General features: G+C 60.2%; 52 protein-coding genes (2 of these 52 only partly in view). 20 read left to right on the plus strand and 32 right to left on the minus strand.

Annotated features, from left to right (window positions below; translation table 11 throughout):
* The 8 genes from rseP to rpsB all read right to left on the minus strand — a co-directional run.
* Nucleotides 1-269, minus strand: the beginning of a protein-coding gene (gene rseP, locus E4O98_RS05240; RefSeq protein ID WP_248134358.1) for a sigma E protease regulator RseP. The gene continues 1,084 nt to the left of window position 1, outside the view; 269 of the gene's 1,353 nt are visible here — the first part of the coding sequence; the start codon lies at nt 267-269; its stop codon lies beyond the left edge, outside the window.
* Nucleotides 270-320: 51 nt separating this feature from the next.
* On the minus strand, nt 321-1,511 hold the full coding sequence (gene ispC / locus E4O98_RS05245) for a 1-deoxy-D-xylulose-5-phosphate reductoisomerase (RefSeq protein WP_248134488.1): 1,191 nt from the start codon (nt 1,509-1,511) through the stop codon (nt 321-323).
* Nucleotides 1,508-2,314 (minus strand): phosphatidate cytidylyltransferase, encoded by an 807-nt coding sequence (locus E4O98_RS05250; protein WP_248134360.1) that lies wholly within the window; start codon nt 2,312-2,314, stop codon nt 1,508-1,510. Before E4O98_RS05250 ends, ispC begins: the two co-directional genes overlap by 4 nt.
* On the minus strand, nt 2,315-3,070 hold the full coding sequence (gene uppS / locus E4O98_RS05255) for a polyprenyl diphosphate synthase (protein WP_032877375.1): 756 nt from the start codon (nt 3,068-3,070) through the stop codon (nt 2,315-2,317).
* Nucleotides 3,071-3,087: 17 nt separating this feature from the next.
* On the minus strand, nt 3,088-3,645 hold the full coding sequence (gene frr, locus E4O98_RS05260; protein ID WP_248134362.1) for a ribosome recycling factor: 558 nt from the start codon (nt 3,643-3,645) through the stop codon (nt 3,088-3,090).
* A complete protein-coding gene (gene pyrH / locus E4O98_RS05265) occupies nt 3,642-4,385 on the minus strand; it encodes a UMP kinase (protein ID WP_003189161.1) in 744 nt (247 codons plus the stop codon). Before pyrH ends, frr begins: the two co-directional genes overlap by 4 nt.
* Nucleotides 4,386-4,595: 210 nt before the next feature.
* The gene (gene tsf / locus E4O98_RS05270) at nt 4,596-5,459 is read right to left on the minus strand and encodes a translation elongation factor Ts (RefSeq protein ID WP_005785711.1); all 864 of its coding nucleotides are present in this window, start codon (nt 5,457-5,459) and stop codon (nt 4,596-4,598) included.
* 191 nt (nt 5,460-5,650) lie between these two features.
* The gene (rpsB, locus tag E4O98_RS05275) at nt 5,651-6,388 is read right to left on the minus strand and encodes a 30S ribosomal protein S2 (protein WP_003189158.1); all 738 of its coding nucleotides are present in this window, start codon (nt 6,386-6,388) and stop codon (nt 5,651-5,653) included.
* A 387-nt stretch (nt 6,389-6,775) separates the two neighbouring features.
* Here rpsB and map point away from each other — a divergent pair, with 387 nt between their 5' ends.
* The 4 genes from map to E4O98_RS05295 all read left to right on the plus strand — a co-directional run bounded on the left by map (nt 6,776) and on the right by E4O98_RS05295 (nt 12,539).
* Nucleotides 6,776-7,558, plus strand: a complete 783-nt coding sequence (gene map, locus E4O98_RS05280) for a type I methionyl aminopeptidase (RefSeq protein WP_248134364.1) — start codon at nt 6,776-6,778, stop codon at nt 7,556-7,558.
* A gap of 66 nt (nt 7,559-7,624) precedes the next feature.
* Nucleotides 7,625-10,327 carry a [protein-PII] uridylyltransferase gene (locus tag E4O98_RS05285; protein WP_032877378.1) on the plus strand — a complete coding sequence of 901 codons (2,703 nt, stop codon included), beginning with the start codon at nt 7,625-7,627 and terminating at the stop codon, nt 10,325-10,327.
* A gap of 143 nt (nt 10,328-10,470) precedes the next feature.
* A complete protein-coding gene (dapC, locus tag E4O98_RS05290; protein ID WP_248134366.1) occupies nt 10,471-11,670 on the plus strand; it encodes a succinyldiaminopimelate transaminase in 1,200 nt (399 codons plus the stop codon).
* Nucleotides 11,671-11,795: 125 nt separating this feature from the next.
* A complete protein-coding gene (locus E4O98_RS05295; RefSeq protein ID WP_164699506.1) occupies nt 11,796-12,539 on the plus strand; it encodes a M12 family metallopeptidase in 744 nt (247 codons plus the stop codon).
* On the opposite strand, the gene E4O98_RS05300 is transcribed toward E4O98_RS05295, so the two are convergent.
* Nucleotides 12,532-14,175 (minus strand): Na+/H+ antiporter, encoded by a 1,644-nt coding sequence (locus E4O98_RS05300; RefSeq protein WP_032877381.1) that lies wholly within the window; start codon nt 14,173-14,175, stop codon nt 12,532-12,534. The genes E4O98_RS05295 and E4O98_RS05300 overlap by 8 nt on opposite strands.
* A 266-nt stretch (nt 14,176-14,441) precedes the next feature.
* On the opposite strand from E4O98_RS05300, the gene E4O98_RS05305 reads away from it, so the two are divergent.
* The 4 genes from E4O98_RS05305 to E4O98_RS05320 all read left to right on the plus strand — a co-directional run bounded on the left by E4O98_RS05305 (nt 14,442) and on the right by E4O98_RS05320 (nt 17,500).
* Complete coding sequence (locus E4O98_RS05305; RefSeq protein WP_241092152.1) at nt 14,442-14,750, plus strand: arsenate reductase; 309 nt, start codon at nt 14,442-14,444, stop codon at nt 14,748-14,750.
* A 31-nt stretch (nt 14,751-14,781) separates the two neighbouring features.
* Nucleotides 14,782-15,816: a 2,3,4,5-tetrahydropyridine-2,6-dicarboxylate N-succinyltransferase gene (dapD, locus tag E4O98_RS05310; RefSeq protein WP_032877456.1), complete on the plus strand. Its 1,035-nt coding sequence runs from the start codon at nt 14,782-14,784 to the stop codon at nt 15,814-15,816.
* Between the two features lie 68 nt (nt 15,817-15,884).
* On the plus strand, nt 15,885-17,090 hold the full coding sequence (locus E4O98_RS05315) for a cysteine desulfurase (RefSeq protein ID WP_032877458.1): 1,206 nt from the start codon (nt 15,885-15,887) through the stop codon (nt 17,088-17,090).
* Complete coding sequence (locus tag E4O98_RS05320; protein WP_103733446.1) at nt 17,087-17,500, plus strand: SufE family protein; 414 nt, start codon at nt 17,087-17,089, stop codon at nt 17,498-17,500. The genes E4O98_RS05315 and E4O98_RS05320 overlap by 4 nt, the downstream gene beginning before the upstream one ends.
* Before the next feature lie 486 nt (nt 17,501-17,986).
* On the opposite strand, the gene tcdA is transcribed toward E4O98_RS05320, so the two are convergent.
* A complete protein-coding gene (gene tcdA, locus E4O98_RS05325) occupies nt 17,987-18,802 on the minus strand; it encodes a tRNA cyclic N6-threonylcarbamoyladenosine(37) synthase TcdA (protein ID WP_032877460.1) in 816 nt (271 codons plus the stop codon).
* A gap of 211 nt (nt 18,803-19,013) precedes the next feature.
* Here tcdA and E4O98_RS05330 point away from each other — a divergent pair, with 211 nt between their 5' ends.
* The 4 genes from E4O98_RS05330 (at nt 19,014) to E4O98_RS05345 (ending at nt 24,253) form a co-directional block, all read left to right on the plus strand.
* On the plus strand, nt 19,014-21,605 hold the full coding sequence (locus E4O98_RS05330; RefSeq protein ID WP_248134369.1) for a glycosyltransferase: 2,592 nt from the start codon (nt 19,014-19,016) through the stop codon (nt 21,603-21,605).
* Between the two features lie 254 nt (nt 21,606-21,859).
* Nucleotides 21,860-23,011, plus strand: coding sequence for a succinyl-diaminopimelate desuccinylase (dapE, locus tag E4O98_RS05335; protein ID WP_005785553.1), 1,152 nt, complete (start codon nt 21,860-21,862; stop codon nt 23,009-23,011).
* Nucleotides 23,011-23,820, plus strand: coding sequence for a putative RNA methyltransferase (locus tag E4O98_RS05340; RefSeq protein ID WP_032877462.1), 810 nt, complete (start codon nt 23,011-23,013; stop codon nt 23,818-23,820). Before dapE ends, E4O98_RS05340 begins: the two co-directional genes overlap by 1 nt.
* A gap of 55 nt (nt 23,821-23,875) precedes the next feature.
* Nucleotides 23,876-24,253, plus strand: a complete 378-nt coding sequence (locus E4O98_RS05345) for a hypothetical protein (RefSeq protein ID WP_032877463.1) — start codon at nt 23,876-23,878, stop codon at nt 24,251-24,253.
* 71 nt (nt 24,254-24,324) lie between these two features.
* On the opposite strand, the gene E4O98_RS05350 is transcribed toward E4O98_RS05345, so the two are convergent.
* A complete protein-coding gene (locus tag E4O98_RS05350; RefSeq protein WP_003219353.1) occupies nt 24,325-24,534 on the minus strand; it encodes a cold-shock protein in 210 nt (69 codons plus the stop codon).
* A 180-nt stretch (nt 24,535-24,714) separates the two neighbouring features.
* On the opposite strand from E4O98_RS05350, the gene plsB reads away from it, so the two are divergent.
* The 3 genes from plsB to E4O98_RS05365 are packed head-to-tail and all read left to right on the plus strand — an operon-like array spanning nt 24,715 to nt 28,403.
* Nucleotides 24,715-27,234 carry a glycerol-3-phosphate 1-O-acyltransferase PlsB gene (plsB, locus tag E4O98_RS05355; RefSeq protein WP_032877465.1) on the plus strand — a complete coding sequence of 840 codons (2,520 nt, stop codon included), beginning with the start codon at nt 24,715-24,717 and terminating at the stop codon, nt 27,232-27,234.
* Nucleotides 27,235-27,285: 51 nt separating this feature from the next.
* A complete protein-coding gene (locus E4O98_RS05360) occupies nt 27,286-27,687 on the plus strand; it encodes a YbaY family lipoprotein (RefSeq protein ID WP_216090831.1) in 402 nt (133 codons plus the stop codon).
* Nucleotides 27,688-27,713: 26 nt separating this feature from the next.
* On the plus strand, nt 27,714-28,403 hold the full coding sequence (locus E4O98_RS05365) for a DUF4197 domain-containing protein (protein ID WP_005785540.1): 690 nt from the start codon (nt 27,714-27,716) through the stop codon (nt 28,401-28,403).
* A 568-nt stretch (nt 28,404-28,971) separates the two neighbouring features.
* Here E4O98_RS05365 and E4O98_RS05370 read toward each other — a convergent pair.
* Both E4O98_RS05370 and E4O98_RS05375 read right to left on the minus strand, forming a co-directional pair.
* Nucleotides 28,972-32,037 carry an efflux RND transporter permease subunit gene (locus tag E4O98_RS05370; protein ID WP_103733444.1) on the minus strand — a complete coding sequence of 1,022 codons (3,066 nt, stop codon included), beginning with the start codon at nt 32,035-32,037 and terminating at the stop codon, nt 28,972-28,974.
* A gap of 5 nt (nt 32,038-32,042) precedes the next feature.
* On the minus strand, nt 32,043-33,143 hold the full coding sequence (locus tag E4O98_RS05375) for an efflux RND transporter periplasmic adaptor subunit (protein ID WP_248134371.1): 1,101 nt from the start codon (nt 33,141-33,143) through the stop codon (nt 32,043-32,045).
* 93 nt (nt 33,144-33,236) lie between these two features.
* Here E4O98_RS05375 and E4O98_RS05380 point away from each other — a divergent pair, with 93 nt between their 5' ends.
* Complete coding sequence (locus E4O98_RS05380) at nt 33,237-33,890, plus strand: TetR/AcrR family transcriptional regulator (RefSeq protein ID WP_032877471.1); 654 nt, start codon at nt 33,237-33,239, stop codon at nt 33,888-33,890.
* A gap of 91 nt (nt 33,891-33,981) precedes the next feature.
* On the opposite strand, the gene E4O98_RS05385 is transcribed toward E4O98_RS05380, so the two are convergent.
* Nucleotides 33,982-34,764 (minus strand): class I SAM-dependent methyltransferase, encoded by a 783-nt coding sequence (locus E4O98_RS05385; RefSeq protein WP_032877472.1) that lies wholly within the window; start codon nt 34,762-34,764, stop codon nt 33,982-33,984.
* Nucleotides 34,765-34,860: 96 nt separating this feature from the next.
* Here E4O98_RS05385 and E4O98_RS05390 point away from each other — a divergent pair, with 96 nt between their 5' ends.
* Complete coding sequence (locus E4O98_RS05390; protein WP_032877474.1) at nt 34,861-35,481, plus strand: hypothetical protein; 621 nt, start codon at nt 34,861-34,863, stop codon at nt 35,479-35,481.
* A gap of 3 nt (nt 35,482-35,484) precedes the next feature.
* Here the strand turns inward: E4O98_RS05390 and E4O98_RS05395 are convergent, their stop codons facing one another.
* The 6 genes from E4O98_RS05395 to ppc form a co-directional block, all read right to left on the minus strand.
* A complete protein-coding gene (locus E4O98_RS05395; RefSeq protein WP_032877475.1) occupies nt 35,485-36,183 on the minus strand; it encodes an extensin family protein in 699 nt (232 codons plus the stop codon).
* An 81-nt stretch (nt 36,184-36,264) separates the two neighbouring features.
* Entirely contained in the window at nt 36,265-37,125 is an 861-nt protein-coding gene (locus E4O98_RS05400) for a DUF72 domain-containing protein (protein WP_032877476.1), read from the minus strand.
* Nucleotides 37,125-37,427, minus strand: coding sequence for a hypothetical protein (locus E4O98_RS05405; protein WP_032877477.1), 303 nt, complete (start codon nt 37,425-37,427; stop codon nt 37,125-37,127). Before E4O98_RS05405 ends, E4O98_RS05400 begins: the two co-directional genes overlap by 1 nt.
* Before the next feature lie 160 nt (nt 37,428-37,587).
* The gene (tsaB, locus tag E4O98_RS05410) at nt 37,588-38,274 is read right to left on the minus strand and encodes a tRNA (adenosine(37)-N6)-threonylcarbamoyltransferase complex dimerization subunit type 1 TsaB (RefSeq protein WP_103733441.1); all 687 of its coding nucleotides are present in this window, start codon (nt 38,272-38,274) and stop codon (nt 37,588-37,590) included.
* Between the two features lie 91 nt (nt 38,275-38,365).
* Nucleotides 38,366-39,013, minus strand: a complete 648-nt coding sequence (gene adk, locus E4O98_RS05415) for an adenylate kinase (RefSeq protein ID WP_005785523.1) — start codon at nt 39,011-39,013, stop codon at nt 38,366-38,368.
* A 280-nt stretch (nt 39,014-39,293) separates the two neighbouring features.
* On the minus strand, nt 39,294-41,939 hold the full coding sequence (gene ppc / locus E4O98_RS05420; protein WP_248134373.1) for a phosphoenolpyruvate carboxylase: 2,646 nt from the start codon (nt 41,937-41,939) through the stop codon (nt 39,294-39,296).
* A gap of 196 nt (nt 41,940-42,135) precedes the next feature.
* Here ppc and E4O98_RS05425 point away from each other — a divergent pair, with 196 nt between their 5' ends.
* From E4O98_RS05425 to E4O98_RS05435, 3 genes are all read left to right on the plus strand, one after another.
* On the plus strand, nt 42,136-42,480 hold the full coding sequence (locus E4O98_RS05425; RefSeq protein ID WP_005785520.1) for a hypothetical protein: 345 nt from the start codon (nt 42,136-42,138) through the stop codon (nt 42,478-42,480).
* A gap of 283 nt (nt 42,481-42,763) precedes the next feature.
* Complete coding sequence (locus E4O98_RS05430; RefSeq protein WP_005785519.1) at nt 42,764-43,189, plus strand: DUF4398 domain-containing protein; 426 nt, start codon at nt 42,764-42,766, stop codon at nt 43,187-43,189.
* A 56-nt stretch (nt 43,190-43,245) separates the two neighbouring features.
* Nucleotides 43,246-44,031, plus strand: coding sequence for an OmpA family protein (locus E4O98_RS05435; protein ID WP_005785517.1), 786 nt, complete (start codon nt 43,246-43,248; stop codon nt 44,029-44,031).
* 402 nt (nt 44,032-44,433) lie between these two features.
* Here the strand turns inward: E4O98_RS05435 and E4O98_RS05440 are convergent, their stop codons facing one another.
* The 12 genes from E4O98_RS05440 to E4O98_RS05495 all read right to left on the minus strand — a co-directional run.
* Nucleotides 44,434-44,745: a hypothetical protein gene (locus E4O98_RS05440; protein WP_228309418.1), complete on the minus strand. Its 312-nt coding sequence runs from the start codon at nt 44,743-44,745 to the stop codon at nt 44,434-44,436.
* Nucleotides 44,746-44,915: 170 nt separating this feature from the next.
* Nucleotides 44,916-45,242 carry a hypothetical protein gene (locus E4O98_RS05445; protein ID WP_228309417.1) on the minus strand — a complete coding sequence of 109 codons (327 nt, stop codon included), beginning with the start codon at nt 45,240-45,242 and terminating at the stop codon, nt 44,916-44,918.
* Nucleotides 45,239-46,144, minus strand: a complete 906-nt coding sequence (locus E4O98_RS05450) for an alpha/beta hydrolase (protein ID WP_032877483.1) — start codon at nt 46,142-46,144, stop codon at nt 45,239-45,241. Before E4O98_RS05450 ends, E4O98_RS05445 begins: the two co-directional genes overlap by 4 nt.
* 108 nt (nt 46,145-46,252) lie before the next feature.
* Nucleotides 46,253-47,530, minus strand: a complete 1,278-nt coding sequence (locus E4O98_RS05455; protein ID WP_005785511.1) for a flavohemoglobin expression-modulating QEGLA motif protein — start codon at nt 47,528-47,530, stop codon at nt 46,253-46,255.
* Nucleotides 47,531-47,583: 53 nt separating this feature from the next.
* Nucleotides 47,584-48,300 carry a TetR family transcriptional regulator gene (locus tag E4O98_RS05460; RefSeq protein ID WP_078820451.1) on the minus strand — a complete coding sequence of 239 codons (717 nt, stop codon included), beginning with the start codon at nt 48,298-48,300 and terminating at the stop codon, nt 47,584-47,586.
* A gap of 84 nt (nt 48,301-48,384) precedes the next feature.
* Nucleotides 48,385-49,887, minus strand: coding sequence for a lysine--tRNA ligase (gene lysS, locus E4O98_RS05465; protein ID WP_005785507.1), 1,503 nt, complete (start codon nt 49,885-49,887; stop codon nt 48,385-48,387).
* An 80-nt stretch (nt 49,888-49,967) separates the two neighbouring features.
* Nucleotides 49,968-51,063, minus strand: a protein-coding gene (prfB, locus tag E4O98_RS05470; protein ID WP_098465888.1) for a peptide chain release factor 2 whose coding sequence is annotated in 2 segments (ribosomal slippage) — nt 49,968-50,990 and nt 50,992-51,063 — 1,095 coding nt in all. Because the reading frame shifts where the segments join, the coding sequence is not laid out codon by codon here.
* A 237-nt stretch (nt 51,064-51,300) separates the two neighbouring features.
* Nucleotides 51,301-52,302, minus strand: a complete 1,002-nt coding sequence (locus E4O98_RS05475) for a PleD family two-component system response regulator (protein ID WP_032877485.1) — start codon at nt 52,300-52,302, stop codon at nt 51,301-51,303.
* A gap of 52 nt (nt 52,303-52,354) precedes the next feature.
* Nucleotides 52,355-53,365 carry a chemotaxis response regulator protein-glutamate methylesterase gene (locus E4O98_RS05480; RefSeq protein WP_078820447.1) on the minus strand — a complete coding sequence of 337 codons (1,011 nt, stop codon included), beginning with the start codon at nt 53,363-53,365 and terminating at the stop codon, nt 52,355-52,357.
* Entirely contained in the window at nt 53,362-55,641 is a 2,280-nt protein-coding gene (locus tag E4O98_RS05485; protein WP_223017658.1) for a hybrid sensor histidine kinase/response regulator, read from the minus strand. Before E4O98_RS05485 ends, E4O98_RS05480 begins: the two co-directional genes overlap by 4 nt.
* Nucleotides 55,638-56,339: a chemotaxis protein CheW gene (locus E4O98_RS05490; protein ID WP_032877488.1), complete on the minus strand. Its 702-nt coding sequence runs from the start codon at nt 56,337-56,339 to the stop codon at nt 55,638-55,640. The genes E4O98_RS05485 and E4O98_RS05490 overlap by 4 nt, the downstream gene beginning before the upstream one ends.
* Nucleotides 56,336-56,995, minus strand: the 3' portion of a protein-coding gene (locus E4O98_RS05495) for a protein-glutamate O-methyltransferase CheR (RefSeq protein ID WP_032877489.1). 597 nt of this gene lie beyond the right edge of the window; the window shows 660 of its 1,257 coding nt (coding positions 598-1,257); its start codon lies beyond the right edge, outside the window; its stop codon occupies nt 56,336-56,338. The genes E4O98_RS05490 and E4O98_RS05495 overlap by 4 nt, the downstream gene beginning before the upstream one ends.

Here is a 56,995-nt window from a genome sequence, read left to right on the forward strand (position 1 = left end):
CGATTGAAAGACTGATCCAATTGATCAGCCGGCACTTCACCTTCGCGCTCATCGAGCATCTTGACGTAGCCACCCAACGGGATAGCGGCAATCACGAACTCGGTGCCACGACGATCATGCCAGCGCAACAATGGCATGCCGAAACCAACGGAAAAGCGCAATACCTTGACGCCGCAACGACGCGCCACCCAGAAGTGGCCGAATTCGTGGAAGGTAACCAGCACACCCAGAGCAACCAGGGTGCCGACAATCATGTAGAGCGCACTCATCTAATTTCTCCGCATTTCAATCCGATGCCTGGAGGCTCAAACGCGCCCACCCTAACGTGTGTCGCGATCCAGCCATTGCTGGGCCAAGGCTCGGGCCTTGGTATCAGCCTCAAATACCGCTCCCAGGTCATTTACAGCCACGACTGGCTCAAGATTCAGGACGTCCTCGATGATACTCGCGATCTGCGGAAAGCGGATGCGCCGTTCGAGAAACGCCGCCACGGCCACTTCATTGGCCGCATTGAGCATGGCCGGCGCGCTGTTACCCGCCTCGGCCGCTTGCCGCGCCAGGCGCAGGCACGGAAAACGCTGCTCGTCCGGGGCTTCGAAGTCCAGGCGCGCAATCGCAAACAGGTCCAGGGGCGCTACGCCGGAATCGATCCGCTCCGGCCAGGCCAAGGCATTGGCGATCGGCGTGCGCATATCCGGGTTGCCCAACTGCGCCAACACTGAACCGTCCACGTAATCGACCAGGGAGTGGATCACGCTTTGCGGGTGAATCACCACCTCGACCTGATCAGGCCGTGCATCGAACAACCAGCACGCCTCGATCAGCTCCAGGCCTTTGTTCATCATGCTCGCCGAATCCACGGAAATCTTGCGCCCCATGGACCAGTTCGGATGAGCGCAGGCCTGATCGGGAGACACATGCTCAAGCTCAGCCAGCGGAGTCTGCCGGAAGGGACCACCGGAAGCCGTCAGCAGAATCCGACGCACACCGACCTGGCTCAAGCCGCGGGCGAAATCCCCGGGCATGCACTGGAAGATTGCGTTGTGCTCGCTGTCCAGCGGCAGCAGGACCGCCCCACTCTTGCGCACGGCTTGCATGAAGAGTGCGCCAGACATGACCAGGGCTTCTTTATTGGCCAGCAGAATTTTCTTGCCGGCATCGACTGCCGCCAGGGTAGGACGCACCCCCGCCGCGCCGACAATCGCCGCCACCACGGTATCCACATCGGCGTCGGCCGCCACCTGGCACAACCCCGCTTCCCCGACCAGCACCTGGGTGGTCAACCCCGCAGCCCGCAGATCATCCTGCAGCCCACGGGCCGCCGCGGCCTCAGGCACTACAGCAAAGCGCGGTGAGTGGCGCACGCACAAGGCCAGCAATTCGCGCAAACGCGTGAAGCCGGTCAGGGCGAAAACCTGGTAACGATCCGGGTGACGAGCGATGACATCCAGCGTACTCAGCCCGACGGAGCCGGTCGCGCCCAGTACGGTAACCTGCTGCAGGCCGTTCACGAAGCGATCATCCACAGCAACACCGCGAAGATCGGCAGCGCGGCAGTGAGGCTGTCGATGCGATCCAGCACGCCACCATGACCCGGCAGCAGGTTACTGCTGTCCTTGATCCCGGCCTGGCGCTTGAACATGCTCTCGGTGAGGTCACCCACCACCGAGATAAACACGACGATAGCGGTGCCCAGCAAGGCCAGTAGAACCTCTTTCACCGACCAGTCACGCACCAAACCGACCACCAGCGTGATCAGCAGCGTCAAGGCCAGGCCACCGTATGCGCCTTCCCAGCTCTTGCCCGGGCTGACGGCCGGAGCCAACTTGCGCTTGCCAAATGCGCGACCAGAGAAGTAGGCGCCGATATCGGCCCCCCATACCAGCACCATCACGGCCAGGATCAATTCATTACCGATGGGGTAGCGCTTGATTTCCACCAGCCCTTGCCAGGCCGGCAGCAGGATCAGCAAGCCGATCACCAGCTTGCAGGCCACGCTGGACCATTGACCGCTGGTGCGTGGGTAAGTCAGCACCAGGAATGTTGCCAACGCCCACCACAGCACCGCCGCCCCCAATACCCAGGGTGCGATGTCCGGCAGGATGTACATCAGGAACAACAACACCGCGACCACTGCGGCGTACGCCACACGCGGCAACTGGTTGCCGAAGCCTGCCAGGCGCGCCCATTCCCAGGCACCCAGGCTCACGACCAGACCGATAAACAGCGCAAAGCCGGACCCTTCAAGCAGGAAGAAACCGCACAAGGCAATCGGCAGCAGGATCAGCGCCGTGATGATTCGTTGTTTAAGCATTTAAACCCGGGCTCCAGCTTCGATCTGCTCGCTCGTTTTACCGAAACGACGCTGACGGGAAGCGAAATCGGCCAGCGCATTGCGCATGGCATCGTGTTTGAAGTCCGGCCAGAACAGGTCGGAGAAGTACAACTCGGTATAGGCTAGCTGCCACAACAGGAAATTGCTGATGCGATGCTCACCACCGGTACGGATACACAAGTCCGGCAACGGCAGGTCGCCGGTCACCAGGCAGGTTTGCAACAGTTCGGGCGTGATGTCGTCGGGGCGCAGATGGCCGGCCTGCACTTCGCGGGCAAGCCGTTGCGCAGCCTGGGCGATATCCCACTGGCCGCCGTAATTGGCTGCGATCTGCAGCACAAAACGATTACTGCCTGCGGTGATAGCCTCGGCTTCGCGCATGGCCACTTGCAGTTCCGGGTGGAACCGCGAGCGATCACCAATGATGCGCAGACTGATGTTGTTGTCATTGAGGCGCTTGGCCTCACGACGCAGCGCCTTGAAAAACAGGTCCATCAAGGCACTGACTTCGTCGGCGGGCCGCTGCCAGTTCTCACTGGAAAAGGCGAACAAGGTCAACACTTCGACCTTGGCCTCGGCGCACACCTCAATCACCGCCCTTACCGCGTCAACACCCGCTTTATGCCCGGCAACACCCGGCATAAAGCGTTTTTTCGCCCAGCGATTATTCCCATCCATGATGATCGCGACATGGCGCGGCACCACGGAGGGCACAGTCTGCTTGGTCTTTTCCATAAAGGCGTCCTGACCCCTTATACGGCCATCAGGTCCTTTTCTTTTTCTTCGGTAGCCTGGGTGATCTTGGCTTCGGCGTCCTTGGTCAACTTGTCGATATCAGCAACGGCACGACGCTCTTCGTCTTCGCTGATTTCCTTGTCCTTGACCAGCTTCTTCAGGTCACCCAACGCATCGCGACGGATGTTACGCACGGCAACGCGCGCATCTTCAGCGGCACTGCGCGCCTGCTTGGTGAAGCCCTTGCGGGTTTCTTCGGTCAGGGCTGGCATGGAGATCAACAACAACTCGCCGAGGTTGGTCGGGTTGAGGTTCAGACCGGCGCTCTGGATCGCCTTGTCGACTGCCGCGAGCATGTTGCGCTCGAAGGCCACGACTTGCAGGGTGCGCGAGTCCTTCACGGTCACGTTGGCCACGCCGCTGAGCGGGGTGCCGGAACCGTAGTAAGGCACCATCACGCTGCCCAGGATGCTCGGGTGCGCCTTGCCGGTACGGATCTGACCAAATGCATGGCTCAGGGATTCCAGGGATTTCTGCATACGCGCCTGGGCGTCTTTCTTGATTTCATTGATCATTGTTGGCCTTCCTCGATCAGAGTCCCTTCCGCGCCGCCGTGTACGATATTCAGCAGGGCGCCGGGCTTGTTCATGTTAAATACGCGCAGCGGCATCTTGTGGTCGCGGCACAGGCAGATAGCAGTCAGGTCCATCACACCCAGCTTGCGATCCAGCACTTCATCGTAGGTCAGATGATCGAACTTCTCGGCATGCGGGTCTTTGAATGGGTCTGCAGTGTATACGCCATCTACCTTGGTGGCTTTGAGCACCACGTCGGCATCGATTTCGATAGCGCGCAGGCACGCCGCCGAATCCGTGGTGAAGAACGGGTTGCCTGTGCCAGCGGCAAAGATCACCACTTCCTTGGAGTTCAGGTGGCGCATGGCTTTGCGGCGATCGTAGTGATCGGTCACGCCAACCATGGAGATAGCCGACATCACGATGGCCGAGATATTGGCACGCTCCAGGGCGTCGCGCATGGCCAGGGCGTTCATCACAGTGGCCAGCATGCCCATGTGGTCGCCAGTGACCCGATCCATACCGGCCGCACTCAGTGCCGCGCCGCGGAACAGATTGCCGCCGCCGATCACCAGGCCGACCTGCACACCGATACCGACCAATTGGCCGACTTCCAGCGCCATGCGGTCAAGCACCTTGGGGTCGATCCCGAACTCTTCCGAGCCCATCAGGGCCTCGCCGCTGAGCTTGAGTAGAATGCGTTTATAGCGAGCCTGATAACCACTGCCCTGCTGAGCCATTGCGAATCTCTCCTGCGGCGTATTTTTTAAAAATTCTTGGCGAGCCGTTTACGGCTTGCGTTCACTCTAGCTGGACGCTGTCACAGCGCCATCGGAACACGGCTTTGTAAGCCAGTTCCGAGAGGAAACCAAATAAAATTGGCCTTCCCATTTGAAAAGAGGCTGCGCGCGTGAGCGGGCAGCCTCTTTCGGCGACAGTTTGGGACTGTCTTATTGCTTGGCGGCAGCCAGCTGGGCAGCAACTTCTTCAGCGAAGTTGTCGACCGGCTTCTCGATGCCTTCGCCTACTTTGAAGTAAGTGAAGGAAACGATTTCAGCACCGGCTTTCTTGGCCAGTTCGCCAACCTTGATTTCAGGGTTCTTGACGAACGCCTGCTCAACCAGGCTTGCTTCGGCCAGGAACTTGCTGATACGGCCTTTGACCATGTTTTCAACAATGTTTTCTGGCTTGCCTTTGATTTTTTCTTCGTTCAGCTGCAGGAACACAGCTTTTTCGCGCTCGATCGCTTCGGCAGACACTTCCGAAGGCAGCAGGAACTCAGGGTTGCTCGCAGCAACGTGCATAGCGATGTCTTTGGCCAGCTCAACGTCGCCGCCTTTCAGAACAACTGCTACACCGATTTTGTTGCCGTGCAGGTAACCACCAACAACATCACCTTCAACGCGAACCAGGCGACGGATGTTGACGTTTTCGCCAACCTTGCCGACCAGTACCAGACGAGCTGCTTCTTGAGCTTCGATCAGAGGCTCAACAGTGGTCAGCTTGTCAGCGAAGGCTTTTTCGACGCTGGCAGCAACGAATGCCTTGAAGTCATCCTGCAGAGCCAGGAAGTCGGTCTGCGAGTTGACTTCCAGCAGAACGGCGGATTTGCCGTCTTCTTTCAGAGCGATAGCGCCTTCAGCAGCGACGTTGCCTGCTTTCTTGGCAGCCTTGATGGCGCCGGAAGCACGCATGTCATCAATGGCTTTTTCGATGTCGCCGCCGGCCTTGGTCAAGGCCTTTTTGCAATCCATCATGCCTTCGCCGGTACGCTCACGCAGTTCTTTAACCAACGCTGCAGTAATCTCTGCCATTTCAAAATCCTCTTGGATAGGTTTTCAACCATTCCACCCGATCAAACGGGCGATCAATTCTTCCCGAATTTCCGTTGTAGGCCGCTGCACGTTACAAATGATGTAGCTGCGCTGCCGACAAATGGTTTTCGAGGTGGCAAAAAGGGGGCCAAGCCCCCTTTTTGCTTACTGAGTCAACGCCAGGGCGTCAGTTACTCAGCGGCAGCTACCGGAGCTTCTTCAACGAACTGCTCGGTACCGCCAGCAACGTGGTTGCGACCACGGATTACAGCGTCAGCCATCGAACCCATGTACAGCTGGATAGCGCGGATTGCGTCATCGTTGCCTGGGATGATGTAGTCAACGCCTTCCGGGCTGCTGTTGGTATCGACTACGCCGATAACCGGGATGCCCAGCTTGTTGGCTTCGGTGATCGCGATGCGCTCGTGATCAACGTCGATAACGAACAGTGCGTCAGGCAGACCGCCCATGTCCTTGATACCACCCAGGGAACGATCGAGCTTTTCCAGGTCACGGGAGCGCATCAGCGCTTCTTTCTTGGTCAGCTTGGCGAAAGTACCGTCTTCGGCTTGCACTTCAAGGTCACGCAGACGCTTGATGGAAGCACGGATGGTTTTGAAGTTGGTCAGCATGCCGCCCAACCAGCGGTGATCGACGTACGGCGAACCGCAACGCGCTGCTTCTTCAGCAACGATCTTGCCAGCGGAACGCTTGGTGCCGACGAACAGGATCTTGTTTTTGCCCTGGGCCAGACGCTCTACGAAAGTCAGAGCTTCGTTGAACATTGGCAGGGTTTTTTCAAGGTTGATAATGTGAATCTTGTTACGCGCGCCGAAAATGTATTTACCCATTTTCGGGTTCCAGTAACGGGTCTGGTGACCGAAGTGCACACCGGCCTTCAGCATATCGCGCATGTTGACTTGGGACATGATAGTTCCTTAATAAGTCGGGTTTGGCCTCCACGTATCCCAATGACCAACCAGCGGCATCAAGGCCTCCGGCACCCAGGTCATCGTGTCGACACGTGTGTGGATTTAAGCTTTTCGGGGTATCCCCGGAAAGCGGCGCATTTTATACCACAGCAAGGGCGAAAACGAAACCCGCAATCACACCTGACCGCAGCGATCTGTGCGCAAGCCGTTGAATAGAGCGGATTTACCCCCACCCTATAGATAGAAGCGATCGTCAGGGGCTCATGGTTTACCGCCCGCGTCTGTTAGAATCGCGTTTTTTGTGGCTTGTGCGAATTCAGCAACCTTTTGTCGCACGCCCGTAAACCGTATTGATTTCAGCGCGTCGCGCTAGAGAGAGCCTGTATGACCGTTAGTTTGAAAACCGCCGAAGACATCGCCGGCATGCGCATCGCCGGCAAACTGGCCGCCGACGTGCTGGAAATGATTGCAGAGCATGTAAAGCCGGGCGTCACCACCGAAACCCTGAACCAGATCTGCCACGACTATATCGTCAATGTGCAAAAGGCCATCCCTGCGCCGCTGAACTACAAAGGCTTCCCCAAGTCGATCTGCACCTCGGTCAACCATGTGGTGTGCCACGGCATTCCCAGTGACAAGCCGTTGAAGGACGGCGACACCCTGAACATCGACGTCACCGTGATCAAGGACCGCTACTTCGGCGACACCAGCCGCATGTTCCACGTCGGCAACGTGCCGGTCTGGGCCGAGCGCCTGTCCCAGGTGACCCAGGAATGCATGTACAAGGCCATCGAAATCGTCAAGCCAGGCTGCCGCCTGGGTGACATCGGTGAAGTGATCCAGAAGCACGCCGAAAAGAACGGCTTCTCGGTGGTGCGCGAATTCTGCGGCCACGGCATCGGCACGGTGTTCCACGAAGAACCACAGATCCTGCACTACGGCCGCGCCGGCACCGGCATGGAACTCAAGGCAGGCATGACCTTTACCATCGAGCCGATGATCAACCAAGGCAAGGCCGATACCAAGGTGCTGGGCGACGGCTGGACCGCTATCACCAAGGACCGCAAGCTCTCGGCCCAGTGGGAACACACGCTGCTGGTCACCGAAACCGGCTACGAGATCTTCACGTTGCGCGCAGACGACACCATTCCTCGCGTTTCGGCGTGAGGGTTGCTTCGGTTTTCCAGCTTCAACCGTGTGACTGACTCAATAGATAGATAGGAAAGCCGACCGATGCCCCAGGTGGATCCCGAACTCTTCGACCGTGGCCAGTTCCAGGCCGAGCTGGCATTGAAGGCGAGCCCCATCGCCGCCTTCAAGAAAGCCATCCGCCAGGCGCGCGAGGTGCTCGACGCGCGTTTTCGCAGTGGTCGGGACATCAGACGACTGATCGAGGACCGCGCCTGGTTCGTCGATAACATCCTGCAGAAAGCCTGGGAACAGTTCAGCTGGAGTGCAGACGCCGATATCGCCCTGGTGGCGGTCGGCGGCTACGGTCGCGGCGAACTGCACCCCTACTCCGACATCGACCTGTTGATCCTGCTGGACAGCGCCGACCACGAAACCTTTCGTGATTCCATCGAGCGTTTTCTGACATTGCTGTGGGACATCGGCCTGGAAGTCGGCCAGAGCGTGCGCTCGGTGGATGAATGCGCCGAAGAGGCCCGTGCTGACTTGACGGTGGTCACCAACCTGATGGAAAGCCGCACCATCTGCGGCCCCGAGCGCCTGCGCCAGCGCATGCTCGAAGTCACCAGCACCGCACACATGTGGCCGAGCAAGGATTTCTTCCTGGCCAAGCGCGCCGAACAGAAGGCGCGGCACCACAAGTACAACGACACCGAATACAACCTGGAACCCAACGTCAAAGGGTCCCCGGGCGGGCTGCGGGATATCCAGACGATTTTGTGGGTGGCGCGCCGCCAATACGGCACGCTGAACCTGCGCGCCCTGGCTGGCGAAGGCTTCCTGGTGGAGAGCGAAAACACCCTGCTGGCCTCGTCCCAGGAGTTCCTGTGGAAGGTGCGCTACGCCCTGCACATGCTCGCCGGGCGCTCCGAGGACCGCCTGCTGTTCGATCACCAACGCTCCATCGCCACCCTGCTGGGCTTTGAGGGCGAAGACGCGAAGACCAGCATCGAAAGCTTCATGCAACAGTACTACCGGGTGGTCATGAGCATTGCCCAGCTCAGCGACCTGATCATCCAGCACTTCGAGGAGGTGATCCTGGCCCCCGAAGACGAAGCGCCGCCGCAGCCGATCAATGCGCGCTTCCAACTGCATGACGGTTATATCGAAGCACGTAACGACAACGTGTTCCGCCGCACCCCGTTCGCCATGCTGGAAATCTTCGTGCTGATGGCCCAGCAGCCGGACATCAAAGGCGTGCGCGCCGATACTATCCGTTTGCTGCGGGAAAACCGTCACCTGATCGATGACGAATTTCGCAACGACATCCGCAATACCAGCCTGTTTATCGAACTGTTCAAGTGCCGCATCGGCATCCACCGCAACCTGCGGCGCATGAACCGCTACGGCATTCTCGGGCGCTACCTGCCGGAGTTCGGCTTTATCGTCGGGCAAATGCAGCACGACCTGTTCCACATCTACACCGTCGATGCCCACACCCTGAACCTGATCAAGCACCTGCGTAAGTTGCAGTACACCCAGGTGTCAGAGAAATTCCCACTGGCCAGTAAACTGATGGCCAAGCTGCCCAAGCCTGAGCTGATCTACCTGGCGGGCCTGTATCACGACATCGGCAAGGGTCGCCATGGCGATCACTCGGAAATCGGTGCAGTGGACGCCGAAGCCTTCTGCCAGCGTCACCAGTTACCCCTGTGGGACAGCCGTCTGATCGTCTGGCTGGTGCAAAACCACCTGGTGATGTCGACCACTGCCCAGCGCAAGGATTTGTCCGATCCACAGGTAATCCACGATTTCGCAGGAATCGTCGGCGATGAAACCCGTCTCGACTATCTTTATGTGCTGACCGTCTCCGACATCAACGCCACCAACCCCACGTTGTGGAACTCCTGGCGCGCCAGCCTGTTGCGCCAGCTGTATACCGAGACCAAGCGCGCCCTGCGCCGCGGCCTGGAGAACCCGGTGGACCGCGAAGAGCAGATCCGCCGCACCCAAAGTGCGGCCCTGGATATTCTGGTACGCGGTGGTAACGACCCGGACGACGTCGAACAGCTCTGGTCGCAACTGGGCGACGACTATTTCCTGCGCCACACAGCCGGCGACGTGGCCTGGCACAGCGATGCGATCCTGCAGCAGCCGGCCGACGGTGGCCCGCTGGTATTGATCAAGGAAACCACCCAGCGCGAATTCGAAGGCGGCACGCAGATCTTCATCTACGCGCCGGACCAGCACGACTTTTTCGCCGTGACCGTGGCCGCCATGGACCAGCTCAACCTGAACATCCATGACGCTCGGGTCATCACCTCCAGCAGCCAGTTCACCCTCGACACCTACATCGTGCTCGACACCGACGGCGACTCTATTGGCGATAACCCGGCGCGGGTGAAAAAGATCCGCGAAGGCCTCACCGAAGCCCTGCGCAACCCGGACGATTACCCAACCATCATCCAACGCCGGGTACCACGCCAGCTCAAGCATTTTGCCTTTGCGCCCCAGGTGACCATTTCCAACGACGCGCAGCGACCGGTGACGGTGCTGGAACTCAGCGCGCCGGATCGCCCGGGCCTGCTGGCGCGCATCGGCGGGATTTTCCTGGAGTTCGACCTGTCGTTGCAGAACGCCAAGATTGCGACCCTCGGCGAACGGGTGGAAGACGTGTTCTTCATCACCGACGCTGATAACCAGCCGCTGTCCGACCCTGAGCTGTGTCGCCGCCTGCAGGATGCGATCGTGGAACAATTGAGCGTGACCCAGGAACCCGGCGTTGAGCTGACCCGACTGACTATTTGAATTCTTAACTTTGTGAACACGAGTCATGTGGGAGCTGGCTTGCCTGCGATGCAGACACCTCGGTCCGTCAGGTCGACCGCAGTGATGCCATCGCAGGCAAGCCAGCTCCCACAGGGGCCGCGCTCACCGTGATAGAGGCTTATATGAACAACGCCCTTAACCAGTTGCAGCCCTACCCTTTCGAGAAACTGCGCGCCCTGCTCGGCAGCGTGACGCCGAACCCGGACAAACGCCCGATTGCACTGTCCATCGGCGAACCCAAGCACAAGTCCCCGACCTTTGTCGCCGAGGCGCTGAGCAACAACCTCGACCAGATGGCGGTGTACCCCACCACGCTGGGCACCCCTGCCCTGCGTGAAGCCATCGGCGCCTGGTGCGAACGCCGCTTCAATGTGCCCAAGGGTTGGTTGGACCCGGCGCGTAACATCCTGCCGGTCAACGGCACCCGTGAAGCCCTGTTCGCCTTCACCCAGACCGTGGTCAACCGTGGCGACGATGCGCTGGTGGTTAGCCCCAACCCGTTTTACCAAATCTACGAAGGCGCCGCGTTCCTGGCCGGGGCCAAGCCGCATTACCTGCCGTGCCTGGATAGCAATGGCTTCAACCCGCACTTCGACGCCGTCTCCCCCGACATCTGGAAACGTTGCCAAATCCTGTTCCTGTGCTCCCCAGGCAACCCGACCGGCGCGCTGATTCCCGTCGACACACTGAAAAAACTCATCGCCCTGGCCGACGAATACGACTTCGTGATCGCCGCCGACGAATGCTACAGCGAGCTGTACTTCGACGAACAAACCCCGCCGCCGGGCCTGCTCAGTGCCTGCGTCGAGCTGGGGCGCCAGGACTTCAAGCGTTGCGTGGTATTCCACAGCCTGTCCAAGCGTTCCAATCTGCCGGGCCTGCGCTCAGGTTTCGTGGCCGGCGACGCCGACATCCTCAAGGCCTTTTTGCTGTACCGCACCTACCATGGTTGCGCGATGCCGGTGCAAACCCAGCTAGCCAGCATCGCTGCCTGGCAGGACGAGGCCCATGTACTGGCCAACCGTGACCTGTACCGCGAAAAGTTCGATGCGGTGCTGGCGATCCTCAAACCGGTGCTGGATGTACAAAGCCCGGACGGCGGCTTCTATCTGTGGCCGAAGGTGAACGGTGACGACGCGGACTTCTGCCGCGATCTGTTTGTGGAAGAACATGTGACGGTAGTACCGGGCTCTTACCTGTCCCGCGAAGTCGACGGTTTCAACCCAGGCGCAGGGCGTGTGCGCCTGGCATTGGTTGCGCCATTGGCCGAATGTGTCGAAGCGGCTGAGCGGATTCGCGATTTCATACAGCGCCGCGTTTGAGTTTCAAGCCGCTCCCACACCGTGGGAGCGGCCATTACCGATGTATCTTGCAACCCATCAATGGGAACAAAGCCTGTTAAATGCTCCACCCACGTTCATCTGGTACACACGCTCAGGTGAACGACATGCCCCCCACCATCCCAACCCGTCCCGTTTCTCCTCACTCCGTGAGCGCACCTCACAGTAGAGCCAAACGCGGCGTCGCCATGCCGGACAAACTATGGCCTCAACATTCAGTGCTGACCATCTCGCGACTGAACATGACACAGGAACAAAAGGATCTGGTACAGCACAACATCAATAAATGGGCGCCGCACACTAACCTCTACTTGAAATTTATTGACAGCCCTAACGGTGACATACGCATTACTGCAGACAATAACAGTCACGCCGGATGGTCAAGCGTGGGAACCGATGCAAAAAACGTCCCCCTCTCCAAACCGACCATGAGTATTGGCTTCAAAGATTCACCGGACAGCATTGCCGCGACGGTTCAACACGAATTCGGCCACGCCCTGGGTTTGAAGCATGAGCACCAGCATCCGGATCGCACACTGGACCTGAATAGACAGAATATCTATGACGAGTACGAGTCGCGTAGGCAATTCAGCTATGAGGCCGATAACAATATCATCAGGACTTTTTCACGCCCCCAGGTAACAGCCTCTGCAAACTATGATGACAAATCCATCATGCACTATGGCTTTCCTGCTTCAAGACTCAACAGTGGTCCCCCCATCCCGCGCAACTTCAAACTGTCTGAAGACGATAAAAAGTTCATGCAGTCGCTTTATCCAGAAGATAAAACTCTCTTGGGCAAACTGCTCAATTCAAGCATCCGGGCAATGATCAGTTCTAGCCCTACTTAACACTTCCCAAGTTCGCTTCACTCATATCCAGATCCGCCAATACCTCGCGCAGTACATCGTCGCCAATCTGATGCTGGCGACTCAAACGGTAGAGCTCCAGGCGCTGCGCACGTAGCGCCTTGAGCCTCAGCCTGCGCTCCAGTTGATCCATTTGCAGCGCCAGTGCCTGAGCCTCGGCCGAGTCATTGAATACGTCCAACTGATGACGATACTCCGCCATCAGCCGCGCCTTGAGCTCGGTGGCCAATGCAGCCTGAGCGGCATCCGGCGTTTCGGCTTCGACGGGTTCTTCGACCTCCAACGCATGGATCGCCGCCACGGCGGTCTTTTTCCAGGCCTCGCGCACTTCGTTGTGGCGCTTCTCATCCGGACTTTTCTCCACGCCACGCAACAGCAACGGCAGGGCAATGCAAGCGGCGACCAGCGATAGCAGGATGACCCCGGCGGCGATAAAGATCAGCAGGTCACGCTCAGGGAAATCCTGGCCCGGCGCCAGCAGCAAGGGCACCGACATGACACCCGCCAACGTCACCGCACCGCGGACACCGCCGACGGTCAGCAACCAGCAGGAGCGGGCCGTCGGCACCAGGGTCAGCGCGCTTTTGCCACGCAGCCTGCGCAGCAACCCCGACAGCCGCCAGATGCTCTGCACCCAGATAAACCGCAGCACCACCAGCACCAGAAAGATCGCCACCACGTCCAGGCAGCGGTACAACAGGGTGGGCCACAGGGTGGTTTCGTGGCTGACCACAGCCTTGATGATGTCCGGCAGTTGCAGGCCGAGCAGCAGGAAAATCAGGCCATTGAAGGCAAACTCCAGCAGCGACCAGACGCTGCGGTTGAGCAACCGCGTACTGGTCTGGCGCGGCAGCAGGTCGAGCCAGCTCTGCATCATGCCCGCCGCCACCGCCGACAAAATGCCCGAAGCGCCCAGACGCTCAGCCAACACGTAGGCAGCAAAGGGCAACAACAGCATGAACACCACATGGGTCGCGGGGTCATCCCAGCCCCGTGCAATCATCCACGCGCGCAGACGGCCGACCAGCCAGCTCAACGCCACCCCGACCGCCAAGCCGCCCACGGCGACCAATACAAAGGTCAGGCTGGCATCCGCCAGGGAAAACACCCCGGTCAACGCCGCCGCCAGGGCAAACTTGAAGGTCACCAGGCCTGACGCGTCATTCATCAGCGCCTCGCCTTGAAGCATGTGCATCAGCGGTTTAGGCAAGCGATTCTGAGAAATGGCCGACACCGCCACGGCATCCGTCGGGGATAAAACCGCCGCAAGGGCAAAGGCCACCGGCAAGGGGATCGAGGGCAGCAACCAATGAATGAAGTAGCCGGCGCCGACCACGGTAAACAGCACCAGGCCCACCGCCAATGTCAGAATCGGGCCACGCAGGCGCCACAATTCGCGCTTGGGCATGCGCCAGCCATCGGAAAACAACAGCGGCGGCAGAAACAGAAACAGGAACAGCTCCGGGTCCAACGCCACATGCAGCCCCAATGTGGGCCAGGCCAGCAAGGCACCGGCGGCAATCTGTAGCAAGGGCAACGGCAGTGGGATGATGCGCCCGACCAGACGCGAAAAGCTGACCAGCATCAGCAGGATAAGAACGGTGTAGGCGGTTTGCATAACGCGGGTTTCCCGGACAATCGACTTGCAACGACACATCAGGCAACAACTGGCCGTTGAAGTGCCATATTACCCCGCTATGTTACTCGCCTAAGCCGCGCACCGGCTTTTGCACAAAAGTCGCAGGATGCTGACGAGCGGCGCCGAAACCGGCTGGTCGTGGCATAATCCGTGATCTTTCATTTTTCATTGGTCCAAAGGGGGGCAATTCCTTGACCGCTTCAAGCAAAACCCTGCACCTTTTCGGCATCAAAGCCTGCGACACCATGAAAAAGGCGCGCACCTGGCTCGATGAGCACGCGCTGAGCTACGAGTTCCATGACTACAAAACGGCCGGTATCGACCGTGAACACTTGACCCAATGGTGCAACGAGCACGGTTGGCAGGTGGTTTTGAACCGTGCGGGCACCACCTTTCGCAAACTCGAAGACGAACGCAAAGCCGATCTCGATCAGTCGAAAGCCATTGAATTGATGCTCGCACAACCCTCGATGATCAAGCGCCCGGTGCTTGATCTCGGTGACAGAACCCTGATTGGCTTCAAGCCAGATAGTTATTCGGCGGCCCTCAAGTAGGCCAGCCTTCCATTTTTGTAGAGGTAACAGCATGTCCAATTCCCTGTTCAGCCTGGGCTTCGGCGTCGGCACTCAGAACCGCCAAGGCGCTTGGCTGGAAGTGTTTTACGCACAACCGTTGCTCAACCCGTCGGCCGAGATCGTTGCCGCCATTGCGCCGATCCTGGGTTACACCGAGGGCAACCAGGCGATCACGTTCACCATCAGCCAAGCGCTGCAACTGGCAGATGCACTCAAGAACGTCGACGCCACCCAAGCCGCGTTGCTGAATCGCCTGGCTGAAAGCCACACCCCACTGGTTGCCACACTGCTGGCCGAAGACGCCGCGCTGACCTCCACGCCAGAGGCCTACCTCAAGCTGCACTTGCTGTCCCATCGCCTGGTCAAGCCTCACGGCCTGAACCTGGCAGGCGTGTTCCCGCAGTTGCCGAACGTGGCCTGGACCAGCCAGGGCGCCATCGACATCGCCGAACTTGCCGAGCGCCAGCTCGAAGCGCGTCTGCGTGGCGAGCTGCTGGAAGTGTTCTCGGTGGACAAGTTCCCGAAAATGACCGACTACGTGGTACCGGCCGGCGTGCGCATCGCTGACGCTGCGCGTATCCGCCTGGGCGCCTACGTGGGCGAAGGCACTACCGTGATGCACGAAGGCTTCGTCAACTTCAACGCCGGCACCGAAGGCCCAGGCATGATCGAAGGCCGTGTATCGGCAGGCGTGTTCGTCGGCAAGGGTTCGGACCTGGGCGGCGGCTGCTCTACCATGGGCACCCTGTCGGGCGGCGGCAATATCGTGATCAAGGTGGGCGAAGGCTGCCTGATTGGCGCCAACGCCGGTACCGGCATCCCGTTGGGCGACCGCAACACCGTGGAGTCGGGCCTGTACATCACCGCCGGCACCAAGGTTGCGCTGCTTGACGAGCAGAACCAGTTGGTCAAGGTGGTCAAGGCGCGCGAGTTGGCCGGTCAACCGGACCTGCTGTTCCGCCGCAATTCCGAGACCGGTGCCGTGGAGTGCAAAACCCACAAATCGGCCATCGAACTGAACGAAGCGCTGCACGCTCACAACTAAGCAGCCACTCGATGCCACTAGCGGGCCGCACCTTCGGGTGCGGCTCGCTTATACGAGTCTTGATCACCATGCTTGTGCCCTCCCCCTGGCGCGCCGATTTCCCGGCGATCGCCACCCTGCAAAGGCAAGACCAGACCTATCTGGACAGCGCCGCCACCGCCCAAAAACCCCAGGCCCTGCTGGATGCCATCAGCCATTACTACGCCAATGGCGCAGCCAATGTGCACCGCGCCCAGCATTTGCCGGGGGCCCATGCGACCCAAGCCTTTGAGGACAGTCGCAGCAAGGTCGCGCAGTGGTTGAATGCAGGCGACAGCGGGCAGGTCGTATTCACCCACGGCGCAACCTCTGCGCTGAACCTCTTGGCCTATGGCCTTGAGCACCTATTCAATGCGGGCGATGAGATAGCCATCAGCGCCCTGGAACACCACGCCAACCTGTTGCCCTGGCAGCAATTGGCCAAACGGCGTGCGCTGACGCTGGTGGTATTGCCCCTGGACGATGACGGCGTGATCGACCTGCAAGCCGCCGCATCATTGATCGGCCCGCGCACGCGCCTGCTGGCGGTGAGCCAGTTGTCCAACGTGCTGGGCACCTGGCAGCCGCTGGAAGCGCTACTGACGCTGGCCCAGGCAAACGGTGCCCTGACTGTTGTGGATGGCGCCCAAGGCATCGTGCATGGTCGCCACGACGTACAGGCCCTGGGCTGCGATTTCTACGTATTTTCCAGCCACAAGCTCTACGGCCCGGACGGCATCGGCGTGCTGTTCGGTCGCAACGCTGCCCTGCATCACCTGCGCCACTGGCAGTTTGGCGGCGAGATGGTGCAGCAGGCAGATTATCAAGGCGCCAGCTTCCGCCCTGCCCCACTAGGGTTCGAAGCCGGCACGCCGCCCATTGCCGGCGTGATCGGCCTGGGTGCCACCCTGGATTACCTGAGCTCACTGGATCAGCACGCCGTGACCGCCCATGAAGCGGCACTGCACGACTATTTGCTGCGCGGGCTGAAAGCACGCAATGGCGTGCGCGTACTGGGATCACCGCAAGCAGCGCTGGTGAGCTTTGTGGTGGACGGTGTGCATAACGCCGACCTGGCTCACCTGTTGACCGAGCAAGGCATCGCCGTGCGCGCCGGGCATCACTGTGCAATGCCACTGCTCAAGGCCTTGCACTTATCCGGCGCCATTCGAGTGTCCCTGGCGCTGTACAACGACTCCGATGACCTGGAGCGCTTCTTTGAAGCGTTGGACCAGGCGCTGGATATGTTGCGATGAGCTTGCCAGTGGACGCGATGGCTGCGCTGCAGGCATTCCAGGCTGTCGGCGGTTGGGAGCAGCGCGCGCGGATGCTGATGCAATGGGGCGAGCGACTGCCCGCGTTGGCGGATGATGAAAAGGTCGACGCCAACCTGGTGCAAGGCTGTGAAAGCCTGGTGTGGTTGGTGGGGCATTTGCAGGACGGCCATTGGCAGTTTGCTGCCAGCAGCGAGGCGCGAATGATTCGCGGGTTGGTGGCGCTGTTGCTGGCGCGGGTCAATGGGTTGTCGGCTGATGAACTGCAAGCGGTGGATTTGCCGGGTTGGTTTGCACAACTGGGCCTGTCCCGGCAGCTGTCACCATCGCGCACCAACGGCTTGAATGCAGTCCTGCAACGTATGCGCGAACTAAGCCATACACACAACTGAATGTGGGAGGGGGCTTGCTCCCGATGGCGGTAGGTCAGTCACACATGCATCAACTGACACTCCCTCATCTACAGAACTTGATAGCAACCGACGGTAACCACGATGCGAAGCGAGCCGCTCTTGATCTTGATCTTAGGCGCCCCGTCAAACCACGCTGGCCGGAATTCGACAGGGATTTGGGGGGTAAACCGGCAGGGATGCCGGTTTAGCCGCCCCGCGCCATGGATGGCGCGTGGCGGCGGCCCCCCAAATCCATGGCGGATTACGGGCACACCGAGCCTAAGCGAGGTGCCGAGTGGTGGGGCAAGAGCGCTTTGGTTACTTTCGCGCTTTTCGAAAGTGACCCGCTGTAAAAGCGGAACCAATAGCGGCCGTTACCTAAATAACGGATATGTACTCGGTCTAATCCAACATCCTGGTCGGCCCTGAGGCCGCCATCGGGAGCAAGCCCCCTCCCACATTTTGAACGGTGTGAAACTCTGAGACTCAGAGGGGCTTGACCCGCTCCGAAGGTCTGCGCACCCCAGCCACAATCTTGTCCACCGCCTTGGTCGCCGCCACCATCCCGAAGGTAGCCGTGACCATCATCACCGCGCCAAACCCGCCCGCGCAGTCCAACTTTACGCCGTCGCCAACAAAACTCTTCTGCAAACAGATGCTGCCGTCCGGCTTCGGATAGCGCAGTTGCTCGGTGGAAAACACGCACGGCACGCTGTAATGACGGGTGACGGTGCGCGAGAAACCGTAGTCGCGGCGCAGGGTGGAGCGCACCTTCGAGGCCAGCGGGTCATTGAAGGTGCGGTTCAGGTCGCACACCTGGATCAGCGTCGGGTCAATCTGCCCGCCAGCGCCGCCGGTGGTGATGATCTGGATCTTGCGGCGCTTGCACCAGGCAATCAGCGCCGCCTTGGCGTTGACGGCGTCGATGCAGTCGATCACGCAGTCGATATTCGGGGTGATGTACTCCGCCATGGTGTCGCGGGTGACGAAATCCGCCACGGCATGCACGGTGCAATCCGGGTTGATGCCTCGCAGGCGCTCGGCCATCACTTCGACCTTGGGCTTGCCCACGGTGCTGTCCAGGGCGTGCAACTGGCGGTTGCTGTTACTCACGCAGACATCGTCCAGGTCAAACAGCGAAATCTCGCCCACCCCGCAACGGGCGATCGCTTCCGCCGCCCAGGAGCCCACGCCGCCGACGCCGACAATCGCCACATGGGCCGCTTTCAAGCGTTCCAGCCCTTCGATGCCGTACAAGCGGGCGACGCCTGCAAACCGCGGATCTTCTGTACTCATGATCATTACCCCAAAAACCGGCGCGCATTATGGACTACAGCGCGACAAGTTCGAAGCTTCCAGCTACAAGTAAAGAACTTAGGTGGACTTTCGCAGACTAACGTCCGGCTTTTCTCTGTCTGCTATACGCTCAGGGAAAGGCCGGTGTAGGATGCGCGCCGTTCGGCGTAGGCCGACACCTCTTTTCGTTCCGCACCTTTTGGAACCCGACATAACCATGGCATCGCGTAAATTTGGACTCAACCTGGTGATCGTGCTGGCCATCGCCGCGCTGTTCACCGGTTTCTGGGCGCTGATCAACCGCCCAGTCACCGCTCCCAACTGGCCTGAACAGATCTCCGGGTTTTCCTACTCGCCGTTCCAGCAAGGCCAGTACCCGCAGAAGAATCAGTTTCCGACTGAAGAGCAGATGCGTCAGGACCTTGCGATCATGAGCAAGCTGACAGACAACATCCGTACCTACTCGGTCGATGGCTCCCTGGGCGAAATCCCCAAGCTGGCCGAAGAGTTCGGACTGCGCGTGACCCTGGGGATCTGGATCAGCCCGGACCTTGAACGCAACGAGCGTGAAATCCAGCGTGCCATCGAGATCGCCAATAACTCGCGCAGTGTCGTGCGCGTGGTGGTCGGCAACGAAGCCTTGTTCCGTGACGAAATCACCCCTGAAGCGCTGATTGTGTTGCTGGACCGCGTGCGCGCTGCCGTGAAAGTGCCGGTGACCACTTCCGAGCAATGGCACATCTGGGAAAAGAACCCGCAACTGGCCAAGCACGTCGACCTGATCGCCGCGCACATCCTGCCGTTCTGGGAGTACATCCCGATGGACAAGGCCGGCCAGTACGTACTCGACCGTGCCAAGGATCTGAAGAAAGCCTTCCCGAAAAAGCCGCTGCTGCTGTCGGAAGTTGGCTGGCCGAGTAACGGCCGTATGCGCGGTGGTAATGAATCGTCGCCGGCTGACCAGGCCATTTACCTGCGCACCCTGGTAAACAAGCTTAACCGCCAGGGTTACAACTACTTCGTGATCGAGGCCTTCGATCAGCCGTGGAAAGTCAGTGACGAAGGCTCGGCAGGTGCTTACTGGGGCGTGTTCAACGCCGCGCGCCAGCAGAAATTCAATTTTGAAGGCCCGGTCGTTGCTATCCCGCAATGGCGGGTGCTGGCCATCGGCTCGGTGGTGCTTGCACTGCTGTCCCTGACCCTGTTGATGATCGACGGCTCGGCGCTGCGCCAGCGGGGCCGGACCTTCCTGACCTTTATTGCGTTTCTGTGCGGGTCGGTACTGGTATGGATCGGCTACGACTACAGCCAGCAATACAGCACCTGGTTCAGCCTGATAGTCGGCGTGTTGCTGGCCCTCGGTGCTCTCGGCGTATTTATCGTGTTGCTGACCGAAGCCCACGAACTGGCGGAAGCGGTATGGACCCACAAGCGCCGGCGTGAATTCCTGCCGGTAGAAGGCGATTCGGACTACCGTCCGAAAGTGTCGATCCACGTGCCGTGCTACAACGAGCCACCAGAGATGGTCAAACAGACCCTCGACGCCCTGGCTGCCCTCGACTATCCGGACTACGAAGTCCTGATCATCGACAACAAGACCAAGGACCCGGCGGTATGGGAACCGGTGCGCGACTACTGCGAAACCCTGGGCCCGCGCTTCAAGTTTTTCCACGTCGCACCCCTGGCTGGTTTCAAGGGGGGCGCGTTGAATTATCTGATCCCGCACACCGCCAAGGATGCCGAAGTGATCGCGGTGATCGACTCGGACTACTGCGTGTCACCCAACTGGCTCAAGCACATGGTGCCGCACTTCGCCGATCCGAAAATCGCCGTGGTGCAGTCGCCCCAGGATTACCGCGACCAGAACGAAAGCACCTTCAAGAAGCTCTGCTACGCCGAATACAAAGGCTTCTTCCATATCGGCATGGTTACCCGCAACGACCGTGACGCGATCATCCAGCACGGCACCATGACCATGACCCGTCGCTCGGTGCTTGAGGAACTGGGCTGGGCCGACTGGTGCATCTGTGAAGACGCCGAACTGGGCCTGCGCGTGTTCGAGAAAGGCTTGTCGGCAGCGTACTACCACGACAGCTACGGCAAGGGCCTGATGCCGGATACCTTTATCGACTTCAAGAAACAGCGTTTCCGCTGGGCCTACGGCGCGATCCAGATTATCAAGCGTCACACCGCCAGCCTGATACGTGGCAAAGACACCGAATTGACTCGCGGCCAGCGCTACCACTTCCTCGCGGGCTGGTTGCCGTGGGTAGCGGATGGCATGAACATCTTCTTTACCGTCGGCGCGCTGTTGTGGTCGGCGGCGATGATCATCGTGCCGACACGGGTCGACCCGCCGTTGCTGATTTTCGCAATCCCGCCGTTGGCGTTGTTCGTGTTCAAGGTCGGCAAGATCATCTTCCTCTACCGTCGTGCCGTAGGGGTGAACTTGAAAGATGCGTTCTGCGCGGCCCTGGCCGGGTTGGCGTTGTCCCATACCATCGCCAAGGCGGTGTTGTATGGCTTCTTCACCACCAGCATTCCGTTCTTTCGCACGCCGAAAAACGCGGACAACCATGGCTTCTGGGTAGCGATCTCTGAAGCCCGCGAAGAAATGTTCATCATGCTGCTGCTGTGGGGCGCCGCGCTGGGGATCTACCTGGTGCAGGGCCTGCCAAGCAATGACATTCGCTTCTGGGTCGTGATGTTGCTGGTGCAGTCGCTGCCCTACGTGGCTGCGCTGATCATGGCGTTCTTGTCGTCGCTGCCGAAACCGGCGCCGAAGGCTGAGCCCGCCACGGCTGTGTAAAAACTTGCGCAATGCACTAAACGGCGGCCTCTGGCCGCCGTTTTGCTATAAGATAACGGCCCTTTTGTGAGACTTGGCCTGGCCCAATTCTATGTGGGGGCTGGCTTGCCTGCGATGCAGACGCCGCGGTCTGACAGGCACACCGCAGTGATGCTATCGCAGGCAAGCCAGCTCCCACATTGGAATTGCGTCGCTCCAGGCTCGATATTTCCACATTCGTCCTGCGCCCATCACACGCTTTCCGGAGTTTCCCCATGACGGCCCATGCCGACCTTTCGCCGACCCTTCAACTGGCCATCGACCTGATCCGTCGCCCCTCGGTCACGCCGATCGATGCCGATTGCCAGAAGCTGATGATGCAGCGCCTGGGCGACGCCGGTTTTGCGCTTGAACCGATGCGTATCGAAGACGTAGACAATTTCTGGGCCACCCACGGCAAGCACGAAGGCCCGGTGCTGTGCTTCGCCGGCCATACCGACGTGGTGCCGACCGGCCCGGTGCAGGCCTGGCAGAACGACCCATTCGACGCCTTGATCGATGAAAACGGCATGCTTTGCGGCCGTGGCGCGGCAGACATGAAAGGCAGCCTGGCGGCGATGCTGGTGGCGGCGGAACGCTTTGTCACCGACTACCCGGACCACAAGGGCTCGGTCGCCTTCCTGATCACCAGCGACGAAGAAGGCCCGGCGCATCACGGCACCAAGGCCGTAATCGAACGCCTGGCTGCACGCAAGGAACGCCTGGACTGGTGCATCGTCGGCGAACCGTCGAGCACCACCCTGGTGGGCGATGTGGTCAAGAACGGCCGTCGTGGCTCCCTCGGTGCCACCTTGACCGTACGCGGCGTACAGGGCCACGTGGCTTACCCGCACCTGGCGAAGAACCCGATCCACCTGGCTGCAGCGGCTCTGGCCGAGTTGGCTGCCGAGCATTGGGATGACGGCAACGCCTTCTTCCCGCCGACCAGCTTCCAGATTTCCAACCTCAACTCCGGCACCGGCGCCACCAACGTGATCCCCGGCGACCTGACGGCGGTGTTCAACTTCCGCTTCTCGACCGAATCCACCGTCGAGGGCCTGCAACAGCGGGTCGCGGCCATCCTGGATAAACATGGCCTGGACTGGCATGTGGATTGGGCGCTGTCGGGCCTGCCGTTCCTCACCGAGCCGGGTGCGCTGCTGGATGCAGTATCTGCCAGTATCAAGGCGATCACCGGGCGTGAGACCAAGGCGTCCACCAGCGGCGGTACTTCCGATGGGCGCTTTATCGCCACGCTGGGCACCCAGGTGGTCGAGCTGGGCCCGGTCAACGCGACCATCCACCAGGTCAACGAACGCATCCTGGCCAGCGACCTCGATGTGCTGACCGAAATCTATTACCAGACCCTGATCAAGTTGCTCGCCTGATGCTTGCCTGCCCCATTTGCAGCGCACCGCTCAACGCGGTGGACAATGGCGTGGCGTGCCCGGTCGGGCACCGTTTCGACCGTGCGCGCCAGGGCTACCTGAACCTGTTGCCGGTGCAGCACAAGAACAGCCGTGACCCGGGCGATAACCTGGCCATGGTCGAGGCACGCCGTGACTTCCTCAACGCCGGGCACTACGCCCCGGTGGCCAAGCGCCTGGCCGAGCTGGCCGCCGAGCGCGCACCGCAGCGCTGGGTCGACATCGGCTGTGGCGAGGGTTACTACACCGCGCAAATCGCCGAGGCGCTGCCCGACGCCGATGGCTATGCCCTGGATATATCCAAGGAAGCGGTCAAGCGCGCGTGCAAACGCAACCCGGCGCTGACCTGGTTGATCGCCAGCATGGCCCGAGTACCCTTGGCCGATGCCAGCTGCCAGTTCCTCGCGAGCGTGTTCAGCCCGTTGGACTGGCAAGAAGCCAAGCGCCTGCTCAGCCCCGGCGGCGGCTTGATGAAGGTCGGCCCGACCAGCGGCCACTTGATGGAACTGCGCGAGCGCCTGTACGACGAAGTGCGCGAGTACACCGATGATAAACACCTGGCCCTGGTGCCGGAGGGCATGAGCCTGGCGCACAGTGAAACCCTTGAGTTCACCCTGAGCCTGGCCGAGCCTGCAGACCGCGCCAACCTGCTGGCCATGACGCCTCATGGCTGGCGGGCCAGTGCCGAGCGCCGCGCCGAAGTGATCGAGGCGGCCGAGCCGCTGCAGGTCACGGTGTCGATGCGCTACGATTATTTCGTGCTTCAATAGCTGACTTTACAAATATCCGCGAATGGATTTTCGAATCCCGCAACGAGGAACATCCATGCGCCAACCCGATATCGAGATTTACCTGAAAGACGCCGACGTCGATCACAAGGCCATCGCCGCCTGGCTGGGCGCCGCCCTGGGCCCTTGCTCCGACTGGGTCCAGAGAGGCCAGACCTACAAGTGCAAGGCCGGCAGCGTGCCAGTTACCTGGCTACCCAAGGCTGTAGGCAAATGGAACAGCCTGTACCTGGAAAGCGACCAGACCCCGTGGGACGACGACATCGCCTGCGCCCGCGCCGCGTTTGCCGCATTGAATGTTGAAGTGCGCTGCGCACCGGGGACGTGGGTTGAGGAAGAAGGCGAGGAAAGTGCCGATACCTGGATTCGCATCAGCGTAGACGGTGAAGAGCAGATCACCTGGAAGACCACCTGATCCTGATCTGTAAACCCAATCAAAAGTGTGGGAGGGGGCTTGCTCCCTCCCACATTGGTTCAGTGCTGAACTTACAAACCGACCACATCCTCTGCCTGCAAGCCCTTCTCCCCCGTCACCACGGCGTATTCCACCTGCTGGCCTTCGGCCAACGAGCGGTGGCCTTCACCGCGAATGGCGCGGTAGTGCACAAACACGTCCTTGCCGTCTTCACGCTGGATAAAGCCGTAGCCCTTTGCATCGTTGAACCACTTCACATTGCCGGTTTCGCGCGTTGCCATCTGTTCACTCCCACTGGTTTTTTATTGTTGAGTCGCACGTATTGAACTGCCGAGTATAAGACAGGCTCAAAAACCATCAACTCAAGTTTACATCGCTGCTTTTTTGCCGATTTTCGGTGAATACGGCACACTACCTGCCCGAGCATCTGCTCGGTTTTTTCCACTTGAAGCAGTTCGCCTATGACCCGCTCCCCGTTCCGCCGTCTGGTGTTTGGCACCTTGCGCCGACTGTTGTACCTCTGGGTTCGCTCGGAGACGATCAACCAGTCGTCCCTCACCCTTAACCTGGACCGCAGCCGGCCGGTTTTCTACGTCCTGCAATCACCCTCCCTCACCGAGTTGGCGGTGGTCGATGCCGAGTGCACCAAGGCCGGCTTGCCGCGCCCGGTGCTGCCAGTGTCGGTAGGCCCATTGATGGAGCCCGCGGCGTTCTTCTATCTCACGCCGGATCCGGATTGGCTCGGCCGCCAGGACAAGCGCGGTGCACCGCCCACCCTGACACGCCTGGTCAATACCCTCACCGAGCACGCCGAAGAGAATGCACAAATCATTCCCGTCAGCGTGTTCTGGGGTCAGTCTCCTGCAAGCGAGTCCAGCCCGTGGAAACTGCTGTTTGCCGACAGTTGGGCAGTGACCGGGCGTCTGCGCCGGTTGCTGAGCATCCTGATCCTGGGGCGCAAGACCCGCGTGCAATTCTCCGCGCCAATCAACCTGCGTGAATTGATCGAGCACAATAAAGGTCACGAACGCACCGTGCGCATGGCCCAGCGCATCCTGCGCGTGCACTTTCGTAACCTGAAGACGGCAGTGATCGGTCCCGACCTGTCTCACCGCCGTAACCTGGTGAAGGGGCTGGTGAATATGCCGCTGGTGCGCCAGGCCATTTTTGATGAAGCCGAACGAGAAAAAATCTCTGCGGAAAAAGCCAAGGCCCTGGCGCTGCGCTACGGCAACGAGATTGCCTCGGACTACACCTACACCGCGATCCGTTTTCTGGAAGTGGTGCTGAGCTGGTTCTGGAACAAGATCTACGACGGTATCAAGGTCAATAACATCGAAGGCGTGCAGAAGGTGGCCCAAGGCTACGAGGTGATCTATGTGCCTTGCCACCGCAGCCACATCGACTACCTGCTGCTGTCGTACCTGCTGTTCAAGAACGGCCTGACCCCGCCGCACATCGCGGCCGGTATCAACCTCAACATGCCAGTGATCGGCAGCCTGCTGCGCCGTGGCGGTGCGTTCTTCATGCGCCGCACCTTCAAGGGCAACCCGCTGTACACCTCGGTGTTCAATGAATACCTGCACACCCTGTTCACCAAGGGGTTCCCGGTGGAGTACTTCGTCGAAGGCGGCCGCTCGCGCACGGGGCGTATGCTGCAACCGAAAACCGGGATGCTGGCGATTACCCTGCGCAGCTTCCTGCGCTCCTCGCGTATGCCGATCGTGTTCGTGCCGGTGTATATCGGCTATGAACGCGTGCTCGAAGGCCGCACCTACCTCGGCGAATTGCGTGGCGCGAGCAAGAAGAAAGAGTCGATCTTCGATATTTTCAAAGTGGTCGGCGCCCTCAAGCAGCGCTTCGGCCAGGTCGCGGTCAACTTCGGTGAGCCGATCAAGCTGGCCGAATTTCTCGACGCCGAGCAACCGGACTGGCGCGCCCAGGAACTGGGCCCGAACTACAAGCCGGCGTGGCTCAACGAAACCACCAACCGCCTTGGCGAGCAGGTGGCGCGGCACTTGAACGAAGCCGCGGCGATCAACCCGGTGAACCTGGTGGCCCTGGCCCTGCTGTCGACCACACGCCTGGCCCTGGATGAACAAGCCATGGCGCGCCAGCTCGACCTGTACCTGGCGCTGCTGCGTCGCGTTCCCTACTCGCCCCACACGACCTTGCCGGAGGGCGATGGCCTGGCGCTGATCAAGCACGTCAAGGACATGAAGCTGCTGTCGGAACAAAGCGACGCCTTGGGCAAGATTGTCTACCTGGACGAACAGAACGCCGTCCTGATGACCTACTACCGCAACAACGTGCTGCATATCTTCGCCCTGCCGGCGTTGCTGGCGAGCTTCTTCCAGAGCAGCTCGCGGATGAGCCGCGAACAGATCCTGCGCTACACCCGTGCGCTCTACCCGTACCTGCAATCGGAGCTGTTTATTCGCTGGTCGCTGGAAGAGTTGGACACCGTGGTCGACCAGTGGCTGGACGCGTTTGTCGAACAAGGCCTGCTGCGCTTCGAAAACGCTGTGTACCTGCGCCCGGCGCCGAGTTCGCGACAATTTGTGCTGTTGACGCTGTTGTCCAAGAGCATCGCCCAGACCCTGCAACGGTTCTACATGGCGATATCGCTGCTGCTCAACAGCGGCCAGAACAGCATCAGCGCCGAAGAACTGGAAGACCTGTGCACGATCATGGCCCAGCGCCTATCAATCCTGCACGGTCTCAACGCCCCGGAATTCTTCGACAAGAGTCTTTTCCGACATTTTATTCAGACGTTGCTGGAGCAAGATGTGCTGCGTCGCGATGAAGCCGGCAAGCTGGGCTATCACGACCTGCTCGGCGAACTGGCTGAAGGCGCCGCCAAACGCGTGCTGCCGGCCGATATTCGCCTGTCGATCCGCCAGGTGGCCTTGCACCGCGTAGATGGCGCAGCCGAAGCGCTGGCGCAAGCAGAAGCGGTCACACCTGAACAAAGCCGTTAGATTGACTGAGGCGCCGGGCGGATTCCGGCGCCGTTGAAAAGGAGCTGCACCATGAAAAAGATCATTCTCCTGGGCCTGACCGCCCTGCTCGGAGCCTGCCAATCAATGACCCCAACCCCAAAAGCCAGCCTCGACGGCGAAGTGTTCTATCTGCAACGTATTGCCCTGCCGCCTGCTGCCACCTTGAGCGTCAGCCTGCAAGATGTGTCCCTCATGGACGCCCCGGCCGTGACCCTCGCCGAACAGAAAGGCCCGGTCAAAGGCCAGGTGCCGTTGCCGTTTCACCTGAGCTACGACCCGGCCCAGGTCAAGCCAGGCCATACTTACTCGGTCAGCGCTCGCATCGAACTGGAGGGCAAGCTACTGTTCATCACTACAGAGCGGCACGCCGTGCAACTCAATGGCCAGGATCCACAGCCGCTGCGTCTGCGGGTTGATGCGGTCGCACACTGATCAATTCACGTCATAAGGAAGCGCCCATGCTCCGCAAATCTCTTCGCCTCACCGCCCTGTGTGCCGGCTTGCTGTTCGGTGCCAACGCCATGGCCCTGGACCTTGGCAGCCTGTCCCAGGGCGACGCCAGCGGCGGCCTCAAGGATGCCTTGACCCAAGGTGCGCAGATTGCCGTCAAACAACTGGGCAAGCCCGGTGGTTTCAGCAACAACCCGGAAGTAAAAATCGGCCTGCCGGGCAAGCTCGGCAAAGTCGCCGACAAACTGAAAATGTTCGGCATGGGTGACCAGGTCACGCAGCTGGAAACCAGCATGAACGCAGCGGCTGAAACCGCCGTGACCCAGGCCCAGCCGATTCTGGTCAATGCGGTGAAAAACATGAGCGTGACCGACGCCAAGGGCATTCTCAGCGGTGGTCAGGACTCTGCCACCCAATACCTGAACAAAAGCAGCCGAGAGGAAATCCGCGCCAAGTTCCTCCCCATCGTCAAGGCCGCTACCGACAAGGTCGGCGTGGCTCAGCAGTACAACGCCCTGGCCGGCAAGGCCGCGGCCTTCGGCGCCGTGGATGCCAAGAGCGCCAACGTCGAAAACTACGTGACCGAGCAAGCGCTGGATGGTTTGTTCAAGATGATTGCGCAGCAGGAAGAGACGATTCGCAAGAATCCGGCGGCGGCTGCCACCAGTTTGGCAAAGAAGGTGTTTGGAGCGCTGTAACCCCGCACTACGACCCTACTGCGCCAAGGCCGCTGGTAACGGGCCTTGGCGCAGTTGTTTCAGGTCAAGCCTGTCACGGGTTTAACGAAACAGCGGATACAAAGGTCTGCTGGGTGATTGATACCCGTTGACCGGTTGTTGATGCAGGTATGACGGGTTGTGATACCTGGTGGGTTGGGCATAGCTAAAATGCGGGCGGTGGTAATGACCTGAACTGCCATGATGAGGTCTATACGGTTGGGTAACCGCGAAATCATTTCGCGGCGCATGATTACCCAGCAAGGCCCCGAGAAAAGCCCCTTTGAAAGCCGCAATCGCATTAAAGAACGACATGTAAAACTCCATGAACTCAATGAAAAGGCCTGGCCGCCACATGGCAGTGCCAAGTCCTCTGCCTGTCCGTCAGGCATTGCCTGAGTGGAGTTACAAGGGCAAGCGTTCCATCTGAGCGACTGCGTGTTTGCATCGGTATGTAAATACTGCCCGGTGGGAATCAGGGGATGGCCAGGCACCGGCCTGGCAGAGAAACCCGAAAAAAACACATGTACGGGAAACAGCAAACACCTCGCTACGCTACCTCCTTCCTGACTCTGAACCACGCCGCGTACAACGCCGGCAAAAACAACAGCGTCAACGCCGTCGCCACAATCAACCCTCCCATGATCGCCACAGCCATGGGCCCGAAAAACACGCTGCGCGACAGTGGGATCATCGCCAGCACCGCCGCCAGGGCCGTCAGCACAATCGGACGAAAGCGTCGCACGGTCGCTTCGATAATCGCCTGCCACGGCGCCAGTCCGGCCTTGATGTCCTGCTCGATCTGGTCCACCAGAATGACCGAGTTACGCATGATCATTCCCGACAACGCGATCGTGCCGAGCATGGCGACGAAGCCAAAGGGTTGGCGGAATACCAGCAGGAACAAGGTCACACCGATCAGGCCGAGGGGGGCAGTCAGAAAAACCATCGCCGTGCGTGAGAAACTGCGCAATTGCAGCATCAGCAAAGTCAGCACCACCACGATGAACAGCGGCACGCCGGCCTTCACCGAGTTTTGCCCGCGAGCAGAGTCTTCGACGGTGCCACCCACTTCCAACAGGTAACCGTCCGGCAGTTCGGCACGCACACCTGTGAGCGTCGGCAGGATCTGCTGCACCAAGGTCGCCGGTTGTTCCTTGCCGTAGATATCGGCACGCACGGTCACGGTCGGCAGGCGGTTGCGGTGCCAGATGATGCCTTCTTCGAAACCGTATTCGAGGGTGGCGATCTGCGACAGCGCCACGCTTTTACCATTGTCAGTGGGTACGGCAAGGCTCGGCAGCAGCGACAACTCGGTGCGTTCGTGGACGGTACCGCGCAGGAGGATCTCGATCAATTCGTTGTCCTCCCGGTATTGGCTGACGCTGGAACCGGTCAGGGAACTCTGCAGGAATTTCGACAGGTTGGCAGTACTCACGCCAAGCGCGCGCGCCCGGTCCTGGTCGATATTCAGATACACGATTTTGCTCGGCTCTTCCCAGTCCAGATGCACGTTAACCACGTGGGTGTTTTCGCGCACCTTGGCTGCCACTTTGCGGGCCAGGGCGCGGACCTCTTCGATGTGTTCGCCGGTCACGCGAAACTGCACCGGATAGCCCACGGGCGGGCCATTCTCCAGGCGAGTGACCCGCGAGCGCAGCTCGGGGAACTGCTCGTTGAGCGTTTCAATCAGCCAGGTGCGCAGGCTTTCACGCTCCTCGATGGTGTTGGCCAACACCACGAACTGCGCGAAGCTGGCGGCCGGCAGTTGCTGGTCCAGCGGCAGGTAGAACCGCGGCGAGCCGGTGCCCACGTAGGCCACATAGTTTTCGATACCCGCGTGCGCCTTGAGCAATACCTCCAGACGCTTGACCTGCTCGGCGGTGTTGCTCAGGGAGGCGCCTTCGGCCAGTTTCAGGTCGACCATCAGTTCCAGGCGCCCGGAAGCAGGGAAGAACTGCTGCGGTACAAAGCGGAACAACGCGACCGAGCCGATAAACAACAGCAGGGTCAACACGATGACCGTCTTGCGCCGACGTATACACCACTCCACCAAACGTCTTACACGCTGGTAGAAAGGCGTGCCGTAGGGATCCGGGCCGTCGGTGCCGTGCTTGGCCGCGTGAATTTTCGCCAGGTCCGGCAGCAGCTTTTCCCCGAGATACGGTACAAAGACCACGGCAGCCACCCAGGAGGCCAATAAGGCAATGGTCACCACTTGGAAGATCGAGCGAGTGTATTCACCGGTGCTCGACTGCGCAGTGGCAATCGGCAAAAAGCCCGCCGCCGTGATCAAGGTACCGGTGAGCATGGGGAATGCTGTGCTGGTCCAGGCGAAGCTCGCAGCCTTGAGCCGGTCGTAGCCCTGCTCCATTTTGATCGCCATCATTTCCACAGCGATGATCGCGTCATCCACCAGCAAACCCAGGGCCAGCACCAGAGCGCCAAGGGAAATCTTGTGCAGGCCGATGCCCAGGTAATACATGCTGGCAAATGTCATCGCCAGTACCAGCGGGATCGCCAGGGCGACCACCATGCCGGTGCGCACACCGAGGGAGAAAAAACTCACCAGCAATACAATGGCCAATGCCTCGGCGAGCACCTGGACGAATTCGCCGACGCTGGTCTTCACCGCTGCCGGTTGGTCGGACACCTTGCGCAGCTCCATGCCCGCAGGAAGGTTCTTTTGCAGGCGTGCGAATTCACTCTCAAGAGCTTTGCCCAGTACCAGAATATCCCCACCGTCGCGCATGGCCACGGCCAGGCCGATGGCGTCCGCGCCCATATAACGCATGCGCGGTGCCGGTGGGTCGTTGAAGCCCCGATGGATATCGGCCACGTCTCCGATACGAAAGGTGCGATCGCCCACTCGAATCGGGAAGTCGCGAATCTGCTCCACGGTTTTGAAGTTGCCCGACACGCGCAACTGCACACGCTCGCTCGGGGTTTCAAAAAAGCCGGCGGTCGATACGGCATTTTGTTCCTGCAACGCCTGCTGTACTGCGGCCAACGGCAAACCCAGGGTGGCAAGCTTGAGGTTGGACAGTTCGATCCAGATCTTCTCGTCCTGCAGGCCAAGCAACTCGACCTTGCCCACGTCCGGCACCCGTTGCAGCTGAATCTGGATGCGGTCGGCGTAGTCCTTGAGCACCGCATAGTCAAAACCATCGCCGGTCAGGGCGTAGATATTGCCGAAGGTGGTGCCGAACTCGTCGTTGAAAAATGGCCCCTGGATATCCGGTGGCAAGGTTTGGCGGATGTCGCTGATTTTCTTGCGCACCTGGTACCACAACTCAGGAATTTGCGCCGAACGCATCGAGTCGCGGGCGATGAAAGTGACCTGGGATTCGCCAGGGCGCGAGAAAGACACAATGCGCTCGTACTCACCGGTCTCCATCAATTTTTTCTCGATGCGTTCGGTAACTTGGCGCGACACCTCCTGGGCCGTGGCGCCGGGCCAGTTGGTCTTGATCACCATGGCCTTGAAGGTAAAGGGCGGGTCCTCGCTTTGCCCCAGCTTGGTGTAGGACAAGGTGCCGACCACGGCCAGCAGGATCATCAAAAACAGTACGATCTGGCGATTACGCAGCGCCCATTCGGAAAGATTGAAACCCATCGGGATTACTCCTTGGCCGCCAGATTCACGACACGGTTGGAGCGATCCACAGGGCGCACTTGCTGGCCCTCATGCAGCACATGCACGCCTGCGGCGACCACCCAGTCGGTGGGAGCCAAGCCTTCGAGCACCGGCACGTTTTTTTCACCGAACGCACCAATGCGCACCGTCGTACGCTCAAGGGTGTTGTCCGGCTTTACCCGCCAGACGAAGGACGCGCCGTTCTCTGCGCTGAGGGCAGACAGCGGTACCGAGAGCGCAATGACGCCGTCGGTTTGTATGAATACGCGCGCGCTCTGGCCCAGTTCGGCAGGGACTTTACCGCCGGTGAAGGCTACACGGGCGGCGAAGGTGCGGGATTTCGGGTCGGCTGCGGGTGACAGTTCACGGATGCGTCCGGCGAAGCGCTGTTCGGGCTGGCTCCACAACTCTACCGACACCGGCTGGCCGACCTTGAAGCGGCCGAAGCCTTGCTCGGGCAGGCTGATCAGCACTTCGCGCTCACCATCGGTGGCCAGGGTAAACACGGGCTGGCCCGCCGAGACCACTTGGCCGACTTCGACAGCACGCTTGGCGACCACGCCGTCCTGGGGCGCGCGCAGCACAGCATAGCCGGCCTGGTTGCTCGACACGTCGAACTCGGCCTTGATCTGCTTCAGGCGCGCTTCACCTGCTCGGTAGAGGTTTTCGGCGTTGTCGTACTGCGAGCGGCTGACCATCTGACGGTCCATCAGGGTCTTGTAGCGATCGCGCTCAGCGCGCACCAGGTTCAGATTGGCCTCAGCGCCGGCCACTTGGGCACGGCTGGCTTCCAGTTGCAGGCGCACATCCTGGGGGTCAAGTTCAGCCAGTGGCTGGTTGGCCTTGACCCGCTCGCCCTCTTCCACCAGCCGCTTGCTGACTTTGCCGCCGATGCGAAAGGCCAGGTCCGGCTCATAACGGGCACGTACTTCACCGGGGTAGCTGTCCATTGCCTGTGCCGAGGGCTGCGGTTGCACCACCATGGCGGGGCGGACGGTGGCCTGGGTCGCTTCTTCATGGCCGCAGGCGGCCAATAAAAAGACCAGGCTGACAGGCAAAGCAAGGGGCAGGAACGCGCTGCGCATGCTGAAGGACCTTTCGCAAATGGAGCTTGGAATAATTATACTGGGCGGTATGTTATTAATACCAAACTCGCCAGTCCAGTATTAAAGGTGAAAATGTCCGACAATCCTGTGAACACCGCCAGCCCCGGGCGTCCCAAGGACATGGCAAAACGCCAGGCAATCCTCGAAGCCGCGAAATCCCTGTTTCTGGGCAATGGCTACGCGAACACCAGCATGGATGCCGTCGCGCTTGCGGCGGGCGTCTCGAAACTCACCGTCTACAGCCACTTCACCGATAAAGAGACGTTGTTCACCGCGGCGGTGGTGGCCAAATGTGAAGAGCAATTGCCGGTGATGTATTTCGAGCTACCCGAAGGCATGCCCGTAGAGACGGTATTGCTGAACATCGCACGGGGCTTTCATCGGCTGATCAACAGCGAGGAGTCGGTGAACCTGCATCGCCTGATGATGACCACCGGCAATCAGGACGTGAAGCTCTCGCGGATCTTCTTCGAAGCCGGCCCCATGCGCATGTTGCAAGGCATGGAGCGCCTGCTCGGCAAGATCGACCAGAGCGGTGCCTTACACATCGACAACCCCTTCAAAGCGGCGGAGCACTTCTTTTGCCTGCTCAAGGGCACGGCGAACTTTCGCCTGTTGTACGGCTGCGGCGGGCAACTGAGCGCAGAAGAGGCAGAAGAACATGTGCAGGACGTGGTGAAGTTGTTTATGCGGGCCTATCGCAGCCCGGTCTCGACAACAGCGTAGGGTGCAGCAACCGACCGTAACCATCGGGAGCAAGCCCCCTCCCACATTTGGATCTCGCAGCATCACGAATATGAGTGCTGTTGCTTGCAGCTTATGGCTTGAGCGCTTTCTTGGGATAAATGTCGTAGCGGCTGGACTTGCCATCCAACGCATGACTCGGCTTGGGCCCGTCAATGCACGGCGCCTTGCGCGGGCGCTTGACCACCACACGGTGGCTGGCCAAAGCCAGGGCGGCAGCGAGCAAGGCCGGTGCATCCGGATCATCGCCCACCAACGGTCGAAACAGGCGCATTTCCTTCTTCACCAGGGCGGTTTTCTCACGGTGTGGAAACATCGGGTCCAGGTAGATCACCTGGGGCGGCTCGCCCTCCCAATTGAGCATCACATCGATGGAGTTGCCCTTGAGCAGCTTCATGCGCGCCACAATCGGTGCCACTTCAAAATCCTGCGCAGCGCGTGCCAGGCCGTCTTCGAGCAAGGCACCGATCAACGGCTGGCGTTCGATCAGGCTCATCTCGCACCCCAGGCTGGCCAATACGAACGCGTCCTTGCCCAACCCGGCCGTGGCGTCCAGCACCTTGGGCCGTACGCCTTGGGCGATGCCCACGGCCTTGGCGATCATTTGCCCACTGCCACCGCCATATAAACGCCGATGTGCCGCGCCGCCTTCGACAAAGTCGACCCGCACCGGCCCCGGCGCATCGGGCCCAAGCTGCTGCAATTGCAGGCCCTGCTCGCCCACTTGCAGGGAAAAATCCGCATCCGCCACCTGTAAAGGCAAGCCCAGCAGCGAAGCCCACTGCTCGGCGCAGGCCTGGAAACTGTCGGCCAACGCCTCGACCTGGATGCGGCTGGCCGCTGGTTGTTCGTTCATCAATCGCTACGCTCAAAAATATTAAGGATCGGCAAACAGCGGCCGATAAAAACAGCAGTCAGGTATTTTGCCAGAGCTGAGCGTCGACCGAGAAAAATGTCAGACATTCTTCCCCTAACCATCGGTGTACTGCCGACCCACAACCACTACGGCCTGCGCAATACTCAAGCGCTGGCCGGGGTGAGTCATGTGTGGCAGGACTTCTTCGCCCGGGCGCTGGCCGAACAGCTCGGCGAAACGCCGCAGGCACTGGCCGCCAAGGCGCCTGCACCTGCCGACCCTTCGGTCGAACCCGGCGAAGGCGCCGACATGCTCTCGCAGATCCTCACCCAGCGTGAGTGTGACGTGAAAGACACCGAGATCGCCCCGCCTGAGCCGCTGTTCCTGCCGATTGCCGAATTCGAAACCGAGTTGCTGCCACCGGCGCCGATACCCTTCCCGGAAGAAGAACTCGTCGCCCAGCAGCGCCAGCAGGACTTCGACAGCGGTTGGGTCCGCCCGATTGTGCTGAACGCTGGCCAACCACTACCAGAGCCCGGCCCGGCCCCCGAGCCACGCACACTGCACTTGCCGATTGCCGAGTTCGAACTGGACCTGTTGCCACCGGCTGCCGAGCCATACCCCGAAGAAGAATTGATGGCGCAACAGAAGGCGCTGGATTTCGACTACTACTGGGCGCGCCCACTGGTGACCCACAACCTGCGCCTGGCCGCTTAAGCCTCAGCGACACACCCACCATCGCCCCATATCCAGGTGAAAATGGTTGCGGTGAGCAGCGTTGTAATCCGGGCTCAGCACCACGTTGAAATCATCACAGGCACCATCGCGCACCAAGCGCAGGAAACGCGCACTGTCGCCCTCCCCCGGCCAATCCTTCAACACGCTGATGCTGCGCCCGTCCGCCAGACGAAAACCGGAGATATCCAAGGCATTGGCCGAGGCATGTTGGCTCAGGCGCCCGTCGGCACGGTTGTAAACATTACGGCAGGCAAAGCTGCCCAAATGCTCGACCCGACTCACCGCCTGGCCGAACACTGCCTGGGCCGCCGGTTGCAGGCTGTGACGCTCGAACAACGCGAACGCCACAGCCAGGGGGCAACTGGCCAGAAAGCTGCTGCTCAGAGCCACCTCAGCGCCCTGCACACGCAGGACATTGCGCAACGGGCACGCCGCATCGGCAGCGGTATCCGCCTGACGGCTGACCCGCAGGCCGGAGGTTTTCAAGACTTGGTCACACAGCGCCGGATCATCCTGCAAACGGCTGAGCTTGTAGCGCGTGAGCAGGTTGGGACTGGCGCGCACATCCAGGGGTGCCCAGGGGTTCCACTCAGCCGGCATCGGCACCCAGCCACGCCAGACGCCCAGCGCGAAAGCGCCCGCCAGCAGCAACAGCAGGCCCAGCACTTTTATCGAACCCACGGCTCAATCCTTGAAAAATCGGATGTCTAGGGGGCGTTCTCAATTAGTTTCCCCGCCGGGGAAACTAATTGAGAACGCCCCCTAGAGTAACCCCAGTTGCTGCGCAACGGGCTCTCGATGCAGGGTGGGCAGCGGCGGCAGGCCGGGCAGGCGCGCCATCAGCTGTGCATGAAAGCGCAACGCCAGTTGTGCCGCGAGGCGGTTGTCCGAGGTGTGCAGGAATATGTACGGCGTGCGTCCCTCTTCGATCCAACTGGCGATCTTTTCCACCCATGGGATCAGGAACGGGTCATTGGCCTCCAGATCCGGATGCCCGATGAAGCGCACCTGGGGAAACCGGGTCAGCGCCGCCGGGCGCGGTGGCACCCTGGGCTTTTTGGATTGGGCGTGCAGCACTGCCGCCGAGGTTGACGTACAACTGAACAGGGCGCGAGGGTCGAGGCAGATGCGCTCGACGCCACGATCGCGCAACAGGCGGTTGAGCATACGCTCGGCGTCTCCCTTGGCGAAGAACTGCTCGTGCCGGACTTCCACGGCCAATGGACGATCAATGCCATCGAGGAAACCGGCCAGTTCGGCCAGGCGCTGCGGGGTAAACCCTTTTGAGAGCTGCAGCCACAGCGGTGAAACGCGCTCACCCAAAGGGCTCATCAAACTGACAAAACTCTCTGCCGCAGGCAATTGCTCGCGCAAGTCACCCGCATGGCTGATATCCCCTGGGAATTTGGCGGTGAAGCGAAAGTCAGCCGGCATGATCTCGGCCCAGCGCTGCACGGTAGCGGCCGAAGGTCGAGCATAAAACGTGGTATTGCCTTCAACCGCATTGAAGACTTGAGAATAGAGCCCGAGGTAATCGCTGGAACGCGCCTCCACCGGGTACAGGTACTCACGCCAGGCGTTTTCACTCCAGGACGGGCAACCAATGTAATAAGGCAAACCCATCAGATATGAATGTCGAGACCCAGCACTTCCATATCCCATTCGACAAAGCCGGCGGTGGTCAGGTAACTGGCCAGGGCGGTGGCAACGCTTTTGCTCATGGAGCGGGGGAAGACCATGTCTTGCTGGCGGGCAGGAACGCCGCTGATACGTGCGCTCCCGGCCCCCTTGGCGCTGGAGGGCGAATCAGCGTGGACTTCAATGAAGTCCGGCGAATCCTCCACGGACTCGTCTACCGTCACGTTCGCCTTGCGTGGCTTACGTTTGAGAGGGTAGGACTGTGAGGAGAAGCCGTCTATACGCATACATGCAGACTCGGTATCAATGATGGCAATTTAGCGGCACTTTCCGTAGTGCGCAAATGCTCTGGTGATAACTAGAACACATAATTTGTAAAAGGTTTAAAAACCGCGGCAAATTCTGACGATTGGCGAAATTTGCCACCGAATGCCTACATTTTTGGCGTCAAATAATTCCGCGCTCGGCCTTTGTCTGCGCTACTTTATCGCGAAGGTAAACCGGTGCCGCTTGATCCGCCGGGACCGCCTCACCGCGTTCGAATGCAAAACGTGCCAACGCCAGCAGATCTTCAGCATGAGGCAACATTGCAGCGTCCTGCCCTACCAAATGCACGTCGATGCGTTCGCCATAACCCCAGCCGGTGCCGGCACCGAACCACTCACCGCTGGCATCAGCCGGCAACCCTGCCGCTTCTGGCGGCTGCACTGCCTCCACGCCCACCAGACGCATTTCACCGGCAGTTTCGCGGTAGCAGCCCCAATAGACTTCATCCATCCGCGCATCAATCGCCGCGGCCACTTGCGTGGAGCCATGTTCGCGCAGTGCGCGCTGGGCCAGCACGGCAAGGTTGGACACCGGTAACACCGGACGCTCCAACGCAAACGCCAGGCCCTGCACCACGCCAATGGCAATGCGCACACCAGTAAAGGCACCGGGGCCGCGACCAAAGGCGATGGCATCCACGGCAGCCAGGGTGATACCGGCGTCTTCGAGCAACTGCTTGATCATCGGCAGCAACTTCTGCGCGTGCAGGCGCGGGATCACCTCGTAGTGGCTCGTTACCTTGCCATCGTGCAGCAAGGCAACGGAGCAAGCTTCAGTCGCGGTGTCCAGGGCCAGCAGGGTGCTCATCGGTGTGGGTGTCCAAATCGGGAAAAAAGTGCGCCAGTATAAACAACAACGGCCCGCAAGCGGGCCGTTGTACGCAAAGCTGATGGCGGGATCAGCTCAGTGCTTGCATCACCTTGGCGGTAATGGCTTCTACCGAACCCACGCCAGGGATATGGCTGTACTTCGGCTTGCCTTGGGCCGCGGACAACTTCTGGTAGAAGTCCACCAGTGGCTTGGTCTGGGAGTGATAGACCGACAGGCGATGACGCACGGTTTCTTCGGTGTCGTCTTTACGCTGCACCAGGTCTTCACCGGTGACATCGTCCTTGCCTGCCACTTTTGGCGGGTTGTAGACGATGTGGTAAACGCGGCCCGAGCCTTCGTGAACGCGACGACCGGCAATACGCTGGACGATTTCTTCGTCTTCTACGGCGATTTCAACCACCGCATCCAACTCAACACCCGCCTTCACCAAGGCTTCAGCCTGGGGAATGGTGCGAGGGAAACCGTCGAACAGGAAGCCGTTCTTGCAATCTTCCTGGCTGATGCGTTCCTTGACCAGGTTGATGATCAGATCATCGGAGACCAGGCCGCCGCTGTCCATCACGCTCTTGGCGATCAGGCCCAGCTCGGTGCCGGCTTTGACAGCAGCACGCAGCATGTCGCCGGTGGAGATTTGTGGAATGCCGAATTTTTCAGTGATGAACTTTGCCTGAGTACCTTTACCGGCCCCGGGAGCTCCCAGCAGAATGACGCGCATCGATGTGCTCCTCAATTTTTTATAGAGATGACGCTCGGATTCGCCGCGTGGGGCCAATCTCGTAAAAATATGGGTCCAGGCCGATCAAACGGCCAAAGGCTGATCAAGATACACAGCGGGCCCTCACCATACAAGCCGCCAAAAGTAGGAGAAACCCGCACCCGGCATACGTCAGCGACAGGGTGTGCCTGAGCGCAACCCACCTCCTCAAACAACGACCGCCCTTTTCAGGGCGGTCGTCGTGGTTGATCCGCAAGCCGTTGAGAACACGCAAGAAACCTCAACCGGTGTTGCGCAAACCGGCGGCAATACCGGCCACGGACACCAGCAGCGCCTGTTCCAGAGGGCTGTCTTGCGCCGCCTCTTGCCGACGAGACCGCGCCAGCAACTCGGCCTGCAACAGGTGCAACGGGTCGAGGTAGGTGTTGCGCAGGCGGATGAACTCCAGGGTGTCAGGGCTATGGGCCAGCAACTGCGACTGACCGGTCAAGCCAAGCACCACATTACAGGCCTGCGACAATAGGTCGCGTAAATGCGCACCCAATGGCAGCAGGTCTGGCTGCACCAGGCGCTCGTCATAAAGACGGGCGATATCGGCATCGGCCTTGGCCAGCACCATTTCCAGCATGTCGATGCGCGTGCGGAAAAACGGCCACTGTTCACGCATCTGCGCCAGCAACTCACCTTCCCCCCGCTCCAGCGCCTTGCTCAATGCCGCCTCCCAGCCGAGCCAGGCAGGCAGCATCAGGCGCGTCTGGGTCCAGCCGAAGATCCACGGGATCGCGCGCAAGCTTTCAATCCCACCTGCGCGACGCTTGGCCGGGCGGCTGCCCAGGGGCAAACGGCCCAACTCCTGCTCCGGCGTGGACTGGCGAAAATACTCGACGAACTGCGGATTTTCCCGCACCACGGCGCGGTAAGCGCTGACACCGTCTGCCGCCAATTCGTCCATCAAGTGACGCCAGGCAGGCTCCGGTGGTGGCGGCGGCAGCAGTGTCGCTTCCAGCACGGCGGCCAGGTAGAGGTTGAGGTTCTGCTCGGCGATATCCGGCAGGCCGAATTTGAAGCGGATCATCTCGCCTTGTTCCGTGGTGCGGAAACGCCCTGCCACCGAGCCCGGCGGCTGCGACAGGATCGCCGCGTGGGCCGGGCCGCCGCCACGACCAACGGTGCCACCACGACCATGGAACAACAGCAGTTCCACCTGCTGTTCGCGGCAGATATCGACCAGACGCTCCTGCGCCCGGTATTGCGCCCAGGCGGCGGCGGTAGTGCCTGCGTCCTTGGCCGAGTCGGAGTAGCCGATCATCACTTCCTGAGGCCCCTGCAACCGCGCGCGATAACCCGGCAGTTGCAACAGCCGCTCCATCACCGGCCCGGCGTTATCCAGGTCAGCCAGCGTTTCGAACAACGGCACCACACGCATCGGTCGTTGTACGCCCGACTCTTTCAACAGCAACTGCACCGCCAGCACATCCGAGGCGGCACCCGCCATGGAGATAACATACGAGCCCAATGAGGCAGCCGGTGCGGCGGCGATTTCCTTGCAGGTATTCAATACCTCGGCAGTGTCCGCCGAGGGTTTGAAGTAACCCGGCAGCAATGGCCGCCGATTGGTCAGTTCCTGGGTCAGGAAGCTGATACGCGCATCCTCATCCCAGTCCTCATAACGCCCCAGGCCCAGGTAATCGGTGATTTCGGTCATGGCCGCCGAGTGACGGCTGGAGTCCTGACGCACATCCAGGCACACCAGGAACAGCCCGAAGGTCACCGCACGGCGCAAGCAGTCGAGCAGCGGCCCATCGGCGATCACGCCCATACCGCATTCATGCAGGGACTGGTAGCACAACTCCAGTGGGTCCAGCAGGTCGCGGTTGTTCTGCAACACTTCGGCAGGCGCCGGGGTGCTGGCCGTCAACGAAGCGTGAGCCCACTGGCGCGTGGCACGCAGGCGTTCGCGCAGTTGCTTGAGCAAGGCGCGATAGGGTTCGACGCTGTCGCCGACCTTGGCTTGCAACGCCGGGCTAGCCTGTTGCATCGACAGCTCGGAGGCCAGCTGATCGATGTCGCGCAAGTACAAATCCGCTGCCATCCAGCGCGCCAACAACAGCACCTCGCGGGTAACCGGCGCGGTGACATTGGGGTTGCCGTCACGATCGCCGCCCATCCACGAGGCAAAGCGAATCGGCGCAGCCTCCAGGGGCAGGCGCAAGCCGGTAGCAGCGTGCAGGGCCTGGTCAGCCTTGCGCAGGTAATTGGGAATGGCGTGCCACAGCGAATGTTCGATCACCGCAAAGCCCCACTTGGCTTCGTCCACCGGGGTGGGCCGGATGCGGCGGATTTCTTCGGTGTGCCAGGCTTCGGCGATCAGCCGTTGCAAGCGTTCGCGGATCTGCTCGCGTTCGGCGCTGGTAAGGTCACGGTGGTCCTGGAGGGCCAGTTGCGCGGCGATGGCATCGTATTTCTGGATCAGGGTACGGCGAGCCACTTCGGTGGGGTGGGCGGTGAGCACCAGCTCGATCTCCAACCGTGCCAACTGCCGGGCCAGGGATTCATGGCTGTGCCCTTCGCTTTTCAGGCGCGCCAGCAACTCCGGCAACACCCGGGACTCAAAAGGCGCCGGTTGCGATTCATCGCGCCGATGAATCAGCTGATATTGTTCGGCAATGTTGGCCAGGTTGAGGAACTGGTTGAAGGCCCGGGCAACAGGCAGCAACTCGTCCTCTTGCAACTGATTCAAGCTGGCGCTCAGTTCGTCGCCGGCCGCCTTGTCCGAGACGGCACCGCGACGGTCAGCCTTGGCGCCTTTGCGGATTTGCTCGATCTTGTCGAGAAAGTCATCGCCGTACTGCTCTCGAATGGTGTTGCCCAACAGTTCACCCAGCAGGTGAACATCCTCACGCAAGCGTGCATCGATATCACTCATCAGCCAATCTCCAGCCAGAAATCCGGGACGCGCAGGTGTTCCAGAGTGCCGTCGGCGTCGGTTTCTGACAAGGCCGAACGCAAACGACTTTAAACCTTGTGGCTTAAAGCTAGTCTCAAGCATGAGCCGTCGCGTTATTCACGCAGGCGGCTGGTCACTCATCACCGCCTGCCAACGCAGGCTTATTGAGGTAGCCATGAAAATTCGAGAACTGGCCCAGCATTGGGAAGAAACCGCCAAGGGTCGCCTGACCAAGACTGAGTACGCAATCCATCTGGATGTGGAATCTGCCGCAAGGCTGGCCGCCATTGCCGAGATGTACCCCAAGCGCCACGTCGAAGAACTGCTCGGCGAGCTGATCGGCGCCGCCCTTGAAGAGCTAGAAGAAAGCTTTCCCTATATCAAGGGCGACCAAGTGATTGCCACCGATGAAGAGGGGGACCCGCTGTATGAAGACGTGGGGCTCACACCCCGGTTTCTGACGTTGTCCCGCCGCTATTTACATGATTTGTCCGCCAGCGCTGACGAACAGAAGCACTGAAAAACATTTTATTGACGTCAATCCAACCCAGGTATTCCGGGCTTTTTACAGGCTCGGAGTACCGCTGCGCGCTGCGAAAGTTCCATCTTTTGAACACTGACCACTCAGTCAGATATTTTTTCAGGCAATTCGCCATATCCGCTGAACTTTTGAAAAAAGCCTCAGGTCACAGCCAGTAGCCATCACTTGTGGAACGGTCGTTTGAACTGGCCTCATGAGCTTTACCGCCGGGCCCGCAACCGATACGCCACGATGGATTTTGATGTTTTTCAGGAGTTATCCAATGGAGTTGAAGACGATGAACACCAGCACCGCCAAATCCTCGTTTAACCACCTGCGCGGGCTCAAATTGGCCGCGCTGGCAATCGGCACCAGCTTCGTTCTGGCAGGCTGCGCCGGCAACCCTCCAACCGAGCAGTACGCCGTGACCCAATCGGCCGTTAACAGCGCCGTGAGCGCTGGCGGTACCGAGTTTGCAGCCGTGGAAATGAAGTCGGCTCAGGACAAGCTCAAAGAAGCTGAAATCGCGATGCACGACAAGAACTACGAGAAAGCTCGTCAGCTGGCTGAACAAGCCGAATGGGACGCCCGCGTCGCCGAGCGTAAAGCCCAGGCTGCCAAGGCTCAACAGGCTGTGAAGGATTCCCAGAAGGCTGTTGAAGAACTGCGTAAGGAAGGCATGCGCCCAGCTGCAATCATGCAGAAGTAAGCCACTGCCCCTTGATTGCATCGCACCTGATATCGAATTGAAAGGACGACACGACTATGCGTAAACAATTGATGATCCCTGCCCTGCTAGCGATGAGCGTTGCCTTGGCGGCCTGCTCCACCCCGCCGAACGCGAACCTGGAAAATGCACGGACTAACTTCTCGGCCCTGCAAACCAACCCGCAAGCCACCAAACTGGCAGCCCTGGAAACCAAAGACGCCAGCGAATGGCTGGACAAGGCTGACAAGGCATACCGCGACAACGAAGACGAGAAGAAAGTCGACCAACTCGCTTACCTGACCAACCAGCGTGTTGAAGTTGCCAAGGACACCATCGTCCTGCGCGAATCCGAAGCCAAGCTGAAAAATGCCGGCGACGAACGTGCCCGCGCCCTGCTGGACGCCCGCGACGCGCAAATCAAGCAACTGCAAAACAGCTTGAACGCCAAGCAAACCGATCGCGGCACCCTGGTGACTTTCGGTGACGTACTGTTCGCCACCAACAAGTCCGACCTGAAATCCAGCGGCCTGGTGAACATCACCAAGCTGGCGCAGTTCCTGCGCGATAACCCGGATCGTAAAGTGATCGTTGAAGGCTACACCGACAGCACGGGTTCCGACTCGTACAACCAGAGCCTGTCGGAGCGTCGCGCAGCTTCCGTGCAACGTGCACTGGCTCAACAAGGCGTGGATATTTCGCGCATCGTGACCCAGGGCTACGGCAAGGAATATCCAGTTGCCGACAACGGCAGCGTTTCGGGCCGTGCCATGAACCGTCGCGTTGAAGTGACCATCTCCAACGACAACCAGCCAGTCAAGCCACGGTCTTCCGTTGCTAACTGATTGATTGTTGCCGGATAAAAAAACCCACCTCGCGGTGGGTTTTTTTTGGCTAGGAAAAATTGATTGGGCGATCTGTGTCTTCATCAGGCGGTTTTATCATGCCGGGGTCTTTGCAACCCTGCGCCGAACTGCCTGCCGACTTGTTACGCGCCTGCTCCAGCGCATCTTGTCGTTCTAACGCCTGATGCGCCCTGACCATCGCCAGCATATTGCGTATCGCATCAATATTTATCACCACCGTCCCAGCCCCGCTGTAAAGAACTCACACCACCGTTTGTGGCGGTTTACGCAATTCAGTTCCAGGCGACTTCTTGAGGAGATACTGTGGTGGCACCGGCACGCCGTGGGCCGGCCACACTCATGCCCCCCCCAAATCACTGGCAGGCTTTCAAAGGCAGGGGATTAAAACGCGATAGAGCCCGGGCTGTCGCCGCCGCCCATCTGAATCTGGCCTTGGCCAGATGTGCCACCTGGGTCTTTTGCCTCCAGGGCGGCTCTTTCTTCCAACAACTTCTTCAGCTTTTCGAGCAGTTCTTCAAGGCTCTCCCCGCCTCCAGCCCCCTGGGCCCCGCCCGAACCCTGCAAACCTTCGCCGCGCTTGGCTTGAATTTTATCCCGGATGTCCTGAATTAGCTGATCCAGGCCCTGCGAGGGTGCCTCGGAGCCAACTGAATAGCCCGCGCCAACTGAAAGTGAACCGCCGATACCGTCCATAAACTCGTACTCCAGATTAGTTAATACAATGCACTGATCAGACAAGCTGATCAGTCCACGATCTGTGGCAAGCGAGTACAGATGGTTCCAGGCTATATAGATTCGGACAGACCTCGCCTGACTAATCAGGAGACTTGAAGGACGTTTTCATACAACGGCGGTGTTAGGACTCACTGCTCCAGTTGCGGAGTTTCCTGCCCCATGCAACGCACGGCCTGCTTCTTGTTGTTCACCAGCACGCCGCTCAAGCCTTTTTGCTCGGTATCAAACATCACCAACACGCCGTCAACGCACTGCGCCACCTGCGCGGCAGGGGTCAGGGAAATTTTGTAATCCTCCCCCGGCACGGTTTTGAGCATGGTGAAGTCGCTGAGCAGCAACGCGTCTTGCGGCTTGGCGAAGTGCAGGTAGCCGTAATACCACAAGCACCCAACGGTACCGATGATAGTGCCGATGCCGGTGAGGATCAGCGGGATCATGTTGCGTTCTTCACTCATTGCGGGCTCTCTGATGAATCAACTTTAGGAATTGGATAATTCGGAATCTCGCCCAGCCGGCGCAGGCCGTTGAAGTGCTGCGGGTCGTCCAGGTAACGCAGCATGACGGTTTGCCAGGTCTTGTCGGCAAACGTCTGCACATGGCCGCCACGGGTCAGTTGCAACACCCTTGGCGCAGGGGCCACTTGATACAGGCGGATGCCATTGGCCACTGGCACGATGGGATCATCCAGGCTGTGGAACAACAGTTTTGGCACACCGGTCAGTTGGGGCATGGCATTGATTGCACTGTCGGCGTCGGGCACCAGCCACGACAGGGGCACCTGCAACGGCCAGGTTAACCAGGACGTGCTCAGGGCGAATTGTCCTACGTCACGATAACTGGCGGGTACGCCATCCAGTATCAGCGCCTTGAGCTGGGGTTGACGCGCCGGATGGGCCGCCAGGTAATGCACCGCCAGCGCGCCGCCCAGGCTTTGGCCGAGCACAATCAATGGTTGCCCCTGGGTTTCAGGAGCTTTGTCGAGCCAGCTGAATGCTGCGTCTATATCCTGATAGATCGCCGGCAAGGACGGTTTGCCTTGCGAAAGCCCATAGCCGCGATAATCGAGCAACAGCACTTGATAGCCTTGCTCCGGCAACCACCAACTGCCGCCCAGGTGCCAGGCGAGATTACCGCCGTTGCCGTGCAGGTGCAGCACCGTTCCCTTCAGAGGTACGCCGGGTTTAGCCGGCAACCACCAGGCGTGGAGCTTGAGGCCGTCAGCAGTGGTGATAGTGACGTCGCGGTATTGCAGGCGGGCTTTTTCCGGCGTGAAGGGCAGGCCAGGCTCGGGATAGAACAGCAAGGAGCTGCAGCCGTTCAATGTGAGTAGCAGGCATAAAATGCCGAGGATTCTCATCCGTTGAAACCTCGTAGGTGAGTTGAAACCTGAAGTCTTGTGAAGATCCAATGGTGGGAGGGGGCAAGCCCCCTCCCACACGGTGACCCGGTTGCTTCAATGAAATACCTAAAGGATATTGGAGTAATCCGCCTCGATCCGATCCAGGCTCAAGTGGTTGAGGAAGTTGGAAAAACACATCCACGCCGCCAGCGCGTTCATATCGCGAAACTGCTCCGGCAGGTACTTGGGCGGTACCACCAGCCCCTCGTCTACCAGTTGGCGCAGGGTACGCATGTCTTCCAGGGTGGTCTTGCCACAGAACAGCAGCGGCACTTGTTCCAACTTGCCTTTGCGCACGGCGAGCTGGATGTAGTTGTAGACCATGATAAAGCCCTTGAGGTAGGACAAATCCTTGGTAAACGGCAGACCGGTCGGCACTGAACCACGGAACACCCGGCTGGCGTTGCCATAGCTTTCGGCCATTTCAAAGCCTTGCTCACGGAAGAACTCGAACACCTGCAGGAAGTCGGCGCCCTCCTCCACCATATGGATGGCGCGGGTACGGTTGGTCAATTTACGCAAGCGGCTGGGATAGGAGGCAAACGTGATGATTTCCATCAGGATCGCCAGGCCCTCCTGGGTCACGGTGGACGACGGCGGACCCTTGGACAGGAACGTGCAGATTGGCTGGTTCTGGCCATTGAGCGTGGTGCCCACATGCACCAGCCCTTCATGCACTTCCAGGGCGCGCACGTCGCGGTCGTTGAACATCGCGTCGGCGCGGATCTTGATATAGTCGGCGCCCGCCGCCGCATCCGCGACGATACCGTCGGACTCGAACACGCGGATGGTCTCTTCTGCCTCGCCAAACACTTTGTTCAGACGCGTTTGCAGCAGGCTCACCGCATCCTTGGCGGTGAGGGTCTTGGCTTCGTCCTTCAGATCGCCCCGGCCATCGATATTGTTCAGGTAGTCCGACAGCATCAGCCCCAGGTCTGCCAGGGTCGGGTCGCCGGCGTGGAACGCATCGGAGGCAGCGCCGTACAGTTCCTGGGATATCAGGCCAAAGTCCTCGGTGCCGCGCGCTTCAAGCATACGCACCACCATGCGGTATTCGCGGCACATGCGCCGCATGATCTGCCCCACCGGGCTGAACTGGCCCAGGCGGCGGGTGATGTCGCGCTCGATGTTCTGGAACTCCAGCTTCACCGCACTGGAATCGAAAGACAGGGGCCGGTTCAGGTAGTAATCGCGGTCCACGGCAGGCATGGCTTTGCCCTTGGCCTTGAGGAATCCCTGGCGGATGTTCTCGTCCCACTTTACTGCGTCGAGAACCCGGATCGGTGTCTGCGCCAGCACAATGCGATCGGACAAGCTGCGTATCGTCTGCTGGTAATCGTCCACCCGGTGTTTTCCTCTTTAAACGTTGAGCGTTGTCAGGCTTTGCTCGAATGCTGTCAGACCGAGGCCAATACCAGGTGCATGTAACGCTTGAGGATTTCAAGCATCTCTTCACCGGTCAGAGGCTCTGCGCCGCCCAACAGGCCCTGATATTCCATCCGACTGATGATAGCCGTCAACACCTTGGCATCCTGCTGCGGCTCACGGGAGCCCAACACTTGAAAAAACTGCCCGGTGCCCTGCAACAGAATCTGTTGATGGGAGCGCACCAGTTCAGCCAGTCGCGGGTTCAGCAGGGCCTCCTGTCGAAACGCCTGCTCGGCCATCAGGTATTCGCGGCGGTTGGTCAGTTGGCGCAGCACGTAATCGGCGGTCAGCCGGGCAATGTCATCGGCCAGTTGCGCGCGCGACTGCGGGCTGCCATCGCCATAGGCAACCATCTCGCGCAACAAGCCCTCGTTACGCACCCACAGTTTGCCCATGAAGGCCGCGCTGCGCTCGACGTATTGGGCGAAGGTGTCGGTGAGCAGGTCATCGATATCCTTGAAATAGTAGGTGGTGGCCGACAACGGCACACCCGCCTCCGCCGCGACGGCTCGATGGCGTACGGCACGCACCCCTTCGCGCACCACGATGCGCATGGCCGCATCGAGAATGTCCTGGCGGCGTTGTTCGCTGCCGCGGCGGCTGGCCTTGCGGCCCTGGTACTGAACGCTTTCAGCCACGGCAGCAGCAATGCCGGCGGCACCTTCTTGAGCCATTACGCGGTTCACCACACTTCTTCCTTTAAAAGTGACACTGGAATACGCCACATAAAAAAGCCGCCTTATAAAAGGCGGCTTCGGATTTCGCAACGGTTACGCTTGTGGCCGCATGTGCGGGAACAGGATCACATCGCGGATCGATGGCGAGTTGGTCAACAACATCACCAGCCGGTCGATGCCGATGCCTTCACCGGCAGTCGGCGGCATGCCGTACTCCAGGGCACGTACGAAGTCGGCGTCGTAGTGCATGGCTTCGTCATCGCCGGCGTCCTTGTCGGCCACCTGAGCCATGAAGCGCTCGGCCTGATCTTCCGCGTCGTTAAGCTCGGAGTAGGCGTTGGCGATTTCGCGGCCGCCGATGAACAGTTCGAAACGGTCAGTGACGTTCGGGTTGTCGTCGTTGCGACGCGCCAGCGGCGACACTTCGAACGGGTACTGGGTAATGAAGTGTGGCTGCTCCAGCTTGTGCTCGACCAGCTCTTCGAAAATCATCACCTGCAATTTGCCCAGGCCTTCAAAGCCCAACACCTTGGCGCCGGCTTTCTTGGCGATGGCGCGAGCCTTGTCGATGTCGTTCAGATCGTCAGCGGTCAGCTCAGGGTTGTACTTGAGGATCGAGTCGAACACCGACAGACGCACGAACGGCTCGCCGAAGTGGAACACCTTGTCGCCGTACGGCACGTCGGTAGTCCCCAGAACAAGCTGCGCCAGTTCACGGAACAGTTCTTCGGTCAGGTCCATGTTGTCTTCGTAGTCGGCGTAGGCCTGGTAGAACTCCAACATGGTGAATTCAGGGTTGTGACGGGTCGAGACGCCTTCGTTACGGAAGTTGCGGTTGATCTCGAACACCTTCTCAAACCCGCCGACCACCAGACGCTTGAGGTACAGCTCCGGCGCGATACGCAGGAACATTTCCATGTCCAGCGCGTTGTGGTGGGTTTCAAATGGCTTGGCTGCGGCACCACCGGGGATGGTTTGCAGCATCGGCGTTTCCACTTCCAGGAAGTCACGCTGCATCAGGAAGCTGCGGATGTGGGCAATGACTTGCGAACGCACACGGAAGGTCTGGCGCACGTCTTCGTTGACGATCAGGTCAACGTAACGCTGGCGATAGCGCTGCTCGGTGTCGGTCAGGCCGTGGTGCTTGTCCGGCAGAGGGCGCAAGGACTTGGTCAGCAGGCGCACGCTGGTCATTTCGACGTACAGGTCGCCCTTGCCGGAACGGGCCAGGGTGCCTTCTGCGGCGATGATGTCACCCATGTCCCAGGTTTTCACCGAGGCCAGGGTTTCTTCCGAGAGGGTTTTACGGTTGACGTAAACCTGGATACGCCCGGTCATGTCCTGAATCACCATGAACGAGCCACGGTTGAGCATGATGCGACCTGCCACCTTGACCGGGATCGCCGCTTCTGCCAGCTCTTCCTTGGTCTTGTCCGCGTACTGTTTCTGCAAGGCATCGCAGTAGTTGTCGCGGCGGAAGTCGTTGGGGAAGGCGTTACCCTTGGCGCGCTCGGCAGCAAGCTTTTCCTTGCGCAGGGCGATCAGGGAGTTTTCTTCCTGTTGCAGGGCTTGCGGGTCGAGTTGTTGGTCGCTCATGTCTTTTGAAATTCCATCACAGGTACGTTTTCCCCAGCCTTCGGCTGGGGATCGCGAGCAAGCTCGCTCCTACAGGGGTGTTACAGGCCGGATTTCAGGCTGGCTTCCAGGTATTCGTCGATATCACCGTCGAGTACCTTGTCGCAGTCGCTGCGTTCGATGTTGGTGCGCAGATCCTTGATCCGCGACGCATCGAGTACATACGAACGGATCTGGTGACCCCAGCCGATATCCGACTTGGTGTCTTCCAGCGCCTGGGAAGCGGCGTTGCGCTTCTGCATTTCCTGCTCGTACAACTTGGCCCGCAGCATTTTCATGGCGGTATCCTTGTTGGCGTGCTGGGAACGTTCGTTCTGGCAACTGACCACGGTGTTGGTCGGTACGTGGGTAATACGTACGGCCGAGTCAGTGGTGTTTACGTGCTGACCACCGGCACCGGAGGAACGGTAGGTGTCGATGCGCAGGTCGGCTGGGTTGATCTCGATTTCCACCTTGTCGTCGATCTCTGGCGAGACGAAAACGGCGGAGAACGAAGTGTGACGACGGTTGCCGGAGTCGAACGGGCTCTTGCGCACCAGGCGGTGCACACCGATTTCGGTACGCAGCCAGCCAAAGGCGTATTCACCCTTGATATGCACGGTCGCGCCCTTGATACCGGCGACTTCACCGGCGGACAGTTCCATGATGGTCGCGTCGAAACCGCGCTTGTCGGCCCAGCGCAGGTACATGCGCAGCAGGATGTTGGCCCAGTCCTGGGCCTCGGTGCCGCCGGAACCGGCCTGGATGTCCAGGTAGGCGTTGTTCGGGTCCATTTCATGGCTGAACATGCGGCGGAATTCGAGCTTGGCGAGGTTTTCCTCGAGACGGGCCAGCTCGGCGACGACATCGCCCACTGCGCCTTCATCATTTTCTTCGACAGCCATGTCCAGCAGGTCACGGCAATCGGCCAGACCGGTGTTCAGCTCGTCGAGGGTGTCGACGATCTGCGCCAGCGCAGCGCGCTCGCGCCCCAGTTCCTGGGCGTATTCAGGTTTGTTCCAGACACTCGGATCTTCAAGCTCGCGGTTGACCTCGGTCAGACGCTCATGCTTTTGATCGTAGTCAAAGATACCCCCGAATAGTTTCGGAGCGCTCGGACAGGTCCTTGATGGTGTTAAGGATCGGGTTGATTTCCATGGCGGGCAGCACTCGTTGGCGAACTTTTGAAAGCCGGCGAGTATAACGGCAAACGGCTGGGAACGGCAGCCCGCTTGGCCGAAAAGGCGGGGGTTTGTACAGGATCCATAGCCAGATAGCGATCAAATGTGGGAGCTGGCTTGCCTGCGATATCGGTGTATCAGTCGGTACTTCTGTGACAGATGCGCCGCTATCGCAGGCAAGCCAGCTCCCACATAGGGTGCGCGGCGCTTGGGATTACTCGATACCAACCTGATTACGCCCATTATGCTTGGCCGTATACAGCCCCTTGTCCGCCGCCATGATCAACTGCCGGCAGTCCGTGCCCTGCACCGGCGTCAAGGTCGACAGGCCAATGCTGATGGTCAGGCTCGCCCCTTCTGCCGGGGCAATGTGCGGGATTTTCAGGGCCGCCACCGCCATACGCAGTTTTTCTGCCACCAGGCGCGCACCGCCCGGCGAGGTGTTGGGCAGGACCAGGGCAAATTCTTCTCCGCCGTAGCGCGCCGGCAAGTCCGAAGGGCGGCTGCTGGCGTCGCGGATAGCGGCGGCGACTTTGCGCAAGGCTTCATCGCCTTCGACATGGCCGAAGCTGTCGTTGTAGGTCTTGAAGAAATCCACGTCGATCATCAGCAGCGACAGTTGGGTCTGGTCGCGCATGGCACGGCGCCACTCCAATTCCAGGTATTCGTCGAAGTGGCGGCGGTTGGACAGCCCGGTCAGGCCGTCGGAGTTCATCAGGCGTTGCAGCACCAGGTTGGTATCCAGCAACTGTTGCTGGCTGACCCGTAGCGCACGGTAGGCCGCGTCGCGCTGCAACAGGGTCATGTAGGACCGCGAGTGATAGCGGATACGCGCCACCAGTTCGATGTTGTCGGGCAGCTTGACCAGGTAATCGTTGGCGCCGGCCGCGAAGGCCGCACTCTTGATCAGCGGGTCTTCCTTGGTGGACAGCACGATGATCGGGATATTCGCGGTCGCCGGGTGATTGCGGTATTCACGCACCAAGGTCAGGCCGTCGAGGCCGGGCATTACCAGGTCCTGCAGGATCACCGTCGGCTTGATGCGGATCGCCTGGGCAATCGCCTGGTGCGGGTCGGCGCAAAAGTGGAAGTCGATGTTTTCTTCATGGGCCAGGCCGCGCCGCACGGCTTCGCCGATCATGGCCTGATCGTCGACCAGCAGCACCATGGCGGCGTTCTCATCGGTCTTGAAGTCGTCGAGCTGTAAATCATTCATGTGCAGTCACCTGAATTACTACCTGCAAGCCAGCACGGCGGGAGATTTTCGATCATTTTGCAAAGACCTCCAGCAATCGGGGCGCAATTCTATCCAGTGGGCGAATTTCAACAGCAGCATCAATCGCCGCCGCCGCTTTGGGCATGCCGTACACCGCCGAGCTCTGCTGATCCTGGGCGATGGTCAAATATCCTTGTTCGCGCATCAGCTTGAGGCCTTGAGCCCCGTCGCGCCCCATGCCGGTCAGTAGTACGCCGACGGCGTCACCGGTCCAGTAACTGGCGACGCTTTCGAAAAACACGTCGATGGAGGGCCGGTAAATCTCGTTCACCGGCTCTGCGGTATAGGCTAGCGTGCCATTTTTCAACAAGCGAATATGGTGGTTGGTGCCGGCCAGCAATACCACGCCGGCCTGGGGCGGCTCGCCCTCACAGGCCAGGCGCACGGGCAGGCCGGAGGCGCTGCTCAGCCACTCGGCCATGCCGGCGGCGAAGACCTGGTCCACATGCTGCACCAGCACGATGGCGGCGGGAAAATCCCGCGGCAAGCCCTTGAGCAGAACCTCGAGGGCCGCCGGCCCACCCGCTGAAGAACCAATGGCCACTAGCCGTTGACGCTTGCCGGTGACCCGTTGCGGTGGGGGTTCGGCACGCACGCGCGTGCCGCGCTGGCCGATCAACCAACCGATATTGAGGATCTTGCGCAATAGCGGTGCCGCCGCATCCTTGGGGTTGCCTACGCCCAGCGCCGGGGTATCCACCACATCCAGCGCTCCGTGGCCCATGGCTTCGAATACGCGGCTGACGTTGGCCTGGCGGTCGACAGTAACGATCACGATAGGGCAAGGCGTGTCGGCCATGATCTGCCGGGTAGCCTCCACCCCATCCATTACCGGCATTATCAGGTCCATCAGGATCAGGTCCGGGGTCAGCTCGGCACAGCGCCGCACCGCTTCCAGGCCATTGCTGGCCACCCACACCACCTCGTGGGCGGGCTCAAAGCTCAAGGCGCGGCGCAAGGCCTCTATCGCCAGGGGCATGTCATTGACGATCGCAATCCTCATGCCCGGGCGCCTCCAATCAGTTCAACCACGGCGTCGAGCAAGGCGTCGTCATGGAAACTGGCTTTGGCTAAATAATAGTCGGCGCCCGCGTCGAGTCCACGACGTCGGTCTTCTTCACGATCCTTGTAGGAAACCACCATCACCGGCAACGATTGCAGGCGACTGTCACGACGCAAAAGTGTGACCAATTCAATACCGTCCATGCGAGGCATATCAATATCAGTGATAAGCAGGTCGAAGTCCTCGGAGCGCAATGCGTTCCAGCCATCCATGCCATCGACCGCAACAGCGACTTCATAACCACGATTGAGTAATAATTTGCGTTGCAGCTCGCGTACGGTCAGCGAGTCGTCTACCACCAGCACGCGCTTGCGCGGTGCTTCGGTGGCCTGCTGGCTGCGCCGGGCGATACGTTCCAGGCGGCCGGTGTTGAGCAATTTATCCACCGAACGCAACATGTCTTCGACATCGACGATCAACACCACCGAGCCGTCATCGAGCAAGGCCCCTGCGGAAATATCCTGGACCTTGCCCAGACGATCATCCAGCGGCAACACCACCAGGGTGCGTTCACCGATAAAGCGCTCCACGGCAATCCCGTACACGGCATCGCGCTCGCGGATCACCACGACTTTCAGGGTTTGCGAAGGACTCTGCCCCGGTGGGCGCTGCAGCAACTGGCTGGCGGCAACCAGGCCCACATGCCGGCCCTCGAGCCAGAAATGCTGGCGGCCTTCCAGTTGCACAATGTCGTCGGGAGCCAGGTCACACATGCGTTCAATGTGGGCCAGGGGGAAGGCATAGGCTTCTTCGCCCACGTCCACCACCAGGCTGCGCACCACCGACAAGGTCAACGGCACTTCCAGATGGAAGCGACTGCCCTGCCCCGCCGTCTGCTCCAGTACCACCGCGCCACGCAGTTGGCGAACCATGTGCTGCACCGCATCCAGGCCAACGCCACGACCGGACACCTCGGTGACCTTGTCGCGCAAGCTGAACCCCGGCAGGAACAGGAACGTCAGCAATTCCTCTTCGCTCAGGCGCAGGGCAGTTTCCACCGGCGACAGATTACGTTCGACAATGGTGCCGCGCAGCCGCTCCAGGTCGACACCGTTGCCGTCGTCGCTCAATTCCAGTACCAGCAACCCGGCTTGATGGGACGCACGCAGGCGGATCAGGCCTTCCGCCGGTTTGCCTGCCAGCAGCCGCTGCTCGGGCGTTTCGATGCCGTGGTCGACAGCATTGCGCAGTAAATGAGTGAGCGGTGCTTCAAGTTTTTCCAGGACGTCTCGATCGACCTGGGTCTTTTCGCCTTCGATTTCCAGGCGCACTTGCTTGCCCAGGCTGCGACCGAGGTCACGCACCATGCGCACCTGCCCCGCCAGCACGTCGGCAAACGGTCGCATGCGGCAGGCCAGCGCGGTGTCGTATAGCACCTGGGCGCGCTGGCCTGCCTGCCAGGCGTACTCGTCAAGTTCCGCGTTTTTATCCGCCAGCAGTGCCTGAGCTTCGCTCAACAAGCGGCGGGTATCGGCCAGGGCTTCCTGAGTCTCAAGATTCAAATCCAGGTGCTTGAGGTGACCGTCCAGGGTATCGAGGGCGCGCAGGCTGTTGCTTTGAATGCGCTTGAGGCGTTGCATACTGGCCAGGTGAGGCTTGAGCCGCTGGGTTTCCACCAGGGACTTGCTCGACAGGTCCAACAGGCTGTTCAAGCGCTCGGCGGTGACCCGCAGCACGCGCTCGCCACCCTCGGTGATGCGCTTGTTCTGACGCGGTGGCTCACTGCTGACGGGCGGTGCAACCTCTGGCTCTTGCGGCAATGCTTCAACGATAGGCGCCGGAGCAGGCTCGGGCTCAGCTTTTGGCGCAGGCGTAGCGGGTGGCTGCGCCGGGTCAAGCAGACGCTCCATCAACGCCACGTACGCCTGGATATCCAACGGCCCCACGCTGTTGCCTGGCGTGGCGATACGCATCAGCAGGTCAGTGCCTTGCAACAACGCATCAATATGTTCCGGTTGCAGGTACAGACGACCTTCCTGGGCGCTGACCAGGCAGTCCTCCATGACGTGGGCCACGCTGACCCCGGCATCCACGCCAACAATCCGCGCCGCTCCCTTGAGCGAATGTGCGGCGCGCATACAGGCTTCAAGTTGATCCGCCTGCGTCGGGTTGCGCTCCAGGGCCAGCAGGCCGGCGCTCAATACCTGGGTTTGCGCATCGGCCTCCAGGCTGAACAGCTCCAACAGCGAGGCATCACGCATCTGATCGGGGGTCATGCGAGGCTCCGGGTCACGGCGGACAACAATTGCGTTTCGTCCAGCCAGCGCAGGCTGCGGCCTTTGAACTGCAACACACCTTGGGTATAGCGTGCGCTGGCCTGGGTACCGGAGGCCGAGGCCGCGTTCAAGGTGCGCTCATCGATGGCATGAATGCCATCCACCTCATCCACCGGCACGACGATCGGACCGTCCTGGGCGGCAATGATCAACATGCGCGGCATGATCCGCCCGCCACTGGGCACGCTGCTGGTGCTGTCCAGGCCCAGCAGTTCCACCAGCGACAGGCACGCCACCAGCGCACCCCGCACGTTGGCCACCCCCAGCAGCGCACGGGAACGCTGGTGCGGCAAGGAGTGGATCGGTTGCAATGGCGCCACTTCCACCAGGCAGCGGGTGGCGATACCGAGCCATTCTTCACCGAGGCGGAACATCAACAGCGAACGGGTGACCACCTCGCTACCCGCTTCGGCGGCGGCCTGCGGGCGCTGATCATCCTGCTGCAGGGCATAGCGGTCGAGCAGGCGCGTGGCGGCGGCGGAATACACCGAGCAGTTGCGGCAGTGAATATGCTCGTCCAGCAGTGGGCAGGACCTGTCGCCATGAATGCCGATACGGTTCCAGCAGTCATCGATGGCTTGGGTATCGGTCAGCGTCAGGTCCAGGCCTGCGGTGTCGAGCGCGTCAGGGCTGTTCATCGTTCGGACTCACTGTGTGCTCGCTCGCTACGAGCGGCGCGGGCTTGTAGCCGGCGCGCTCCCGCACTGTCGCCCTGGGACTCGAGCAACGCAGCCAGATGCATCAAGGCCTGCGAATGCTGCGGTTCCAAGTACAAGGCTTTTCGGTAATACCCCTGGGCTTCCAGGGCGCTGCCCGCCACATCGCTGAGCAACCCCAACCAGTAGAACACCTGGGCAACCGGCGGGTGGCTGCTTAAATAACGCTCACAGGCGGCCCGGGCCTCGGCACTTTTGCCTTCATTGGCCAGGGTCGCGATCTGGCCGAGCAAATCCCCTGCGTCGGTGTGGGGCACCTTGACCGGCGGCACCTGAGTGCTGACCGTGCTGAACGGACGCGGCTTGAGTGGTATCGGTGCTGCACTGCGCTGCGGTGCTGGCGCAGGCATCGGCACGAATACCGGCGGCGGGGTCTGCTCTATGTGTCGACTGAAGGCAAAGGATTGCGGCACGCCAATCGAACGCATGCCATGGCGCCCCAGCAGGCTGCCCTCGGCCGGGCCGATAAACAGCACACCGTCCACATGAGTCAGTTCCTTGAGCACATCAAAGACTTGCTTCTGGGTCGGCTGGTCGAAGTAGATCAATAGGTTGCGGCAGAACACAAAATCGTAGGT

The sequence above is a fragment of the Pseudomonas sp. W2Jun17 genome, from assembly GCF_023127795.1.
In the GTDB taxonomy this organism is placed as follows: Bacteria; Pseudomonadota; Gammaproteobacteria; order Pseudomonadales; family Pseudomonadaceae; genus Aquipseudomonas; species Aquipseudomonas synxantha_A.

What these genes read in the sequence shown, in the direction of transcription:
- E4O98_RS05250 (WP_248134360.1), bottom strand. Translation starts at nt 2,314, where the DNA reads ATGCTTAAACAACGAATCATCACGGCGCTGATCCTGCTGCCGATTGCC.
- uppS (WP_032877375.1), bottom strand. Translation starts at nt 3,070, where the DNA reads ATGGAAAAGACCAAGCAGACTGTGCCCTCCGTGGTGCCGCGCCATGTC.
- frr (WP_248134362.1), bottom strand. Translation starts at nt 3,645, where the DNA reads ATGATCAATGAAATCAAGAAAGACGCCCAGGCGCGTATGCAGAAATCC.
- pyrH (WP_003189161.1), bottom strand. Translation starts at nt 4,385, where the DNA reads ATGGCTCAGCAGGGCAGTGGTTATCAGGCTCGCTATAAACGCATTCTA.
- tsf (WP_005785711.1), bottom strand. Translation starts at nt 5,459, where the DNA reads ATGGCAGAGATTACTGCAGCGTTGGTTAAAGAACTGCGTGAGCGTACC.
- rpsB (WP_003189158.1), bottom strand. Translation starts at nt 6,388, where the DNA reads ATGTCCCAAGTCAACATGCGCGATATGCTGAAGGCCGGTGTGCACTTC.
- map (WP_248134364.1), top strand. Translation starts at nt 6,776, where the DNA reads ATGACCGTTAGTTTGAAAACCGCCGAAGACATCGCCGGCATGCGCATC.
- E4O98_RS05285 (WP_032877378.1), top strand. Translation starts at nt 7,625, where the DNA reads ATGCCCCAGGTGGATCCCGAACTCTTCGACCGTGGCCAGTTCCAGGCC.
- dapC (WP_248134366.1), top strand. Translation starts at nt 10,471, where the DNA reads ATGAACAACGCCCTTAACCAGTTGCAGCCCTACCCTTTCGAGAAACTG.
- E4O98_RS05295 (WP_164699506.1), top strand. Translation starts at nt 11,796, where the DNA reads ATGCCCCCCACCATCCCAACCCGTCCCGTTTCTCCTCACTCCGTGAGC.
- E4O98_RS05300 (WP_032877381.1), bottom strand. Translation starts at nt 14,175, where the DNA reads ATGCAAACCGCCTACACCGTTCTTATCCTGCTGATGCTGGTCAGCTTT.
- E4O98_RS05305 (WP_241092152.1), top strand. Translation starts at nt 14,442, where the DNA reads ATGAAAAAGGCGCGCACCTGGCTCGATGAGCACGCGCTGAGCTACGAG.
- dapD (WP_032877456.1), top strand. Translation starts at nt 14,782, where the DNA reads ATGTCCAATTCCCTGTTCAGCCTGGGCTTCGGCGTCGGCACTCAGAAC.
- E4O98_RS05315 (WP_032877458.1), top strand. Translation starts at nt 15,885, where the DNA reads ATGCTTGTGCCCTCCCCCTGGCGCGCCGATTTCCCGGCGATCGCCACC.
- E4O98_RS05320 (WP_103733446.1), top strand. Translation starts at nt 17,087, where the DNA reads ATGAGCTTGCCAGTGGACGCGATGGCTGCGCTGCAGGCATTCCAGGCT.
- tcdA (WP_032877460.1), bottom strand. Translation starts at nt 18,802, where the DNA reads ATGATCATGAGTACAGAAGATCCGCGGTTTGCAGGCGTCGCCCGCTTG.
- E4O98_RS05330 (WP_248134369.1), top strand. Translation starts at nt 19,014, where the DNA reads ATGGCATCGCGTAAATTTGGACTCAACCTGGTGATCGTGCTGGCCATC.
- dapE (WP_005785553.1), top strand. Translation starts at nt 21,860, where the DNA reads ATGACGGCCCATGCCGACCTTTCGCCGACCCTTCAACTGGCCATCGAC.
- E4O98_RS05340 (WP_032877462.1), top strand. Translation starts at nt 23,011, where the DNA reads ATGCTTGCCTGCCCCATTTGCAGCGCACCGCTCAACGCGGTGGACAAT.
- E4O98_RS05345 (WP_032877463.1), top strand. Translation starts at nt 23,876, where the DNA reads ATGCGCCAACCCGATATCGAGATTTACCTGAAAGACGCCGACGTCGAT.
- E4O98_RS05350 (WP_003219353.1), bottom strand. Translation starts at nt 24,534, where the DNA reads ATGGCAACGCGCGAAACCGGCAATGTGAAGTGGTTCAACGATGCAAAG.
- plsB (WP_032877465.1), top strand. Translation starts at nt 24,715, where the DNA reads ATGACCCGCTCCCCGTTCCGCCGTCTGGTGTTTGGCACCTTGCGCCGA.
- E4O98_RS05360 (WP_216090831.1), top strand. Translation starts at nt 27,286, where the DNA reads ATGAAAAAGATCATTCTCCTGGGCCTGACCGCCCTGCTCGGAGCCTGC.
- E4O98_RS05365 (WP_005785540.1), top strand. Translation starts at nt 27,714, where the DNA reads ATGCTCCGCAAATCTCTTCGCCTCACCGCCCTGTGTGCCGGCTTGCTG.
- E4O98_RS05370 (WP_103733444.1), bottom strand. Translation starts at nt 32,037, where the DNA reads ATGGGTTTCAATCTTTCCGAATGGGCGCTGCGTAATCGCCAGATCGTA.
- E4O98_RS05375 (WP_248134371.1), bottom strand. Translation starts at nt 33,143, where the DNA reads ATGCGCAGCGCGTTCCTGCCCCTTGCTTTGCCTGTCAGCCTGGTCTTT.
- E4O98_RS05380 (WP_032877471.1), top strand. Translation starts at nt 33,237, where the DNA reads ATGTCCGACAATCCTGTGAACACCGCCAGCCCCGGGCGTCCCAAGGAC.
- E4O98_RS05385 (WP_032877472.1), bottom strand. Translation starts at nt 34,764, where the DNA reads ATGAACGAACAACCAGCGGCCAGCCGCATCCAGGTCGAGGCGTTGGCC.
- E4O98_RS05390 (WP_032877474.1), top strand. Translation starts at nt 34,861, where the DNA reads ATGTCAGACATTCTTCCCCTAACCATCGGTGTACTGCCGACCCACAAC.
- E4O98_RS05400 (WP_032877476.1), bottom strand. Translation starts at nt 37,125, where the DNA reads ATGGGTTTGCCTTATTACATTGGTTGCCCGTCCTGGAGTGAAAACGCC.
- E4O98_RS05405 (WP_032877477.1), bottom strand. Translation starts at nt 37,427, where the DNA reads ATGCGTATAGACGGCTTCTCCTCACAGTCCTACCCTCTCAAACGTAAG.
- tsaB (WP_103733441.1), bottom strand. Translation starts at nt 38,274, where the DNA reads ATGAGCACCCTGCTGGCCCTGGACACCGCGACTGAAGCTTGCTCCGTT.
- adk (WP_005785523.1), bottom strand. Translation starts at nt 39,013, where the DNA reads ATGCGCGTCATTCTGCTGGGAGCTCCCGGGGCCGGTAAAGGTACTCAG.
- ppc (WP_248134373.1), bottom strand. Translation starts at nt 41,939, where the DNA reads ATGAGTGATATCGATGCACGCTTGCGTGAGGATGTTCACCTGCTGGGT.
- E4O98_RS05425 (WP_005785520.1), top strand. Translation starts at nt 42,136, where the DNA reads ATGAAAATTCGAGAACTGGCCCAGCATTGGGAAGAAACCGCCAAGGGT.
- E4O98_RS05430 (WP_005785519.1), top strand. Translation starts at nt 42,764, where the DNA reads ATGGAGTTGAAGACGATGAACACCAGCACCGCCAAATCCTCGTTTAAC.
- E4O98_RS05435 (WP_005785517.1), top strand. Translation starts at nt 43,246, where the DNA reads ATGCGTAAACAATTGATGATCCCTGCCCTGCTAGCGATGAGCGTTGCC.
- E4O98_RS05440 (WP_228309418.1), bottom strand. Translation starts at nt 44,745, where the DNA reads ATGGACGGTATCGGCGGTTCACTTTCAGTTGGCGCGGGCTATTCAGTT.
- E4O98_RS05445 (WP_228309417.1), bottom strand. Translation starts at nt 45,242, where the DNA reads ATGAGTGAAGAACGCAACATGATCCCGCTGATCCTCACCGGCATCGGC.
- E4O98_RS05450 (WP_032877483.1), bottom strand. Translation starts at nt 46,144, where the DNA reads ATGAGAATCCTCGGCATTTTATGCCTGCTACTCACATTGAACGGCTGC.
- lysS (WP_005785507.1), bottom strand. Translation starts at nt 49,887, where the DNA reads ATGAGCGACCAACAACTCGACCCGCAAGCCCTGCAACAGGAAGAAAAC.
- E4O98_RS05475 (WP_032877485.1), bottom strand. Translation starts at nt 52,302, where the DNA reads ATGAATGATTTACAGCTCGACGACTTCAAGACCGATGAGAACGCCGCC.
- E4O98_RS05480 (WP_078820447.1), bottom strand. Translation starts at nt 53,365, where the DNA reads ATGAGGATTGCGATCGTCAATGACATGCCCCTGGCGATAGAGGCCTTG.
- E4O98_RS05485 (WP_223017658.1), bottom strand. Translation starts at nt 55,641, where the DNA reads ATGACCCCCGATCAGATGCGTGATGCCTCGCTGTTGGAGCTGTTCAGC.
- E4O98_RS05490 (WP_032877488.1), bottom strand. Translation starts at nt 56,339, where the DNA reads ATGAACAGCCCTGACGCGCTCGACACCGCAGGCCTGGACCTGACGCTG.